Origin of the sequence: Mesorhizobium sp. M6A.T.Ce.TU.002.03.1.1 (genome assembly GCF_003997275.1) — a bacterium.
GTDB lineage: Bacteria > Pseudomonadota > Alphaproteobacteria > Rhizobiales > Rhizobiaceae > Mesorhizobium > Mesorhizobium mediterraneum.
In genome coordinates, this window is record NZ_RZTI01000041.1 from 1 (window position 1) to 42,749 (window position 42,749).

The 42,749-nt window shown below is 61.5% G+C and carries 34 protein-coding genes; 14 read left to right on the forward strand and 20 right to left on the reverse strand.

The window, feature by feature from the left end; translation table 11 throughout:
• From EOC93_RS14750 to EOC93_RS14775, 6 genes are all read right to left on the reverse strand, one after another.
• On the reverse strand, positions 1-521 hold a 521-nt coding region (locus tag EOC93_RS14750; RefSeq protein WP_206532241.1), incomplete at its 3' end, for a tripartite tricarboxylate transporter permease.
• A 10-nt stretch (positions 522-531) separates the two neighbouring features.
• Positions 532-1,005, reverse strand: a complete 474-nt coding sequence (locus EOC93_RS14755) for a tripartite tricarboxylate transporter TctB family protein (protein ID WP_095489070.1) — start codon at positions 1,003-1,005, stop codon at positions 532-534.
• Positions 1,006-1,084: 79 nt separating this feature from the next.
• A complete protein-coding gene (locus EOC93_RS14760) occupies positions 1,085-2,062 on the reverse strand; it encodes a tripartite tricarboxylate transporter substrate-binding protein (protein ID WP_095489071.1) in 978 nt (325 codons plus the stop codon).
• A gap of 255 nt (positions 2,063-2,317) precedes the next feature.
• Positions 2,318-3,556, reverse strand: a complete 1,239-nt coding sequence (gene uxuA / locus EOC93_RS14765; protein WP_127204970.1) for a mannonate dehydratase — start codon at positions 3,554-3,556, stop codon at positions 2,318-2,320.
• A 229-nt stretch (positions 3,557-3,785) separates the two neighbouring features.
• Positions 3,786-4,892 carry a glycosyltransferase gene (locus EOC93_RS14770; RefSeq protein ID WP_127204971.1) on the reverse strand — a complete coding sequence of 369 codons (1,107 nt, stop codon included), beginning with the start codon at positions 4,890-4,892 and terminating at the stop codon, positions 3,786-3,788.
• An 8-nt stretch (positions 4,893-4,900) separates the two neighbouring features.
• Entirely contained in the window at positions 4,901-6,346 is a 1,446-nt protein-coding gene (locus tag EOC93_RS14775) for a GumC family protein (RefSeq protein ID WP_245461461.1), read from the reverse strand.
• Positions 6,347-6,669: 323 nt separating this feature from the next.
• On the opposite strand from EOC93_RS14775, the gene EOC93_RS14780 reads away from it, so the two are divergent.
• A complete protein-coding gene (locus tag EOC93_RS14780) occupies positions 6,670-7,950 on the forward strand; it encodes a VpsF family polysaccharide biosynthesis protein (protein WP_245330090.1) in 1,281 nt (426 codons plus the stop codon).
• Between the two features lie 17 nt (positions 7,951-7,967).
• Here the strand turns inward: EOC93_RS14780 and EOC93_RS14785 are convergent, their stop codons facing one another.
• A complete protein-coding gene (locus tag EOC93_RS14785) occupies positions 7,968-9,347 on the reverse strand; it encodes a hypothetical protein (RefSeq protein ID WP_127204973.1) in 1,380 nt (459 codons plus the stop codon).
• A 263-nt stretch (positions 9,348-9,610) separates the two neighbouring features.
• Here EOC93_RS14785 and wecB point away from each other — a divergent pair, with 263 nt between their 5' ends.
• The 3 genes from wecB (at position 9,611) to EOC93_RS14800 (ending at position 12,895) form a co-directional block, all read left to right on the forward strand.
• Entirely contained in the window at positions 9,611-10,765 is a 1,155-nt protein-coding gene (wecB, locus tag EOC93_RS14790) for a UDP-N-acetylglucosamine 2-epimerase (non-hydrolyzing) (RefSeq protein ID WP_127204974.1), read from the forward strand.
• A complete protein-coding gene (gene wecC / locus EOC93_RS14795) occupies positions 10,758-12,095 on the forward strand; it encodes a UDP-N-acetyl-D-mannosamine dehydrogenase (RefSeq protein WP_127204975.1) in 1,338 nt (445 codons plus the stop codon). The genes wecB and wecC overlap by 8 nt, the downstream gene beginning before the upstream one ends.
• 86 nt (positions 12,096-12,181) lie before the next feature.
• Positions 12,182-12,895 carry a WecB/TagA/CpsF family glycosyltransferase gene (locus EOC93_RS14800; RefSeq protein WP_245461462.1) on the forward strand — a complete coding sequence of 238 codons (714 nt, stop codon included), beginning with the start codon at positions 12,182-12,184 and terminating at the stop codon, positions 12,893-12,895.
• A 105-nt stretch (positions 12,896-13,000) separates the two neighbouring features.
• Here the strand turns inward: EOC93_RS14800 and EOC93_RS14805 are convergent, their stop codons facing one another.
• Positions 13,001-14,440, reverse strand: a complete 1,440-nt coding sequence (locus tag EOC93_RS14805) for a polysaccharide biosynthesis C-terminal domain-containing protein (protein ID WP_095489079.1) — start codon at positions 14,438-14,440, stop codon at positions 13,001-13,003.
• A 152-nt stretch (positions 14,441-14,592) separates the two neighbouring features.
• Here EOC93_RS14805 and EOC93_RS14810 point away from each other — a divergent pair, with 152 nt between their 5' ends.
• The gene (locus EOC93_RS14810; RefSeq protein ID WP_095489080.1) at positions 14,593-15,711 is read left to right on the forward strand and encodes a glycosyltransferase family 4 protein; all 1,119 of its coding nucleotides are present in this window, start codon (positions 14,593-14,595) and stop codon (positions 15,709-15,711) included.
• 101 nt (positions 15,712-15,812) lie between these two features.
• On the opposite strand, the gene asnB is transcribed toward EOC93_RS14810, so the two are convergent.
• Positions 15,813-17,864 carry an asparagine synthase (glutamine-hydrolyzing) gene (asnB, locus tag EOC93_RS14815; RefSeq protein WP_245461463.1) on the reverse strand — a complete coding sequence of 684 codons (2,052 nt, stop codon included), beginning with the start codon at positions 17,862-17,864 and terminating at the stop codon, positions 15,813-15,815.
• A 122-nt stretch (positions 17,865-17,986) separates the two neighbouring features.
• The gene (locus EOC93_RS14820; RefSeq protein WP_095489081.1) at positions 17,987-19,228 is read right to left on the reverse strand and encodes a cellulase family glycosylhydrolase; all 1,242 of its coding nucleotides are present in this window, start codon (positions 19,226-19,228) and stop codon (positions 17,987-17,989) included.
• Between the two features lie 117 nt (positions 19,229-19,345).
• Here EOC93_RS14820 and EOC93_RS14825 point away from each other — a divergent pair, with 117 nt between their 5' ends.
• The 3 genes from EOC93_RS14825 to EOC93_RS14835 all read left to right on the forward strand — a co-directional run bounded on the left by EOC93_RS14825 (position 19,346) and on the right by EOC93_RS14835 (position 23,614).
• Positions 19,346-21,253 carry a heparinase II/III-family protein gene (locus EOC93_RS14825; protein ID WP_095489082.1) on the forward strand — a complete coding sequence of 636 codons (1,908 nt, stop codon included), beginning with the start codon at positions 19,346-19,348 and terminating at the stop codon, positions 21,251-21,253.
• Positions 21,254-21,491: 238 nt separating this feature from the next.
• Complete coding sequence (locus tag EOC93_RS14830; RefSeq protein WP_095489083.1) at positions 21,492-22,487, forward strand: sterol desaturase family protein; 996 nt, start codon at positions 21,492-21,494, stop codon at positions 22,485-22,487.
• Complete coding sequence (locus tag EOC93_RS14835) at positions 22,484-23,614, forward strand: GNAT family N-acetyltransferase (RefSeq protein WP_095489084.1); 1,131 nt, start codon at positions 22,484-22,486, stop codon at positions 23,612-23,614. The genes EOC93_RS14830 and EOC93_RS14835 overlap by 4 nt, the downstream gene beginning before the upstream one ends.
• A 50-nt stretch (positions 23,615-23,664) precedes the next feature.
• On the opposite strand, the gene EOC93_RS14840 is transcribed toward EOC93_RS14835, so the two are convergent.
• From EOC93_RS14840 to coxB, 6 genes are all read right to left on the reverse strand, one after another.
• A complete protein-coding gene (locus EOC93_RS14840) occupies positions 23,665-24,981 on the reverse strand; it encodes a sorbosone dehydrogenase family protein (protein ID WP_245330105.1) in 1,317 nt (438 codons plus the stop codon).
• Positions 24,982-25,088: 107 nt separating this feature from the next.
• Positions 25,089-26,174, reverse strand: a complete 1,086-nt coding sequence (locus EOC93_RS14845) for a c-type cytochrome (protein ID WP_164759139.1) — start codon at positions 26,172-26,174, stop codon at positions 25,089-25,091.
• Positions 26,174-26,797, reverse strand: coding sequence for a cytochrome c oxidase assembly protein (locus tag EOC93_RS14850; protein ID WP_158302704.1), 624 nt, complete (start codon positions 26,795-26,797; stop codon positions 26,174-26,176). The genes EOC93_RS14845 and EOC93_RS14850 overlap by 1 nt, the downstream gene beginning before the upstream one ends.
• Positions 26,794-27,174, reverse strand: a complete 381-nt coding sequence (locus EOC93_RS14855; RefSeq protein WP_095489087.1) for a hypothetical protein — start codon at positions 27,172-27,174, stop codon at positions 26,794-26,796. The genes EOC93_RS14850 and EOC93_RS14855 overlap by 4 nt, the downstream gene beginning before the upstream one ends.
• 7 nt (positions 27,175-27,181) lie before the next feature.
• Entirely contained in the window at positions 27,182-29,698 is a 2,517-nt protein-coding gene (gene ctaD, locus EOC93_RS14860; protein ID WP_095489088.1) for a cytochrome c oxidase subunit I, read from the reverse strand.
• On the reverse strand, positions 29,695-30,672 hold the full coding sequence (gene coxB / locus EOC93_RS14865) for a cytochrome c oxidase subunit II (RefSeq protein WP_127204977.1): 978 nt from the start codon (positions 30,670-30,672) through the stop codon (positions 29,695-29,697). The genes ctaD and coxB overlap by 4 nt, the downstream gene beginning before the upstream one ends.
• Positions 30,673-30,845: 173 nt before the next feature.
• Between coxB and EOC93_RS14870 the strand changes: the two genes are divergently transcribed.
• Positions 30,846-31,283, forward strand: coding sequence for a DUF2267 domain-containing protein (locus EOC93_RS14870; RefSeq protein ID WP_095489250.1), 438 nt, complete (start codon positions 30,846-30,848; stop codon positions 31,281-31,283).
• 61 nt (positions 31,284-31,344) lie between these two features.
• Here the strand turns inward: EOC93_RS14870 and EOC93_RS34100 are convergent, their stop codons facing one another.
• Positions 31,345-31,506 carry a hypothetical protein gene (locus tag EOC93_RS34100; RefSeq protein WP_095489090.1) on the reverse strand — a complete coding sequence of 54 codons (162 nt, stop codon included), beginning with the start codon at positions 31,504-31,506 and terminating at the stop codon, positions 31,345-31,347.
• Positions 31,507-31,617: 111 nt separating this feature from the next.
• Positions 31,618-32,088, reverse strand: a complete 471-nt coding sequence (locus EOC93_RS14875) for a YbhB/YbcL family Raf kinase inhibitor-like protein (protein WP_126105491.1) — start codon at positions 32,086-32,088, stop codon at positions 31,618-31,620.
• A gap of 255 nt (positions 32,089-32,343) precedes the next feature.
• Here EOC93_RS14875 and EOC93_RS14880 point away from each other — a divergent pair, with 255 nt between their 5' ends.
• The 4 genes from EOC93_RS14880 (at position 32,344) to EOC93_RS14895 (ending at position 38,359) form a co-directional block, all read left to right on the forward strand.
• On the forward strand, positions 32,344-34,293 hold the full coding sequence (locus EOC93_RS14880; RefSeq protein WP_126105492.1) for a PrkA family serine protein kinase: 1,950 nt from the start codon (positions 32,344-32,346) through the stop codon (positions 34,291-34,293).
• Between the two features lie 19 nt (positions 34,294-34,312).
• Positions 34,313-35,620, forward strand: coding sequence for a YeaH/YhbH family protein (locus EOC93_RS14885; protein WP_126105493.1), 1,308 nt, complete (start codon positions 34,313-34,315; stop codon positions 35,618-35,620).
• Positions 35,621-35,630: 10 nt separating this feature from the next.
• Positions 35,631-37,217, forward strand: a complete 1,587-nt coding sequence (locus EOC93_RS14890) for a SpoVR family protein (protein ID WP_126105494.1) — start codon at positions 35,631-35,633, stop codon at positions 37,215-37,217.
• A 644-nt stretch (positions 37,218-37,861) separates the two neighbouring features.
• Complete coding sequence (locus tag EOC93_RS14895; protein WP_126105495.1) at positions 37,862-38,359, forward strand: DUF1772 domain-containing protein; 498 nt, start codon at positions 37,862-37,864, stop codon at positions 38,357-38,359.
• A 21-nt stretch (positions 38,360-38,380) separates the two neighbouring features.
• Here EOC93_RS14895 and EOC93_RS14900 read toward each other — a convergent pair whose 3' ends face one another.
• Together EOC93_RS14900 and EOC93_RS14905 are read right to left on the reverse strand one after the other, a co-directional pair.
• Positions 38,381-38,587, reverse strand: coding sequence for a hypothetical protein (locus tag EOC93_RS14900; RefSeq protein ID WP_126105496.1), 207 nt, complete (start codon positions 38,585-38,587; stop codon positions 38,381-38,383).
• A 94-nt stretch (positions 38,588-38,681) separates the two neighbouring features.
• Entirely contained in the window at positions 38,682-40,673 is a 1,992-nt protein-coding gene (locus EOC93_RS14905) for a protein-L-isoaspartate(D-aspartate) O-methyltransferase (RefSeq protein WP_095489096.1), read from the reverse strand.
• A 284-nt stretch (positions 40,674-40,957) separates the two neighbouring features.
• Here EOC93_RS14905 and EOC93_RS14910 point away from each other — a divergent pair.
• Positions 40,958-42,749: phosphoketolase family protein (locus EOC93_RS14910; protein ID WP_164759140.1), on the forward strand; the 1,792-nt coding region annotated here is incomplete at its 3' end.

A 42,749-nucleotide genomic window follows, 5' to 3' on the forward strand; every position in this document is an offset into this window, starting at 1 on the left:
ACCATCGCCAGCGCCTTGACAATCGAGCCGTGGGCGAGCGCGACGGACGAGACGAGACCGACGATCATCAGCGAAAAATACTCGGCCGCGCCGAATTGCAGCGCGATCGCCGTCAGCGGCGGAGCGAAGATGGCGACGAGGAACGTCGACACGGTGCCGGCAAAGAACGAGCCTATCGCCGCGATCGCGAGTGCCGCCCCGGCGCGGCCGTTCCTGGCCATCTGGTAGCCGTCGATCGCGGTGACGGCTGACGAGGATTCGCCGGGCATGTTGATGAGGATGGCGGTGGTCGATCCGCCATATTGCGCGCCGTAATAGATGCCGGCGAGCATGATCAGGGAGGAAACCGGGTCGCCGATCTGGAAGGTGATCGGCAACAGCATGGCGATGGTCGCGGTGGCGCCGATACCGGGCAGGACGCCGATCAGCGTGCCGAGAAGGACGCCGATCAGGCAGAAACCGAGGTTTGCCAGCGACGTGGCCGTCGAAAAGCCGAGCGCGAGGTTGTCGAGGAGTTCCATGTTCATCCTCTCACCATACCAGCCATGGAGGCAGCCACGGGCCGAAGCGCCGGAACGGCAGGCCGAGCGCATAGCTGAAGACGAGGAACGCAAACAGCGTCAGGCAAGCGGAGAGCACGAGCGCGGTCAGCGGCCTCATGCGGCCGCTGGCAAAGGATGCGATCAGCGCCGTCAGGAAGATCGAGGGGATGAAGCCGAGGCCGCGCACGGTCAGGCCGAAGAAGATCGGGGCAGGGAGGATGAACAGCATGCCGCGCCAGGCTATATGCCCGATCGGCTCGCTCTCGAAGCGCACCGCTTCGACGAGGATGACGGCGCCAAGCAGGATCAGCACGATCGCCAGGACCAGGGGGAAATAGCCCGGTCCCATGCGGAAGGCAGTGCCGATTTCGAGGCCGAGCGACTGCAGAGCGAAAAATCCGCCAAGAAAGATGAACAGCGCGGCGCATATGCCGTTGGTCGTGTCGATCGTGAAAGGTTTCATGACGTCCTCCCAGGCCCGCCGCGGGGCACGCTGATGCCGGTGTGAAAAACGGGGCGCTGGTGGCGCCCCGTTCAAAACCTTAGTCGGCGTACTGGCCGGCGGCTTCGATGATCGGCTTCCAGCGCGCGATCTCGCTTTCCAGCTTGGCCTTCAGCGCGGCCGGCGTCGCATCTGCGTCGGACGACGGCTTGGTGCCGAGCTCGGCGAAGCGGGCGACGACGTTCGGGTCCTTCAGCGCGACCTGAAGCGATTTCGACAGGCGCTCAGTGACCTCGGCCGGCGTGCCCTTGGGCGCGTAGAGGCCGTGCCAGATACCTACCTGCACCTCCGGGAGACCGGCTTCCGTCGTCGTCGGCAGATCGGGCAGCACATCGAGGCGTTCAGACGAGGTGACGGCGTAGGCCTTGATCGTGCCGCCCTGGATCTGCTTGGTGGTATTGGTTGTCTGGTCGCACATGATGTCGACCTGGCCGCCGAGAAGATCGGTCATGGCCGGGCCCGTGCCCTTGTAGGGCACGGTGACCAGCGGTGTGCCGATCGCGCTCATGAACAGCATGCCGCACAGATGCGAGGCCGCGCCTATGCCGGCATTGGCGACGGTGACGGTATCCTTGTTGGCCTTGGCGTAGTCGACCAGCCCCTTCAGATCGGTCGGCTCGAGGTCCTTGCGGCCGACGATGGTCATCGGCACATCGGTGACGAGGCCGACATATTCGAAGCCGTTCAGCGTGTCGTATGCGAGTTTTCGGTATAGCGTCGCGCTTGTCGCCATGCCGATGTGATGGAGGAGCAGCGTATAGCCGTCGGGATCGGCTTGCGCGACGCGGCCGGCGCCCAGCGTGCCGCCGGCACCGCCGACATTCTCGACGATGATCTGCTGGCCGAGATCCTTAGACATGGCTTCCGCGACGAGACGCGTGACCGTGTCGGTCGGGCCGCCGGCCGAAAACGGCACCACAACGGTGATGGTGCGTTCGGGATAGGTTTGCGCGCCCGCGGCGAACGGATAGAGCGTGACGGCTGCGGCTGCGGCCAGAGCGGCGGCGAACTTTCTCATCGTGATTTCCTCCCAGGATATGAATTCCCCACCGCTGCCTAGAGTTCCTCTCAACACGGCGTGGATGGAGCAATAACTAGCGCAGGCTAGCGGATTGCAATCGGGGTCAAACCGCAAACTGCGATTATGCACAGTCGGAGGCGCGTTGCGGGATGTCCAATGGTCGAAGTCTGATGTCTCCGCGCATAGCGAATACCGGGCGCGGACGCTCTCTGTGCCCTTTCCTCCCGGTCTATTCTAGTGCTCTCTCCGCACTCACCAGGCGGGAGTGGGAGTGGAGATCCGCTCGCCTGACGTCGACTTGCGAATGGCATGTTCGACGCCGCGGAGTTCGGCCAATCCTTTGAGCCGACCGATGGCCGGGTAGCCGGGCTGGGCCCCACGCGTCAGGTCGTCGAGGATATCCTGGCCATGGTCGGGGCGCATCGGGATGACTGCGTCCGGGCGCCCTTCCTTCTTGCGCCGCGCTTCCTCGTGGAATAGCGCCGCCACCACCGCCACCATGTCGGTGTCGCCGGCAAGATGCTCGTCCTCGTGGAACGAGCAGGGGATGCCGGCCGCTTCCTTGCGCACATTGCGCAGATGCGCGAAGTGGATTTTTGGCCCAATCCGCTCGATCATGCCGGGCAGATCATTATCCGGTCTTGCACCGAGCGATCCCGTGCACAGTGTCGCCCCGTTGGCCGGGCTGTCGACTGCGTCCAGAATGTACCGATAGTCGGCCTCGGTCGACATGACGCGCGGCAGGCCCAGCAGCGGAAACGGCGGATCATCAGGGTGGCAGCAGAGACGCAGGCCGAGGCGTTCGGCCATAGGCACGACCTCCGACAGGAAATCGACGAAATGCCGGCGCAGGGTTGTTGCGTCGATGCGGTCATAATTTGACAGTTGAGCCGCGAGACCGTCGAGAGACGTGCCTTCGGTCGAGCCGGGCAGACCGGAATTGACGCTTCTTGCCAGAACCTTGCGTGCAAAATCATCCATCTGCGCGTGTCGCCGCTCCGCCTCGGAGGCGATCTCCGGCGTGTAATCGCCGAGCGCCCCTTGGCGTTTCAGGATATGGATGTCGAATGCGGCGAAGTCGACCAGATTGAAGCGCATGGTGGTGCCGCCATGCGGCAGGCGCCAGGTGAGGTCGGTGCGGGTCCAGTCGAGCACGGGCATGAAATTGTAGCAGATGACCGAAATGCCGGCCTGCGCCAAGTTTTCCAGCGATGTCCTGTAGTTGGCTATATGGCTGCGCCACTCGCCGACCTGCGTCTTGATCGCTTCGGAAACCGGCAGGCTCTCGACGATCTCCCAGTTCAGATCGCTTGCGCTTCCATCCGGCAAAGATGCGACTTCGCGCTGGCGGTTTTGGATTTCGGCGGGCAGCCAGACGGCGCCGTAAGGAACGTGGTGAAGGGCTGAGACGATGCCTTGCGCACCAGCCTGACGCGCGTCCGCGATCGTCACCTTGTCGACTGGGCCGAACCAACGCCACACATGTCTCATTCGAATACTCCGTTAGAAAAGAATCGCCATGCGGCTAGCGACCGCGTTTCCCGTCGCGGTGACCGATCCGCTGCTCCTCTTTCATCGGCTGTTATCAGATTCCGATGCGTCTGACACCCTTCCTGCTCGGGCCTGTGCCGGCCAACGGCGATGCACCGATGCTGACCGGTCGACACGAATGGCGATGCCGGCATTGACCTGCATCAAAGAGCGTCAGCGAAATTCCTGGCTAGAGCAGCGCTTCGTATAGATCGCCGATCTTTTCAACTTCGAAATCCGCTGCCCTGCTCTTCAGGAGGGCAGCAGAAGTGGGGTGGTCCAGCATTTCGGCCATCGCCTTAGCCAGCGCCGCGGCATCGCCGACCGGCACCAAGGCGCCGAAACGCCCGTCATCCAGAATCTCGCGCGGGCCATGCGGCGCATCCGTGGAGACTACGGGGACACCTGCAGCCATGGCCTCGACCAGCACATTGCCAAAGCCCTCGCTCGTCGAGGAAAGAACGAACAGATCGGCTGCGGCATAACAGGCCGCGGGATCATTGACGTAGCCAGCAAAGAGCACATCCGCGCCTATGCCGAGTTCTTGGGCATAAGCGCGCAACTCGTCGGCCAGTGGACCTTCACCGAAGATGGCAAGTCGAACGCGGCGGTCGGCGCGCAGGATAGCGAAGGCCCGCAGCAAAGTCCGATGATCCTTGACCGGCACCAGTCGCCCAGCGGTGGCGATGACGGGGCCATCGCCGATCGCCGCCAACCTTGCCTGCCAGGCATAGGAATCTCCTTGGAGCGCCGCAGCCGGCGGCAGCGGGTTGTTGATGACGACAACCTTGGATTTGGGGAAGCCGCGGGCCGCAATATCGCGGCCGACGCCCACTGAGACGGCGATGGCTTTGGTTGCGCGCGCTGCAACCAGCGCGGAAAGCCAGACCGCTATTCTCGCGCCGAGGCTGCCGGAAGGCAGTGAGGCTGCCGCGTGGAAGCTCGGAAAGAACCTCGCTCGGCTTCGCGCCAGGAGAAGCGCCAGCGTCACGACCAGATTGGCAAATTCCGGGGCGCTATAGACCGCATGGGGACCAAGGCGGTTGAACAAACGTGCGCTTCGCACGATACCTTTCAGCGTCTCCCACTTGCCGTAGCCCTCGCCCCGGATAGGAAGGTCGAAATCGACCAGATGAACAGCAGGGGAGCGCAGCGCGGCGTTAGGTCCTTCCGCGTTCCAGGTAAAGAGTGTGACATCGTGCCCACGCGACGCCAATTCGTTTGCCATGAGGACGAAGACACGCTCGGCGCCGCCGCCCCTGAGACTGGCAATGTGAAAAACAATGCGCTTCGCCATGCCTGGATTCAGGCTTGGCTGACGCCAATGCCTGGTCGGTTCGGCGGCTGGCGCATGTCGCGCACGATGCCCATGGCTAAGGCGAGCAGCATGCCTAGAGCAAAGCCAGCGAAAGCTCCCAGGCCTGCCATCAGGGGGGTGCGGGGCGGCCACGAGCGCCCGTTTGGCGGCACTGCGGTGGAAATCACCTGCACGTTCGTGGTGTCGATCTGCTCGCGCTCGGTGATTTGGCGCGCGCGAGACAGGAAGCTTTCATAGATCGTCCTCCTTGAGGCGGCGTCCCGTTCAAGCTCACGTAGGGCGACCTGGGACTCGCTGTCGGTGAAAACATTGCTCTTCAGATCGTTCATCTTGGCGCTGAGGGAAGCCAATGAGGCGTTGGCCTTATCCAGACTGGCTTTTGCCGTGCCGACCGTGCGGGAGAACTCCGCCCTGAGTTGAGAACTGACGGTTTCGAATTCTGTCCTGAGCCTGACAATCGTCGGGTGGCGCGGACCAAAGGTCATGGACTGTGAATCGATTTGCTGCAGCAGGCCGTTTGCCTTGTCGCGCAGTGCTGCGAGTGCTGCCGAATCCGCCGGGTCAGGGTTGGCTCCATCGACACCGGACGCAACCAAGGCGTCGTAACTTGCCTGCGCAGCGATCACGCGCGATTGCGCCTCTCCAATTTCGCTATTGAGCTGCGTCATCGTCTGCGAACTGACAAGCTGGCCATTGCTGGAGGACAGGTTGTGGCTGCGCCTGTAGCTCTCGACCTTCTCTTCGGCCGCTTGCACGTCGCGCTTGAGTTGGCCGAGCCGGCCGTCAAGAGCAGCTGCGGCACGGTTGGCACCAGCAGCTTCGGCCTTGGCCAGTTCTTCCTGGAAAGCCTTCACTATGGCTTGCGAGATCAGGATCGCCTTGCCGGTGGTTTCCGCCGATACCGAGAGGGTCGTGACGAACGACGTTTCATCTGCAGTGACATCGACCCGCTCCGCCAGGCTCTTCTGGGCGACAAGCTTCGGATCGGACTTGCCGCCACTCGCTCCAACACCAGACGTGGAGGCACTCTGGTCCGGGTCGAAAAACTCCGGATCGTTGGCTAGACCGAGTTCGTCCACCACACGTGCAAGCACGTTGCCCGAGGTCAAGATGCGCTGCTTGCTGCGCGCGTTGAGAATTTGGCTATCGACCTGGCCCGGTTGCGAGTAGAGGTCGTTTTCCACAACCTGCAAATTGGCAGGATTGATGAGGATTTCCGTTGCAACGGTATAACGCTGTTTGCTCAGCAGCCCATAGGCGGCGCCGATGACGCCGCCGGCCACTGCCAGCACGCAGGCCACGGCGAGCCCGGCACGCAGCCAGACAAACAGGCGTCGAAAATCGAGCTCAAGGAAATCGCCGATCTTGTCAAGCGTCACCGTCGGGACAGGCTCGGGCGTGTGCGGAGTGACAGGGACGGAGGTGCGTGCCATGACTGGGGCATCCTGTTGCAGCCTTGCCCTGCTGGCGCGGCGCGCATTGGCGATCCGCTCAAGTGCGCTGATGTCGGAATCCGCCACAGAGGGAAGGGGTGTGTCGGAAGCGGCGGACATGGTGCTAACTCTGGTTATTCGCTATGCGGCCAGCACTACAGAAAGATCGTTAACATCTCATTTTCCAAGTTGGCATATTTTGCCTATTCACGCGCCGCGGCCGTTCGGCGATCCCTTGAATGGATCTCGTTGGTCAGAATGCCGTTTGAATACCGCCACTTGGATGGGACATGAGCTATCCCGCTGCCGCTTCGGAACGATTGATGTCCAGCCAGGCGCGCCGTCAGAACGCGCTGTCGGTTCTGTTCTTCCTATGCGCGGCGTTTGCGTTCCTGCTCCGCCTCACGGTGTCACCGCAGATTATGAACATGGTCGTCGACTATACGGCCGACGGTGGCTCATTCTACGAGAAACTGCATTTCGGCACCTATGCTATCTTTCTGCTGCTTCCTATCGTTCTTTTCAGCCGACCGTTCCTGCTGCAGGGTGACGAAATTGGAATATTCAAGGCTTTAATGCTCTATTCTGCGCTGATGTTCGCGCTGGTGCCGTATCTGTTCATCACCGGCCGTGCGGGCTCCTCCGGGTTCATCATCGATACTTATCTCGTGGCGGGCGCCGCGGGCCTGTTGATGCTGGCCTTGAACGCGGAAGTGCGGCGGGCGTTGGGCGACGTCGTGCTTGGAATGGTGATCCTCAGCGCTGTGCTCGGCACGATCGAAGCGGTGACTCAACATCGATTTATGCCTTACGGTCTCAACGAACTGCAATTCAGGCCAATCGGCCTATCGGCGCACCCGCTGGCACTAGGCGCGCTCTGCGCCACAGCCATCGGATTCGTACCGCTGACGCGCTGGCGCATATGGGTGCGGGTGGCATCGATTCTCGTGTTGCTCGTCGGTTGTGCTGCGTCAGGCGCCCGCGCCGCCCTGATGCTCGCTGCCGGAGAAACCCTCATTCTGCTGATGTTCGTGCCTTGGCCGCGCCTGACGCTAAAGCACCAGCGGCAGGCCAAGTCCGTCGTGCTGCTGTTCGCCCTGGCGGGCGGCGCAGCGCTGGTGGCCATACTGTTTTCGGGCGGGCTGCTGAATCGATTCGGCAACACGATCTTTGACGAGAATTTCATGGCGCGGGTGACGATCTACCAGATATTCGGACTTGTTAGCTGGAAAGACATCCTGTTTGGCATGAACGTCGACGCCCTCCTGGCGATCGTCAACGAGAAGCTGCATCTGCCCTATATCGAGAGCGCGCCGGTGGTCATCATCATGCTCTTCGGCTTGCCGATAGCCGTGCTCTTTATCGTGCTGGTATTCTGGTTCATTTTTCGGCTGCTGCGCGCGGCGCCGCTGCCGGCATGGATCGGCACCATGACGTTCCTGCTTGCTGCGCTGTCGAACAACGCGCTCTCGTCAAAAGCGCCGGATATCACGACTATCGTGGTGTTGCTGCTCGCCTATAGAAACGTGCCGTATAGAAATCAGCCTAAGAGCACATCTTCGACCGCTGTTGCATCCGAGCCGAAACTGGATCGGCTTGGATAAGGCAGGCTCCAGACGCGTCAGCCGGCGCTATCCACAACCTCGACATTGCCGGCGCGGTTAAGCGTGTGAATGCCGGCGCGGGCCCATGCCGGCCCCGGGCCGATCGGGTGGGGCGGCGCAAAACGGACATCGAAATCGTCAAGCCGATCCAGCCGCATCAACCCCAGGCCGCCGCCATAGGCTCTCGACCCGTTTTGTACCGGCAGCACCGGGGCGTCACCCCAGCGGATAAAGGCGCCACCGGGTCGAGCGGCCGAGTGATCGACGGCGACGGGGTTGAGCGCATGTCCAATCCACGGCCCGCGCAGCGAGCGCGCGGAATAGACCGTCATCGTATCCGACGCGCTGCCATAACCGAACCGCTCCGTCCCGAACAGCCAGAAGCGCCCATCCGATTCGAGCAGCGTGGCGTCATTGAAATCCTTGTCCGTCATCAGCACGGTGTCGCGTACCCAGCGATCTGGAAACTGCGCGGCACGGTAGAGCACGAGCTCGCGCGCCGCTCCACTTTCAGGGATCATGAAAATCTCGCCGGCGTGAGCGAACACCTGCGGATACGACAGATGGTGCGCTTCCTCCAACACAACCCTCGGCACACCGAAGGTGCCGTCGTCACCGAGCTCGGCGACAGAAATCACGCCGCGACCGGTGGCATAGGGAAATTCCTCGACAAACAGATAGTGGCGGCCATCCCGCTCGATGACGAATGGATCGGCGTAGAATCGCTGGCCGTCGTCCGGGAGGACGGTGAACGGCGTACCGTCGAGTTGCCCGGTTTCGGCGACACCTGGCCCGTCGATCAGCCGATAGGCAACCTGCCAATAGAAGGGGCGCCGTCCAAGTCTCAGTTTTTGCACGGCGCGATCGATCAACCCCCTGCAGAAAAAGGGCAGATAGTGCCGGACAAAACCGCCATTCCTCAGGATCGGCGCCGGGCTATCGGCGATTGGCACAAGTTCGCCCGCGGAAAAACGGGCGGCGCTTAGCGCAACCAACGAGATGGCCCCAGCCAGCAGATCGTTGCAGCTGCGAGACAGCCAGAGACGGTCGCTGAGCATTGGTCGCCCCCGGGCGACTGTGACGCCATCGAGGCGAACGGCAAGTTCGGGCAATCGCCCGCTTGCCAGCATTTCGGTCATACCAGCGGGGAAGATGCTGTGGCCGCAAAACTCGAGCGTCAGAACCGGCGTGCCGAGTCGTGCGGCAGTGCCGGTGAGATCGATCACGAGGTCGGCTGGACCGGAACCGCCAGACGGCAACGGGTCGGAGGGGCTTGCCAACGAGGGTCCGAAGCGCCGGCTCTCGATCGCCAGCACACTGTCCAGTCCGCGAGCGATCGGCGCAGGCGTCGGCGCGCGGCAGCTCGAAACCACGTGACCAGCTGCATTCAACCGCACCAGAAGCTCATTTTCCCAGCGCCGAGATCCAACGATGTGGCCGATAATTAAAATATTAGTCAATCGAATATGTTCTTTTTCAAGACTACTCTGCCAGGGTACCTATCGGGTTAGGCTTTCATAAGAGTTACCGGGGAGAACGCGGGCTTGGCTGTTAATCATATATTAAGATTTAAGGTCACGAAGGCGGCTTCTGCCGCTATTATAGCTCTTGTGGCGAATAATCAGCAGGTCGCGACGCCTTCTGGCGACCAGGATCAGCAATGAACGTCCTTTCACATCCAAAACTGCCGTCCAGGCAAAAACTGCTGATCGTGTTCGGCACGAGGCCGGAGGCGCTCAAATGCTTTCCGGTGGTGCGTGCCGCGCTTGCCCATCCAGGTTTTATTACCGAGACGTGCATCACCGGCCAACATCGCGAGATGGTCGACCAGGTCATCGAACTGACTGGCCTGCCGGTGCATCACGATCTCAACATCATGCAGCCCGGCCAGACATTGTTCGACGTGACCTCGCGCGTGCTGCTGGGCATGGCCGAAGTGCTGGAGAAGGCGAAGCCCGATATCGTCCTGGTGCAAGGCGACACGACCACGGCGATGACTGCGGCTCTGGCTGCCTTCTACAAGCGCATCCCGGTCGCCCATATCGAGGCAGGATTGCGCAGCCACGATATCAACTCTCCCTTTCCGGAGGAGCTGAACCGCAAGATCGCCGGCGACATCGCGACGTGGCATTTCGCGCCGACCATCCAGGCGCGCGACAATCTCATCGCCGAAGGAAAGGACGCTAGCACCATCTTCGTGACCGGGAATACGGTGATCGACACGCTGTTGCATTTTTCCGGCGCGATCGACGCCGACAAGTTGATGAGCGCGAAGCTCGCCACTCATTTTCCCTTCCTCGATCCCACCAAGAAAATGATCCTCGTCACCGGTCATCGCCGTGAGAATTTCGACGGCGGTATCCACCGTATCTGTGCGGCGCTGAAGCGATTGGCGGTGCGCGAGGACGTGCAGATCGTCTATCCTGTCCATCCCAATCCCAATGTGCGCTCGGTGGTCAATGCAGAACTAGGGGGCGTGCCGAACATCCATCTGGTCGATCCGCAGGATTATCTGCCGTTCCTGTTCCTCCAGAAGCAGAGCTATCTGGTGCTGACCGATAGCGGCGGCGTGCAGGAAGAAGCGCCTTCGCTCGGCAAGCCGGTGCTGGTGATGCGTGAGAATACCGAGCGACCCGAGGGGATCGCCGCAGGTACCGCCCGTCTCGTCGGCACCGATATCGAAAAAATCCTGTCCAATGCCAACAGCCTGCTCGACGATCAGGCCGCCTATCGCGGCATGGCGGAACGACACAACCCATATGGCGATGGCCGAGCCAGTAACCGGATCGTTGAGGAACTGCTGCATCATGGCTGAGATCAAGACCGTTTCCGTTATCGGCATGGGCTATATCGGCCTGCCGACCTGTGCCATTTTCGCCAGTCGTGGGCTCGACGTCATTGGCGTCGACGTCAACGAGTCCGTGGTCGAGAAGGTCAATCGCGGCGAAATCCACATCGTCGAGCCGGACCTTGATGGTTTGATCCAGAAGGTTGTGGCCAACGGCAAGCTCAGGGCTTTTAGCACGCCGCAGCCGGCGGACGCCTTTATCATCGCCGTGCCGACCCCGATGACCGAGGACCACAAGCCGGATGTGAGCTATGTGCTCGCGGCAGCACGAAGCATCGCCTCCGTGCTGAAGCGGGGAGACCTTGTGGTGCTGGAATCGACATCGCCGGTCGGCACGACGCGCATCATGACGGCACTGCTTTCCGAGCTGCGGCCCGATCTCAAATTTCCTCTCGTGCATGGCGAAGAGGCCGATGTCCTGGTCGCCTATTCGCCCGAGCGCGTGTTGCCGGGAAAGGTCCTTACCGAGCTGATCAACAACGATCGCTCGATCGGAGGACTGTCGCGCAAGTCGTCGGAACGGACTGCGGCACTCTATTCAACCTTTGTTGCCGGCGACCTGTTCACGACCAAGGCCGAAAGCGCGGAACTGGTGAAGCTGACCGAGAACGCGTTCCGCGACGTCAATATCGCCTTTGCCAACGAGCTTGCGGCGGTGTGCCAGGATCTATCGCTCAACGTCTGGGAGGTGATCGATCTCGCCAACCGGCATCCCCGCGTGAACATCCTCCAGCCGAGCCCGGGCGTTGGTGGCCACTGCATTGCGGTCGATCCGTATTTCATCATCGACGCCGCGCCTAACAGCACGCGGCTGATGGCTTCGGCACGCCGGATCAATTCCGAGCGTCCCTTGTCGGTGGTCAGGGATATCGAAGCCCTGCTCGACCCGTCCCGCAAGCAGACGATCGCCTGTCTTGGCCTCAGCTTCAAGGCCAATATCGACGACATGCGCGAGAGCCCGGCTGTCGAGGTGGTGAAGCTTTTGTCAGATATTCCCAACCTGAAGATCATCGCGGCTGAGCCCAACACACATAGGCTGCCGCATGAGCTCGAGGGCAAGGGCATCGTCTTCACCGATGCGCTTTCCGCCATCGACCAGTGCGATATCGTCGTCCTGCTGGTCGACCATCGGCAGTTCAATCTGGTTGATCCCGAAGCGCTCAAGGACAAGAAGCTCATCGACACGCGGGGTCTGTGGACCTGGCGCAAGGCACGCAAGCCCGACGCCCGCATCGAAGGCAAGAAATCAGCGATCGAGCATCTGGCACTTCCCGCAGGTGCAGAGGAGGCCGCATGAACGCGCACGACCCAGGATGGGCGCAGCATCGCCTGTTGGCGTCGCGTCGCCGGGAATTTCTCGGCGCCCCGATCCATGCGCTGACCATGGCCGAGACGCTGGCCATCGCCGATGAGGCGATGACCCTGCGGCGGCCGCTGCATCATGTGGTCGTGAACGTCGCCAAGCTTGTCAGCATGCGCAACAATACCGAGCTGCGGGAGGATGTTGCGACGGCGGATGTGATCAACGTCGACGGCAAGGGTGTGCTTTGGGGCGCGCGTCTTTGCGGTGTGGCGCTACCGGAGCGGGTAGCCGGCGTCGACATCATGATCAATCTGTTGAGCCTCTGCGCCAAGCGCGGCTTCAGGCCCTTCCTCCTGGGTGCCGAGCAATCCGTTCTCGATGCGGTTGAAAGGCGGCTTGCGAAGGATCATCCGAGCCTCGTCGTCGCCGGTATTCGCAATGGCTATTTCAAACCGGAAGACGAGGCCGGCATCGTCGAGGCGATCAACGCCTCGGGTGCCGACTGCCTGTTGGTGGCCATGCCGACGCCGCGCAAGGAGCGCTTTCTCAAACGCCATCGAGACGAACTCACTCCGAGTTTCGTCATGGGCGTGGGCGGCAGTTTCGACGTCTATGGCGGCAAGGTCGCCCGGGCGCCGAAGCTGATTCAAGCGGCCGGTCTCGAGTGGTTGTTTCGCGTGGCACAGGAGCCGCGACGCTTGTGGCGCCGCTATTATGATACCAACACTGCCTACGTGGGGCTGCTATGCCGGGAGTTCTGGGACCGTCGGGGGCGCCGAAAGGTCGATCTGTAAGCACCGGTTACCCCAAAAAATAGGGCACCGGCCCTGGGCTACAGCACCGGTCCGAAATCGGAACCACTTTTCCAGGACTACGATACGACGCGCGCCGTCGCAGGTTTATGCGAGTCGTAGCCGCGCCCGCAACTTAGCTGCGAATAGCATTGCGGCGGCGGGATAAAACAGCCACGTCAGCCCGAAGAAAACCACTGCGCCAGCGGTGCCGCCCGCGGCGAGCGAGAAGATGGCCGGCGCATCGCCGAGTACAGCGCTGGCAAGGCTGGCGGCCAGCCCCGTGCAGAGCGAGATGACGATCGAAATGCCGATGTCGCGCCATGGCACCGGCACCGGCGTCAGCCGTTCGCTGATGATGATGCAGGCAACAAGGCCGACCAGCGATCCGCCCGCCAGCGCCAAAGCAGCACCGACCTCCGCCATCGGCGGGATCAACAGCACAGACAGTGCGATTGTCGCCACCGAGCCGAAGGAATTGGCGATGATCAGCAGCCACGGCCGCTTGTGCGCGTGCACCACTGTGCCATAGACGAAGCTCGCGAGGTTGGCACACAGCACGCTGAAGGCGATGATCGGAAAGAGCAGGCCGAAACGGCCGTGATATTGCGGGGGCAGCAGGAGCTGCGTGATGTCGCTGCTGAGTGCGACCAGCATCGCTGCGACCGGCAGGCAAAGGCGGATCATCAAGGCCATCAATTGCGATAGCAGCCGGCCCGATGCCGCAGGCCCGTCGTCGTCGAACCGGCTGACCACCTCGGGAAAGGCGCCCATGTTGATCGAGTTGGCGACCATGTCGATCGGCTGACGGGCCAGTGCATAGGCCGCGGCGAAGATCGCCACGGCGCCGGCATCGTAATAGATCTTGAGGAATACGCGCTCTGCGCTGTGCAGGCCGAAGCCAACCAGCGCCATGATGACCAGGGGCACACCGAGGACGAAGAACTCCTTTTGGGTGAAGCGTGGCGGACCGGCAACGACACGTCGCGATGCCATTATGCCCGCCACGATGCCGGCGATTAAAACGCCGAGGCTCGAGCCGAGCGATACCGTCAGAAAGGAATCCTGAAACAGGACGACGGCGCCTATCGGCAGCGCGAGTTGCAGCACGGCGCGCAGGAACTCAAGCATCGAATAGACCGAATGACGCTGCTGCATCTGCAGCACCGTCAACGCGAAGCGGCCGATGGAACCGGCAATCAGGTAGCTGCAGACGGCGATCGCGAACTCGACCCAGCGCTCCGGCACGACCACTGCCGAGGCGACCACGGATATAATCAGCGCCAGCGCTGTGCTGGCAAGCAACACCCGCCCGGCCAGCATCAGGCTGCCGCGGCTGATGTCGCCTTTGCCGCCAAGCCTGAGCAACGCTATGCGCAGCCAGTTGGTAACGGCAACGTCGGTCATTTCGCCGACGGTCACCACCAGGGTCAGCAGGCCATACTCGGTCTGGTCGATCAACCGCGTCACGATGACCAGCAGGAGCAGCGCGGAGATCCGCGTCAGCAGGATCGCCGGGGCATAGATGAGCGTGGAGCGGAGCAGCAAAGGGTTTTCCCCGGAAATTCACCCTCGATTAACCGTCGACCGGCGGAAAATCCAGCGCGATGACGGCAAAGGGTGAACAGATTCAGTTTGAACTAACGGATTTGTCGTAAACCTAGTTTGAAACCTTTGCTTTGTAGTTCCGAAATGGAGTCATGTTGCAGCGTCTGGTTCACAATCGAAAAGTGCATGTCCTTGTCGCAACGCCCTCGGGCGTTTCGGGGCAGGGAGGCATCGACCGCATCATGGGGGCGCTGAAGCACGAGTTCGAGCGGCAGGAGATCGCCGACATCGATGTACGCTTCCTTGCCAGCCGCGGCCCGGGGCATGTCGGGCTTTCGATCTTCTACATGTTCGACTTTTGCTTGCGGATGCTCGCGGCGCGTTTGGCCAAGCGTGCCGATGTCATCCACATCAATATATCAGTCTCCGGCAGCACCTATCGCAAGATGGTGATCGCCGCCTGCGCACGGCTGCTGTCGATACCTTATGTCCTGCATTTGCACGGGGCGCAGTATGAGACATTCTGGAAAGACGATCGTGGTTTCATGAGCCGCCGCATCGAAGCTCTGTTCGAGCATGCCGGTCGGGTGATCGTCTTGGGCGGGCTTTGGCGCGACTTCGTCGCCAGCCGGGCACCGGGGGCGGCCGGCAATATTGTCATCGTTCCCAATGCCACCGCGGTTCCCACCTTGGCGCATGTCGGCGGCGGCGGCGATGCGCATATCCTGTTCCTTGGTCGCATCGGCGACCGCAAGGGCGTGCCGCAATTGATCGATGCGCTGCACCGGATGAAACCGATCGAGGGTTGGCGCGCCACGATCGCCGGCGATGGCGACGTCGAGGCGGCGCGGATGAGAACGGCCGAACTGAGCCTTGCCGAGCGCGTTACCTTTCCTGGCTGGGTCGGGCCTGACGAGGTCGCATCGCTGATCGCTTCGGCGGACATTCTGGTGCTGCCCTCCTTTGCCGAAAACCTGCCGGTCTCGGTCATCGAAGGCATGGCCGCAGGCCTCGCAGTGGTGACGACGCCTGTCGGCGCCGTGGAGGATATCATCACCAACGAGCAATCCGGATTGCTGGTGCCGCCCGGCGATGTTGCGGCGTTGACCGATGCGCTGACACGGCTGGTCGAAAATCCGGCATTGAGAGCCAGGCTTGGTGCTGCCGCGATGGCCGTGCATCGGGAACGGCTTGATCTCGCACCGTTTGTCGGCGCGATTTGCGACGTCTGGAGGTCGGTGGCGTTAAAGGCTCAATCGGTCAAGCACTGACGCTGTCGTATGCATGGACGCTTAGCGTGCGCGCCATGCTTGCGGAAGGTGACCTTATGACGAGCTGCTGAGGGTTGAGCGCGACATCGATCCCATTGGCGTCACTGCGGCGCTCCAAGCGCGAACTCGCGGTGGAATATCTCCAAATTCAACAGCGCCCATATCAGCTTTTCGTGGTCTGCGGCCCCCTTGGTGTGCTCCGAGACAATTTGATCAAGGTGTTTTGCGCTCAAATAGCTGCGAATGACGGACTGCGAGGAGCAAAGATGGTCGTGCACGTAGTTCCTCATCGAGCCGCGAAACCATTCGGCGACGGGCACCTTGAACCCGATCTTGCGGCGATTGAGAATTTCCTCAGGAAGCATGTTGGCCATACTGTTGCGCAAGATCAGCTTACCCTTCCGCCAACCCACCTTGTAGCGATCGGGCAATGTGCTGACGAACGCAACCAGATTGCGATCGAGGAATGGCATTCTTCCTTCGATTGAACCGGCCATCATCATCCGGTCGCCTCGTTCCAAGAGATTGTCGGGCAACCACGATGTCTGATCGAAAAACAGCGCGCGGCGAAGGTGGGACGCCGTCGCGCTTGAGGAGAACGGGAAGTTGTTGCGTCCACTGCGGCAATTGGCCGGCGCACCAATGAGGCGATGGTGTTCCCGTGCTGTCATGGCCCCAAACCAGGAGATCATCCGGGTGGCAAAGTCCCTTTCACCCGCGCTTCGGGCAAATGTATCGAACTTGGCCGTTGCGCCAGGCATCGCGCGTATCAAAGGGGCGAGGAGGTTGTTGTGGAGCAAGGCTGGAACCAGCGACCGGTAGATTCCAGCCAGTGATTCTGCGCGATGTTTGGGATACCCGCCGAGAATCTCGTCTGCCCCTTCCCCAGTGAGCACCATCTTGACGTCCTGCGAGGCCCGCTCCGACATCAGGTAAATTGGAATGTCCGAACTTTGTGAAACAGGCGCCCCCAAATGGCGAATCAACTTGGGCAGGTGGTCGATCAGGTCGTCCGCTTCAATGACCAGCTCGCAATGATCAGTCTTGAAATGATCGGCGACGCGTCGGGCGAATGGGAACTCACTGTAAGCCGGCTCGCTGAAACCGACCGAAAATGTACGAATGGGCTTGTCGCTGTGCTTGGTCATCAGGGCAACGATCGCCGACGAGTCGAGCCCTCCGGAGAGAAAGGCGCCAAAGGGTGCATCGCTGCGCATTCTAATCTCGACGGAATGGTCGAGCAGTTCCAGAAATCGTCGCTTGGCGGTTTCTTCGTCGATATCCTCGGTCAGATCGGTTTGATCTGGAGGCGTATAATAGCGCGTTTCCGTCACTGTCCCTTGCGACCAAACAGCATAGCTTCCGGGGTTGAGTTTGCGGATTTGTTTGAAAAGCGTGCGCGGTCCAGGCACATAACGCCAGCGCAGATACTCGTGGACAGCGTCCAAATCGAGCTGCTGCGCATCTGGCTGCGACGACAACAACGCATTGATCTCTGAGGCAAACGACAGCAATTTTCCGCTTTGCATGAGGTAAAGGGGCTTTTTGCCGAAGGGATCCCGGCCGAGGATCAATTCCTGCCTCTGAGCATCCCAGAGCGCGAAAGCGAACATGCCGCTCAATCGGTCAAACATGGACAAGTGCCACTGATCATAAGCTCTGAGCAGCACCTCAGTATCGGAGCGTGTTCGAAAATGATGACCGAGGCCGATCAGTTCCTGGCGCAGCTCGATATAGTTGTATATTTCGCCGTTGAAAATAATTCTGAGGCGGCCGTCGTCGACATGCATCGGCTGGTTAGAATCGGCATTTAGGTTAATAATCGCCAAGCGGCGATGCACCAATGCCAATTGGTTCTCGCCGGTGTTCAAGTCCAAGAACTCGGTACCTTCGGCATCGGGACCACGATGCCGCAATGCGTTAGACATTCTGGCGGCCCGATCTTGTGGATTCTCAACCCTCGGCCCTACCCAGCCGCCAATTCCACACATTTTCTTTCCCTTGGGCGAGCGCGTATTTGCGGCGCTATTTACGACGAATGTATTAAACACTTGGTTGCTGACAAACCGGATCGCGCGGAAAAAGGCCGCAAGTTGGTGCAGCTGAGCTTGATCGGTTCGATGAAGCTCTGCCCGTTCCGGATGAAGTGCCACCGGCGGTGCGGCCGGAGGCGGCAAGACGGTTTAACGAAGCCAGGCCGATCCCGATCCAGTGTGGCAGGGGTGAGGGTTGGCGTTGCCGCCCGGCTGGTTCACCCCCAAGAGGGTAACGGCAGCTATGGCAGGCCCAGGGCCCGCAGCATCTCGGAGTCCGGGACCGCAGGCCCTTCCTGCCGGATGACGGTCATTCCATAGGGATTGGAGAATTCCCAGATAGACCATGGGATCGCAAAGCGTTCCGCCTGCTGGCGCACCGCCTTGAGGTAGCGCAGACGGTCAGCGTCGAACGCGCCCATGCGGCCGTCCGCGGACATGAGGATGACGCCGAACTCGCCCATGAAGAGCCGTCGGCTTGGAATGCCATGGGCCTCGGCCCAGTCGACCGCCTGACGGAAGCTCGCCTCGAGTTGGCTTGGGCCCCAATTCTGCTCGAAATATCGGGCGATTGCTTCACGCGCCGCGACCATGTTCATCACCTGCTCGACCGGGCTCAAGCCGGCAGCGTCCATCTGCGCCTTAAGGGTTTCGGTCACCACTTCAGGCGTGCTGCTGTCGGCCGGCCAGGGAAGGCCCGAGGCGAAGGTGTTTGTCCCGTCGGACCGCTGATGCGTGAAGCTGTGCGGCTCATACATGTGGAAGCTGTAGTAGAGGTTCGGATCGTCAAAGCCCGGGGTGAGATTGACCAGTCCGGCAATGCTGCCGCCACAGGCGCCCGTTGCGACGATGGTGAGCTCGCTGCTGACTGCGCGGATATCGCGGATGGTGCCTGCCATGATCCGCTGCCAGTCATCGCTCCCGCTCGAATCGCAGGGGTAGTAGGCCGGCTCGTTATAAGGCTCGATGGCTACCTTGTCGGTGCCGATTTTGACCAGCATGGTGGCGACCGCCACGACCATTTCGCGATAGCTGGCAACGCCCCCGCTGTCGGCACCGTCATAGATCATCTCCATGCTGTAGGCCGGAACCTGGGTGACGCCGTGCAGGTCGAAAACCACCTTGAGGCCGGCCGACGTGACCCGCTCGACCGCGGCGGCAAGTATGTCCAGCGCCTGCTGCCGTTTGGCGCCCTCGCTGGCAAGCAGAGGGCCGGGGTCGACACTCAGCCGGACGAAGTCGAAACCCATCGATCGAATGCTTGCAAACGCCTCGCCATCACGCCAGTTGGCGAGCGGCCTATCTCCGGCGCGCCACTCCTTCTCGCTGCGATAGGGCGGCCAACGGTAGGATCCATCATCCTCTATCGGCGACCAGTTGAGCCATCCATGCACGCCAACGCCGCGCTGGAGCGGGATCGGCGCAGCGTTGGCGGCCATCGCCATGCCGAGCACCCACGCTGCAACACACGCAATCCTTCTCATCGCCACTCTCCGTATCATGGTCGGAGATATTAACCGCAGGATCGGAAAAGGAGGATTGCCGTCGCGCGGCTTTTCGACAGCATGGTATATAAGAATCGAAACCTTGGCGGAGCGCGTATGAGAATCGGCTGGTACATCAACCGGTTGCGCAGCATGGAGCCGGCCGAGGTGTTGCACCGGCTGGGCGAGCAGCGTCGAAGGATCGCTTCGCGCCGCCGCGACGACGGCTGGGAGCGTTATGCTTCGTCCCCGTTGCATCCGGTGCTGCTTGGGTGGCGCGAAGCTGCGCTGGCTGCGACGCCGGCACAACGGCAAGCCATAGCGGCGGCGGCGCAAAAAACGCTTGAGGGCCAGTTTTCCGCACTCGGGCGGACATGGCCGCCGCGCGACCGCGATCGGCTGTTTCCTCCCGAGCTTTGGCGCCTTGATCCGGTAACCGGCAGGCTTTGGCCGGGTCCCGAAAGCCATACTTTCGATATCGATTTTCGCGACGGCGGCGGCCGTGGCGATGTGAAATATGTTTGGGAGATCAACCGGCTGCAGCAGTTGCCGCCACTTGCCGCCCACCTGCTTCTCGCCGGCGACGATGAGTCCCGAATGGCCATCGAGGCGGCGATCGACAGTTGGCATTCAGCCAACCCCCCGTTTCGGGGGGGTGGCTGGGCTTCCGGCATCGAAGTCGCGCTGCGAGCCATCAGCCTGATTGTCACCCTGGACCTCGTCGGCGACCGACTGGGCGCGGCGACACGGCAGCAAGTGGGTGAAATCCTGGCGGCAAGCGCCTATTGGCTGCCGCGGTTTCCCTCCCGGTTTTCCTCCGCCAACAACCATCTCGTCGCAGAACTGGCTGGCGAGTATCTGATCGGCCTGGCGTTGGGGACCGAGGCCGACGCTGCACGCGGAGCCCTCCTGGCCGAGACGCGCAAGCAGATTCTCGCCGATGGCGCCGGTGCCGAGCAGACCCCGACCTACGCCGCCTTCACGGCCGAACTCATCTTGCTGTGCGCCGCTGCGGCACGCCAGGGCGGGGCGCCGTTTCCCTCGCCCGTCGAAGCGCGTCTGGCCGCATTTGCCAATTTCGTCGGCTGGCTCCCGCCAGCCGCCGGCTTTGGCGACAACGACGAAGGTCGCGTGCTGACGCTCGGGGACGAGCCGGGCTATGTCCAATCCGTCGCCGCCGCCATCCATGGTTTTCTGCGGATGCCGGGCGACGCGTCGAAGCCAGACGATTTTCGTGCGCTTTTCCTTGGCACGCCGTCCGAACCGGCACCGGTTCCACACGGGCTGCAAACGTTCACGCAAGGCGGGCTCTCCGTCTGGCGCGGCGAGATGAATGGCCGCAGCATCGATCTGACATTCGACCACGGCCCGCTCGGCTATCTCTCGATCGCGGCTCACGGCCATGCCGACGCGCTGTCGCTCACCTTGTGCATCGATGGCGAGCCGGTGCTGGTCGACCCCGGCACCTGGCTCTACGGCTCGGGGGGCGTCTGGCGCGACTGGTTCCGCTCGACACCGGCGCACAACACACTGAATATCGAGGGCAAAAGCCAAAGCATTATCGCCGGGGAGTTTAACTGGTCGCACAAGGCGGTTGCGACATTGATGGACAGCGAGCCGGGAACCCACTGGAAGCTGCGCGCCCGGCATGACGGGTATAAAAGCCGCTTCGGCGTCGTCCACCAGCGCACCGTGACGCAACAGGCCGACGGCATTCTCGTGGCCGACCAACTGCTCGGCGGCAGGCGCGTGGCCGAGGTCGTCTTCCAACTTGCAGCCGGCCTCAGTGCCAACCAACAAGCAAACACGGTCACGGTATTGCGTGGCGATGAGCCGCTGATGGCCATCCGGTTTCCTGACGCTGGGGTCGAAATCCGCGCCGGCGGCGACGCACCGGGGCAGGGCGGCTGGGTTTCACCGTGTTTTGGCGCCAGGCAGCCAGCCGAACGCATCGCCTGGCGTGGCGAAGTGGGCGAAGACGGAATCAAGATCCACCTCGCGCCAATCTCCCCGTCGCAAAGATAGCGACCGGCGCCGCAGCAGAACGGCCTATCCGTTGTTCCGGCCGTATTCGAGATTAATTACGTTCGGACATTTAGCGTTTTGTTACGGTTGATCTGCTAGTTTGGCGCAAATCCGGCATGCTTTGCTCGTTGCAGCCGCAATAGCCGCCTGGTTGCAGGCAACATGCAGTGGGTTTGGCAAGCTTTTTGCTTCGCAATTCGCCGGATCGCCATCTCACGGCCCAGGAGCCACTGCACCGATGTTTTCTGAATTCGCCAGAGTGGTTGTGGAAAAGCTTTCGAACCTCAATCTGCTGACGCTCGGCCTGCTTTTTCTCACGGCACTGGGGAGCGCGGTGGTCGCTTACTGGCGAACTGTCGAGCATAAATCCTTCAGGGACTTTTTCGATTTCGCGTTCCCGGCGGAAGTCATTCTACACCCGTCGGCGCGAGCCGATGTCCTATTTTGGGTCACGAAACGGCTGATGATGCCTTTTCTGCTCATCCCTGCCGGCGTCACCTTCGTTGCTGCAGTTGGCTATGGGACACACCAGGCAATCGGCTGGCTGTTCGACATCCAGGCGCCGCTCATCGGCGGCCCGGCCGGACCGGTGACGATCGTCATCTTCACCGCAACCATGCTGATCGCCTACGATATCTCATACTATCTCTACCATGTCGCCCAGCACCACTTCCCGTTCCTGTGGGAATTGCACAAGGTGCATCATTCGGCCGAAGTGATGGTGGGAATCACCAAGGATCGGGTTCATCCGCTGGACGATCTGATGAATCGTATGTGGGATGGCGTCATCCCGGGGATCTGCTTCGGCATCTGGAGCCTGATCGCGCTCGATCCGGTGGAGATCGCTATCTTCGGCATCAACGTCTATGTCATCCGCAACATCCTGATGATGGACTTTGTTCGCCATACACACTTCAAGATTTCCTTCGGCCCGTTGAACAACATCATCTTGTGCCCGCACTGGCATCAGGTGCACCACAGCATCGACCCTCGCCACTATGACAAGAATTTTGGCCTGCTTTTTTCGTTCTGGGACCGCTTCTTCGGAACGCAGTTTGTCCCGGATCCGGATGAAGACCTCAAATTTGGCCTGATAGATCGCGATGTGCGCGACTATCAATCGCTCTTTGGGCTTTACATCCTGCCTCTCAAGAAGATGGGAGGGCATGTCGTCCGACTGTTCCACAGGCGTCCCGATGTCGTCGCACAGCCACAGGATCGTTCCCCTTCATGAACACCATTGTTTCGATTGACGCTTCGAGCGCAGAGCGCCTGGAAGTTGTCCGTTCGGCGGAACGCCTGGCTGCGGTCGAAGCCGATTGGATGCATCTTTGGCATCGCACCGATGCGCTGATCTTTCAGAGTCATGCCTGGGTTTCGGCATGGTGGAATACTGTAGCGGACCGTGACCAACGCGCGCTGCGGATCGGCCTGGTCTGGAACGGTGACAGGCTCGTTGCCATCGTTCCCCTGGCGATCGGCAAGCGCAAAGGCCTGCGGTTTCTTGAATGGGCGGCCAACAGCTATACCGATTACGGGGATATTCTCATTGCTCCGGAATGCTCATTATCGGCCCTGCAGGGCGTATGGGCCCAGATATGTGACGCCGGCGGCTTCGATCTTGCCTTTCTCAATCGTCTTTTGCCGGGTGCGGCGGCGCGCAAAATTTTTACTCCGGATGTCTCACGCGGCATCAGGCTTCGCCCCAATCACAGGGAGGAAGTCAGTTATCGCGTCGCCGGACCGTGGAAGAGCGGAGCGGCATGGTTCGAGGACCAGTCCAAAAAGACACGCCAGAACTATCGGCGAGGCATCAAGGCATTGGAAGAAACCGGGAAAGTGAAATTTCGCTTGCTTGCGCCCGATGAGCCGCTGCAGCCGGTATTGGAGCGGCTCGCTGCCCTGAAGCGCAGATGGCTGGTGCAGCACACGCGTGAATCCCAACTTTTCGAGGAGGGAACGCCAGTGCTCGCCGCACTCGTCGACGCGCTGGCGCGCGCCGGCTTGCTGCGCATTTTCGTGCTCGAATGCGATGGCGTGATGGTCGCGGTCTCCATCAACTTCGTCCAGCGCCAGGTCATGATGGCGTTTGTGACCACCTTCGATCCGGATTTCAGCCGAGCGTCGCCGGGCATAATCCTGATCATGGACTACATACAGTGGTCGATCGATCATGGCTTGGGCATGGTCGATTTCCTCTGTGGCGCAGAGTCGTTCAAGAACAAGTTCGCAACGCAGGGTGTTATCCTACAATCCGTTCTTGGGACGCGCACGGCGCAAGGCCAGCTCGCTTTTCTTGCCGATCGTATGCGTCAGACGGTCCGGCATGTACGCGGGCGCGGGGTGGTACCGACACCTTGATTTCGGCTTGATTGCGTCAGCCTCATCAGGTCGCCGGCAGCACGAACCGCTCAAAGTGCCGATTGTGCCTGCGATGGAACGACCCGCCAGACCTTATTGCCGACATCATCCGCCACAAGCAGGGCGCCGCGCCGGTCTATCGCCACCCCCACAGGACGGCCGAAAGCCTTGTCGTCCTGGCTCAGGAAGCCGGTGAGGATGTCTTGAGGCGGGCCAGAGGGCTTGCCACCGGTAAACGGCACGAAAATCACCTTGTAGCCGCTGCGCGGCTTGCGATTCCACGAGCCGTGTTGCCCGACGAAGGCGCCATTCCTGTATTGAGGACCGAACAGGTCGCCCGTGTTGAAGGTCAGTCCCAATGAAGCCGTGTGCGCCCCGAGCGCATAGTCCGGCTTGATCGCCTTGGCGACGAGGTCGGGCCGCTGCGGCTCGACGCGATCATCGACATGCTGGCCGTAGTAGCTGTAAGGCCAGCCGTAGAAGCCGCCATCCTTCACCGAGGTCATGTAGTCCGGCACGAGGTCGCTACCGATCTCGTCGCGCTCGTTGACGACGACCCAAAGCTCGCCGCTTTCCGGATTCCAGGACAGGCCGTTGGGATTGCGCAGCCCGGAGGCGAAGAGACGCGTCTGTTTCGAGGCGAGATCGATCTCCAGCACGGCGGCGCGGCTCTCCTCTTCCTCCAAGCCGTTCTCGCCGACATTGGAATTGGATCCGACCGTTGCATAGAGCTTCGTCCCGTCCTGCGAGGCGGTCACGTCCTTGGTCCAGTGGTGGTTCCTCCCCGCAGGCAGGTCGACGATCTTCTCCGCCGGTGCGGTGATCTCGGTCGCGCCCTCCTGGTAGGGAAAAGCCACAATTGCATTGGCATTGGCGACGTAGAGCTTGCCATTGAGCAGGGTCATGCCGAATGGCGAGAACAGCCCAGTGAGGAAGGCCGTTTTGGTTTCTGCCACCCCGTCGCCATCCTGATCGCGCAGCAGCGAGATGCGATTGGCGCTAGACGTTTCCGCGCCAGCCCGGCTCTGGAAGAGGTCTGTGAAGAAGTGGCGTATGCTGCGTATGCTATCTATGAGGAAGCCGCGTAAGCTGCGTGTGTTAAAGCCCTCGTCCGGCCTGGGCGGCGCATTGCTCTCCGCCACCAGCACGTCGCCGTTTGGCAGCACGTGCAGCCAGCGCGGATGGTCGAGCCCGCCGGCAAACTCGTTGACTGCAAATCCTTGGGCCGCTGTCGGCTTCGTGCCCTTCGGCCACGGCGCGGCCTTGGCGACATGGACGGTCGGCAGCCAGGTCAGATTGGGCTCCGGCAGAGTCGGGTTGGGGCCATAGCCCTCTGCGATCGGAACTGTCGCCTCTTCGCGGGACAGGAAGAAGACCGCTCCGCCGGCGACGACGAAAAGAACGATCAGCACGAGAACGGCGGTAAGCAACTTTTTCACCAGAACCTCGGAATGTCGAAAAAACGCAAACGCGCTTATCGCGTTCCGGTTGCGGACGGAGCGGCCGATAGCGAGAAATAGGCCGCAAGCGCGCGGATGTCGTCATCCGTCAGACCCTTCGCGGCATTGGCCATGAGATGGCCGAAGCGCGTTCCGCCACGCTTTCCGGCCCTGAACAGCCCAAGCTGCGCCGCGATGTAGCGCTCAGGCTGGCCGGCGAGGGAGGGATAGAACCGACTGCGGTCCTGTCTTCCATGGCAGCCGAGACAGGCGGGCACGCCGGCGTGCCTCATGCCTCTCTCGGCGATTTCCTTGCCGCGCCCGATGAGCGCGGGATCGCCCCCGCCGCTGGCGTGCGTCGTCGGCAGGGCGGCGAAATGCCTGGCCAGGTCCGGCCAGAACTGAGGCCCCGCCTCAATGGCGGGCAGGCTCATCATCCCGCTTGCCCGGCTTCCTTCGGCGTAGGCACGCAGGCTTTCAAGGAGATAGGCTTCGCTCTGCCCGGCGAGAACGGGTATCGCGGGACCGCGACCCCGTCCGTTCCCACCGTGGCAGCGGACGCAATCCGCGAGCGCCTGCGGCAGGGGCCCGGCATCGCCTTCGGGAGACGCTAGCGTTTCTCCAAAGGCGAGGTCACGATAGGTGGCTTCGTCCATCGACGGCAGCTCGCGCAGGAAGGCGACCATCGCCCAGACCTCGTCGTCGCGTTCCTGCGTCGGCCAGGCAGGCATGCCGGTGAAGCGCACGCCGTGCTTGACGATGCGGAAAAGCTGCGCGTCGGTCCATTCGCCGACGGACCCGGCAAGGTCGGGCGGCTGCGGCAGCATCCTCGTGACGACAGGAGATCGCGGCTCGCCCGGCGCACCGTGACAGATGGCGCAGCCGCGCGCGAAATGTCCGGCGGCCGGCTGGATCGCATGGCGCGGCAGAGTTTCCGGAACGTCGACCGCCAGCGCATAGGTGCGCACAGCCGATCGCATGGCGAAATGGAGAAACCATTCCGTGATCTTCCAGTGGCCGCTTGAGGCACCGACATTGAAAAAGCCGATCCAGGCCGCCAGCACCACGACGAAGGGCAGAATGGCCAGCGCTATGGCGAGCTTTTTCCAGCTGATATGCATCAGCCTGTCTCCCGCGACGGAGTGGCGAGCATGCGCGCGAAAAGCGTCAAGCCGCCGGCCAGATAGACCGCAGCACCAACCAGAAGCATGATCACGCCGCCAAGCTCCTGATCCTGCTGCGCGGAAAGCGCGACGCCGAAGCAGCTTACCTCGCCTGTCCCATAAAGCGGCCTTGGGGTCAGCGCCAGCAGCGCGCCGAGCAAGGTCATATGGATGGATGTGAGAAGCAGGGCGAAGGCTCCGGCGGCATTGCCTGTGGTGTCCGAGCCGCGGCGCGGCAGGCAGGCCAACCACAAGAACAGCCCGGCGGCGAGGAACGTGGCCTGCTCGATGGCGGTGGCCAACAGCGAGCTTTGAGCCAGCCCCCGCATGGCCGGCGCGTGCCAGGACCAGACAATGACAAGCTCGACGAGCGAGGCGAGGAGGGGTAGGGCGAATGTCCGGTTTGCATCTGGTGTTGGACCGAGCGGGATCCCAATCGCCATCAGCGGCGCGGCGATCGCTACCACTCCCATATGCGCCAGCATGTGCGCCGAAAACGAATCCCGCCAGGCGTCGAGCAGCGGCCCGAGCCAGACCAGGGCGAGGACGAAGAGGCCGAGGATGAGGCAAGCGCGTCTCACCGGATACACTCCGTCAGGAACAATGCGGGCATCGCGGTGAAGATCACGGCGATGAAGCTGAGACCCGAGAGCAGCAGCGTCGCAAATCCCTGGAACAGGGTCCGGTCCCGCCTCGTCGGATCGTCATGGGGCGGATCATCGGTGCCGAAGCCCCATTGCCGCCAGGCGAGCCATGCGGACAGCGCGATCAGTGAGAGGGCGATCACAGTGGCGGCGGCGATACCCGCGCGCACAGCGCTGAAACTCAGCCCGACAAGCTCGGGTTTAGCGCAATAGATCGCCGCGCCCAGGTAGCAGACGAGGAAATGCGCAGCCCAGACCACGGGCGCGGTAAACAGCGTCCAGAGTGTCTCGATCTGTTTCGGGATGAGCCGCATCGCCGCCTCACATCGCTGCCGGAAAGAGGCCGATGATGGTGAAGGTGATGACGGCGGTGACCAGCAGGAAATGCCAGTAGAGCACCACGTTGCCTAGATCCATGTCATGCTTCGGCGTCAGCCGGCCCGCCAGCGAGCGTGCCAGGCAATAGGCCTGCATGACCGTGCCGACCGCTCCATGGGCGAGCACCCAGAGCACGAGGATCCACACGATTGCGGGATAGACGTGGCGCGTCGGCTCCATGCCGGGAGACCACGGCCCGGCCAAACCTGCGGCGGACGCGCCGACGGTGGTTAGCAAGGACAGCACCAGCAAGCCGCGCATAGCGGCCGTGGCGCCGCGCCTGTTGAACGTGCGTGCCGCCACCATCAGGCCCCACGCTGCAGCAAACAGGATGGCAGCCACCAGCGACCAGACCGCATCAGGCCCGGCAATCCCCGCTGTGAAGTCGGCATGGATCGTCCAGTAGAAGAAATAGCCGAAAACAAGGCTGGCAAAGGCCGTGCCGTCGCCGACCATGGTGATGAACATCGCCCACCAGCCGACCGAATCGGGGCCGGAGGCATAAAGCGGCAGGCTGAGGCCGAGGCCGACATTCTTCTCCGGCTTCTCGGGGATTTCGCCAGTGCCCGTCCAGAGCCAGTAGATGACGGCGCAAAAGCAGATGATTGCGGCCAGCGCCGTCGCGATCCACCAGTGGAAGGTAAGCGCGATGAAGGCGGCCCCGAGCGAGAGGGCCGAGACGATGGTGACATAGGATGTGCCGCCGACGCGCAGCACCTGGATGGGTTCGGCATCGAGCACGGAGGTGACCAAGCCCTCGCGCCATCCCTCTTCCGCGTCGGGCAGGTAATAGCGGCCTTCATTGACCTTGCGGGCAAGGTCCTTTTGGTCCCACAGGGGATAGCGGCTGCGCACGATGGGTATCGAGCGGACGCCCCAATTCTCCTCCGGCTCGGAAATCCATTCCAGCGTGCCGGCGTTCCATGGGTTGAGTTCGCCGCGCGGCTGCCGGTGCTTCGGCCTGAGCACGTCGAGGACAACCACCAGGACGCCCGCTGCGAAGATGAAGGCTCCGGCCGTCGAGATCAGGTTCAGCCAGTCCCAGCCGATTTCGGTCGGATAGGTGAAGACGCGCCGGGGCATGCCGCGCAAGCCGCTCAGATGCATGGGGAAGAAGGCGATGTTGAAGCCGCAGAACATCAGCCAGAAGGCGAGCCGACCCAGACGGTCGGAAAGCTGCTTCGCGTCGATCAGCGGGTAATAGTAATAGAGCCCGGCCACGACCGGAAAAAGCATGCCGCCGATCAGCACATAATGCAGGTGCGCGACGACAAAATACGTGTCGTGCGCCTGCCAGTCGAAGGGTGCTAGCGCCACCATGACCCCCGTCAGCCCGCCGATGACGAAGATGGCCAATCCTCCGGCACCGAACAGCATCGGCGTCGAGAAGATCACCCGGCCGGCAAGCATGGTGGCGATGAAGACGAAGATCTGCACGCCGGTCGGGATCGCCACCGCCTCGGAGGCCGCCGAGAAGAAGGCCAGCGAGATCTGCGGCAGGCCTGTCGCAAACATGTGATGCACCCACAGGCCGAAGGAGAGGAACCCAGTTCCCACTGCCGCAAGCACGATCCAGGAATAACCGACGATCGGACGCTGGGAAAAAGTCGGCACGATCATCGCCATCAGCGCGATGGCCGGCAGGAAGATGATGTAGACCTCCGGATGGCCGAAGATCCAGAACAGATGCTGCCAGAGCAGTGGGTCGCCGCCGCGTGCCGCATCGAAGAACGGCCAATCGAACATCCGTTCCATCTCGAACAGGAGGTCGCCGGCGATCAGCGGCGGAAAGGCGAACAGGATCATTCCCGCCACGATCAGCAGGTACCAGGCGAAGAGCGGCATCAGGTTGATGCGCATGCCCGGCGCACGGCATTTCATGATGCCGACGATGAGCTCGACGGCGGCCGCGATCGAGGCGACTTCGATGAACGAAAGGCCTAGCAGCCAAATGTCGGCGCCGATGCCGGAGAACTCCTTGTCGGTGGCGAGCGGCGGATACATGAACCAGCCTGTCGACGGCGCAGCATTGAAGAAGATCGAGCCACAGACGAAGATACCGCCAAGGAAAAAGCTCCAAAAACTGAAGGCACCGAGGCGCGGGAACGGCATCTCGCGCGCGCCCAGCATCGGCGGCAGGAGGAAGATCGCGACCGCCTCGAAGATCGGCACCGCGAACAGGAACATCATCACCGTGCCGTGCAGGGTGAAGGCCTGGTTGAAGAACTCGGCCGACAGGAAGTCGTTGTCGGGCACGGCGAGTTGCAGGCGCATGAGCAGCGCGAGCGCGCCGGCGAACAGCATGAAGGCGAAGGCGGCCGAGCCGTACCAGAGGCCGATCTGGAAATTGTTCACCGAGGTCCAGTAGCGCCAGCCGGTCGGATTGGCCCACACGGTGCGCAGCCGCTCTTCCTGCGCCTTGTATTCTTCCCGCGAACGCTCCTTGACCGCAGCGCTCATTGCAGGCCTCTCAGCCAGGCTGCTATGGCGCGAACGTCGCCCGGCGGCAACATGTCGAAAGCCGGCATGCTGGAGCCGGGCTTGATCAGTTCGGGCCGGGCGATGAAGCGGGCGACGGCGTCTTCGGTGTTGGGCAAGATGCCAGCTCCGACGGTGACGCGGGATCCGAGATGCGAAAGATCCGGGCCGATCGTGCCGCGCGCATCTGTGCCCGCGACGAAATGGCAGGACCCGCAGCCATGACGCAGGAACAGCGCGCTGCCGCTCGCGCCTGCGCTTGGCGCAGGAATCGCCTGGGCGGCCAGCCAGGACCGGAATGCTTCGGGCTCCATCGCCACGGCCGAGAACGCCATCAGCGCGTGAGACGTGCCGCAATATTCGGCACAAGGTCCCCGGAAAACACCGGGTTTCGTGGCCTTGAGTGAAAGCCTGTTGATGCGGCCGGGGATCATGTCCATCTTGCCGCCGAGCGGTGGAATCCAGAAGGAATGGATCACATCGGCACTTTTCAGGGTCAATTCGACCCGCTCGCCGACCGGCAGCCTGATCTCGTTGGCAGAAGCGACCGGTGGCCCCTGAGATGGGTGATAGACAACTTCCCACCAGAACTGCCTGCCGGTGACCTCGATCCGCAGGGCGGCGGAGCGCGCCTGGGCGAAGGGCCGGAGGCCAGGCATCAGCCACAGTGCATAGGCGAGCAGGGCACAAAGCGTGACCGACGGGAAGACCACGCCGCCCCAAAGGATGATCCTGCTGGCGGACTTTTCGGCCAGCCTGCGGCGATTGAACAGGGCTGAATGAAGAAGCAGGCCGACCACGCCCAGCCAGATGAGCGCGCCGCCGCTTAGCATTACCCAGAACAGCACGGCTATCTGCTGCGCTTCCTCTCCCGCGGGCTCAAGTACCGACCGAGCGCCGGCATAGCCGCTCGCGAGCAAAAAAGACGCAGCGGACAGGCTGAAATATTGACCCATTTCCAACCCCTCCGCGGTAAACCGGCGAGATGGGCGGAAGGTTCCGGGCAATTGAGTTTTCGAACTAAAGCTGCATTCGCCGGGCAATTTTTCAACGACTGACGAAACAATTGCGCTCGATCCCCGTTTGCCCGTCGTGGGTATTGGGATTGCCCATGCTTAAGGAGGCGACGATGAGCGCAACCGGCCTGGAAGTTTTTGACAAAACCCTGCAAACAACACACATCTGGCTGGACGAGATCATGGCCGACCACGGGCCCGATAGGCGCGTTGCCTGGCATATGCTGGGCGCCGTTTTGCGCACTTTGCGAGACTGGCTGCAGATCGAACTGGCTGCCAATTTGGGAGCGGAGCTGCCGCTTCTCATACGCGGCGCCTACTATGATCGGTATCGGCCGCATAATCTGCCGACCAACAGCCGTTCATTGGAGGAATTCCTGCAGCGCGTGGCCGAGGAGATGAAATCCACTCGACCCGTGAATCCCGAGGATGCGACGAGATCTGTGTTCAAAGTTCTCGCTCGGCATGTCGACCTCGGCCAGTCGGCGAAAGTGCGAGACGCTTTGCCGAAACACATCCAGGCGCTTTGGCCCGAAAGCGTCGGAGTGTAGTGGCAGCAAAGACAAAGGTCGGGCTGCCGATGTGATCTTCAACTGGCTCCGCCCCAGCCGGTCAGTCCTTTTGCTCGCGATACAAGCGCTCGGTCGCCCGATCGCTTTCTCTGCGTTCTGCCGGACCGCGATCGCGCTGCGTGAGGAGTGCGTAGGCGATCAGGATCGCCAGCAATAGCGGGCCGCCGGCAACGACGATCAACCACATGCTGTTCTCGAACATGGAACATCTCCTTTCCCTCATTGTCGAGAAGGTGGAACCGTTCCTCCCTTCTGGTGCAGGGGCGGACAGCACGGTGTAGATATCTTCAACCGAATGACCTGTGCCGCCAATTCAACCGTTGCGTTCGTATGTCCCCACCAATTCTGCTTCCTCCAGGACATGTTTTTTGGCTTCTTGCCAGATGCGCTCCACGCCCGCGGACCCCGGAATCGCGAGGCTCGGCGTGTCGAGCGCGGCAAGTCGGAAATGGTAATGATGGATGCCGTGCCCGATCGGCGGTTCAGGACCGTCATAGTAAGCGTTGCCAAAGTCGTTTGTGGCTTGCCTGAGCGCTGCAGGACCAGGCTTGCCACTCTCAGCGTCGGGCAGTTCGCCGACGTCAGGCGGGATGTTGAACACTGCCCAGTGACCGAAGGTTCCGTTCGGCGCATCGGGATCCTGCACGACGAGAACGAGGCTCTTCGCCTTATCCGGCACGCCCGACCATTTCAGCGGCGGGGACACGTTCTTTCCATCACGGGTATATCTTTCCGGAATTTTTCCACCCTCGGCAAAGGCGGAACTGCTGAGCGTAAGCGGCATGGTTCATTCCTCCAAAAAACGGCTTGTTCGTGGCGGGCTTGTGCTCGGCAAGCGCACTGATGGAGGAATGGACGTCCCTCGGAAACGTTCCATTGTGCGAACCATTGGCTGGCTGGTTTTCAGGCTTTGACGATATCTGTCTGGACCCCTAACATCTGGTCTCAGACTCACTACGTGTTGAGAGGGAACCACAAAGGCTTTCCGACAGTTGAATGAAGAGGCGACAGCAACCAGACCGGCCGGGGCGAGGATACCATGCGCGAGAACCACTCCGACGTCTTCGATCTGTTTTCGGAGATTTACACGAATGCGGCGCAGGAGGAGATAAGCATCCAGCAATATCTCCTCGCCTGCCGTGAGGATAAATCGATGTATGCCTCGGCGCCCGAACGGATGGTCGAGGCGATCGGCGAACCCACTCTGGTCGACACCAGCATGGATGAGCGGCTCGGCCGCATTTTCGCGAACAGGACAATCAAGGTGTACCCCTCCTTCGCCGAGTTTTATGGCATGGAGGACACGATCGAGCGTATCGCCGGCTATTTTCGCTACGCCTCTCAAGGGCTTGAGGAGCGCAAGCAGATTCTTTACCTGCTCGGCCCTGTCGGCGGCGGCAAGTCCTCGCTGGCCGAACGGCTGAAGAAGCTGATGGAGCAGCGTCCGATCTATACGCTGAAGGTCGGCGACCAGATCAGCCCGGTTTTCGAATCGCCGCTCGGGCTTTTCCATCCCGACCGCATGGCTGACCTTTTGGAGGACAAATACGGCATCGCGCGGCGCCGGTTGAACGGCTTGATCTCGCCGTGGGCGGCCAAGCGCCTCGATGAACTGTCCGGCGACATCTCCAAGTTCAGCGTCGTCAAGCTGATGCCTTCGCGGCTGCGCCAGATCGGTATCGCCAAGACCGAGCCAGGCGATGAAAACAACCAGGACGTTTCGGCCTTGGTCGGCAAGGTCGACATAAGACAACTCGAGCATTTCAGCCAATCCGATCCGGACGCCTATTCCTACAGCGGCGGCCTGAACCGGACCACGCAAGGGTTGCTTGAGTTCGTCGAGATGTTCAAGGCGCCGATCAAGGTCCTCCATCCGTTGCTGACCGCTACCCAGGAAGGCAGCTACAACGGCACGGAAAACTTCGGATCTTTCCCTTATCAGGGCATCGTCGTGGCCCATTCCAACGAATCGGAATGGCTGCAGTTCAAGAACAACAAGAACAATGAGGCGTTCCTCGACCGTATCCTGGTGGTCAAGGTGCCGTATTGCCTGCGGGTCACCGAAGAAAGGCAGATCTACGAAAAGCTGCTGCGCGAGAGCGAGTTGGCCTCCAGCTCCTGCGCTCCGGAGGTGCTGGACATTCTCAGCCGGTTCACCGTATCGACGCGTCTGGCCGAGCACGACAATTCGCCGCTCTACACGAAGATGCGCGTTTATGACGGCGAAAACCTCAAGGACATAGATCCCAAGGCGAAGTCGGTTCAGGAATACCGCGATGCCGCTGGGGTCGACGAAGGGATGACCGGCGTCAGCACGCGCTTTGCTTTCAAGATCCTGTCGCAGACATTCAACTACGACACCAAGGAAGTGGCCGCCGATCCCGTGCATCTGATGTACATTCTGGAGGAGGCGATCAAGCGCGAGCAGTTCCCAAAGGAAACGGAAGCTGCTTATCTCGACTTCATAAAGTCCGAACTCGCCCCGCGTTATGCCGAGTTTATCGGCCATGAGATCCAGAAGGCTTATCTGGAATCCTACAGCGAATACGGCCAGAACCTGTTCGACCGCTACATCGCCTACGCCGACGCCTGGATCGAGGATCAGGACTACAAAGACTCCGACACCGGCCAGATCCTCAATCGCGAGGTGCTGGACAACGAACTGTCGCAAGTCGAAAAGCCGGCCGGCATCGCCAATCCCAAGGACTTCCGCAACGAGGTCGTGAAGTTCACGTTGCGCGCCCGGGCCAGGAATAATGGCCGCAATCCGTCATGGACAAGCTATGAAAAGCTGCGCGAAGTCATCGAAAAGCGGATGTTCGGCCAGGTCGAGGATCTGCTCCCGGTGATCAGCTTCGGCTCCAAGCAGGACAGCGTAACAGAGAAGCGGCATACCGAGTTCGTGCATCGGATGGTCGGACGCGGTTACACCGAACGTCAGGTCCGCCGGCTGGTGGACTGGTACATGCGGGTGAACAAGGCGGGTTGAGTCCGGCCGGGATGGTTCCATGCCGATCTTCATCGATCGCCGACTGAACCCGAAGGACAAGAGCCTCGGCAACCGCCAGCGCTTCCTGAAGCGTGCGCGCGAGGAACTGAAGCGAAGCATCCGGGATCAGATCCGCACCGGCAAGATCGCGGATGTGGATGCCGAGCATGCCGTCTCCATGCCAGCGAGGGGCACAGCCGAGCCGAGCTTCGGCGATGCGAAGGACAGCGGCAGGCGGCAGCACATCCTGCCGGGCAACAAGCATTTCGCCCCAGGCGACCGGGTTCCCAAGCCCGGCCAGGGCGGCGGCGGCTCGTCTCCCGGGAAAGCGGTCTCGGAAGACGACTTTCGTTTCGTGCTCTCGCGCGAGGAGGTGCTCGATCTCTTCTTCGAGGATCTCGAACTTCCCGACATGGTCAAGCTCAATCTCAAGGAGATACTTGCCTTCAAGCCGCGCCGGGCTGGGTTCGCCGCGACCGGTGCCCCAACCAACATCAATGTCGGGCGCACGATGCGAAACAGCCATGGTCGCCGAATTGCGCTCAGGCGTCCCAAGCAGGGGGAACTCGATGCGATTGCGGAGGAACTCGCAATCCTGGAGGCAGAGCCCGCGAGCGCGGCGGCAGGCCAGCGCATTACAGCGTTGCGGGAAGAGCTTGAGCGACTTGAGCGCCGCCGCAAGCGGATCGCCTATGTCGACCCGGTCGACATCCGCTTCAACCGTTTCGACTTCCGGCCCGTGCCGAATGCCAATGCGGTCATGTTCTGTCTCATGGACGTATCCGGCTCAATGGGCGAGCGCGAGAAGGATTTGGCCAAGCGCTTCTTCGTGCTGCTGCACCTGTTCCTGAAACGGCGCTACGATCGCACCGAAATCGTCTTCATCCGTCATACGCACGAGGCGCAGGAGGTGGATGAGGAAACCTTCTTCTACAATACGCAAAGCGGCGGTACGGTCGTTTCCACGGCCCTCGAAGAGATGCACCGCATCATCGAGCAACGCTATCCCAGCAACGAGTGGAACATCTATGCCGCCCAGGCATCGGATGGCGACAATTTCGTGACCGATTCCGAGCGCTGCATAGGCCTCATGGACAGCCAGATCATGCGCCTGTGCCAGTATTTCGCCTATGTCGAGATCATCGACGAACGCGAGAGCCATATTTTCGGCACCACCGACAATGGAACCTCGCTCTGGCGCGCCTACAATGCTGTCAACCAGAGATGGCCGAATTTCCAGATGAGCCGCATCGCCAACGCAGCCGACATCTATCCGGTCTTCCGCCAGCTCTTTGCCAGGCAGCCGGCCTTCCAGAAGAGCGCTTGAAGGTGAGCTGATGGCGAACCAGACCAGCAAATTCGGCCAGACCAGCAAATCCGGCCAAACCAGCAAATCAGGTTTGCTCTTTTCGGGGTCCGACTGGGATTTCAAGACATTGTCGCGCGCCTACGAAGCGATCGAGGCGATCGCGATCGAAGAGCTTCACCTTGACGTCTATCCAGTGCAGATGGAGATCATCTCGTCCCAGCAGATGCTCGACGCCTATTCCTCGGTCGGCATGCCGCTGATGTATCGCCATTGGTCCTTCGGCAAGCATTTCCTCTATCAGGAATTGCTCTATCGCAAAGGCGGGCGGGGGCTCGCCTATGAACTGGTCATCAATTCCAATCCTTGCATCGTCTACCTGATGGAGGAAAACACCATGGCCCTGCAGGCCCTGGTGACAGCTCATGCAGCACTTGGCCATAATCATTTCTTCAAGAACAATCATCTGTTCCGGCAGTGGACGGATGCCAGCGCGATCCTGAGTTATCTTGATTTCGCCAAAGGCTACATTGCCCGCTGCGAGGAGCGGCACGGCGTGGCCGCGGTGGAGGCGATCCTCGACTCGGCCCACGCGCTGATGGAACAGGGCGTGTTCAGATACCATCGGCCGCCGAAGCTGTCGTCGGAGCGGCAGCGTGAAGGCATTCGCGAGCGCCTGGAGTACGAAGAGCGTTCCTACAACGACCTGTGGCGCACGCTCCCGCGTTCGAAGGACGGGACCAAGGCCAGCGAAACGGACCTCGGCATGGCGGAGCGGAAGAAAACGCTCAAGCTGCCCGAGGAGAACCTGCTCTACTTCCTGGAAAAAAACAGCCTGGTCCTGGAGCCTTGGCAACGTGAAATCATCAGGATCGTCCGCGTCGTCGCGCAATACTTTTATCCGCAGCGGCAAACGCAGGTGATGAACGAAGGTTGTGCCACCTTCGTGCACTACACACTCATGAACATGCTGTTCGATCGCGGCCAGATCACCGAAGGCGCGATGCTGGAAATCCTGCGCAACCATTCGAACGTGATCTTTCAGCCGGCTTTCGACGATCCGCGGTTTTCCGGCATCAATCCCTATGCCTTGGGCCTCGACATGATGCAGGACATCCAGCGCATATCGACTGAGCCGACCGCCGAGGATCGTGACTGGTTCCCCGATATAGCCGGCAACGGCAATTGGCGCGAAACCCTGCTCGACGCGTGGGCGAACCATCGCGACGAATCTTTCATCCGCCAGTATCTGAGCCCCGCCCTGATGCGGAAATGGCGGTTCTTTATCCTCGCCGATGCCGCTAGCGAACCGCATTACGAAGTCGCGTCGATACACAATGAGCGTGGCTACGAAAAGATACGCGCCGGGCTCGCTCACAGCTACGACATCGGCGCTAGCCGGCCGGATATCCAGGTGGTGGATGTGGATCTGCTCGGCGACCGACAGTTGCGACTGGAGCACAAGGTGAAGAACGGCATCGTGCTGGAGGAGGCCAGCCGCGACGCGACACTGCGCCATATCCGTCGCCTGTGGGGCTATGAGGTCAGCCTGGCGGCGATCGATGCGCAAACGGGTGGGACGCTCAACGAGCGTTCGACCAGCCAAATCGGGGAATGATCAACCGGACGGCCGGCGACGGCGTCGGTCTACAGCCAATCGCTGCGGGGCCGCGCTGTTTCGCCATGCGTCAGCCCAGCCTCTCGTGATCAGGTTTGCTGTGGGTCCGATGCTCTGGCCGTAGGACCCGGGAAGGTCGGTTCCGTGGGAATCTCGGGTGGTGTATCGGGAGGAATTTCGACGGGCTGCCTTTCCGGGCTGGGAACGGGATCAGGCGAAGGCGGAGGAACGCCCGGAGGCTCATTCGGCGGAGTTTCCGGCGGAGCAGGCGGCCGGGCAGGCTCAGGATTGGGATTATCCGGTATTGGAACGGGATTGTTCGGATCAGGATCAGGATCGGTCATGGCCGTTTCCTTGAGGAGGATCACCCTGGGATGTTCCTGAGGAACACCCTGGGATGTTCCTTGAGGAGGATCACCCTGGGATGACAACCATCGTGCCTGACGATGGTTCCCTGCCGTCACAGGCGTGGCCATTTGGAAGGCCGATGGCACGGACGCGCCGTCCGAGTGACAATTTCGGCGGAACTCAATGCCAGCGGCGCTGGAAAATGGGGCCGCGCCTCCACCTTCGTCACCTTTACCGGGTCGGGGAGCACTCTATGTACGCTGCTTATTGCGAGGCACGGATCAGGGAGCAGCAGCATGCGCGCGTTCATGATTGTCACCCTTCTTCTGGTCGCAATCACGATGGCGCTCTCGCTCGCGCACGCGTTGGAGTTGCCCGGCAAGTTGCGCCTCAAGGAGGCCACTTACAAATCTGTGCAGGCGATCTACTATCCCGGCTTCACTGTCGGCGGGTTCGCCGAGATCGGCGGCATCATTGCGCTCGCCATCCTGCTCTACCTGACGCCTTATCCAGGCGCTCGATTCTGGTGGACCTTGACGTCCCTTGTCTTCTTGGTGGCGGAACATGCGACCTATTGGTTGGTCACCCATCCCGTCAACAATTTCTGGGTGCAAGATGTCGCTGTGTCGAAGCCAGCCGCGACGTTTTTTTCATTGCTCCCTCGGAAGCAAAGCGGCGACTGGAGAGACTTGCGCGACGTTTGGGAAGCCTCGCACGTCGCCAGGGCAGGCCTTGCGATGCTGAGCCTGATCTCAATTGCTGTCGCCGCGACATTTTTTGCTGGGAGTGAATAACGCGGAGGATGCGCAGCGACGCTACTTGTTCGTCCGCATCTTCTGCCTTGGATTGATCCCGCCAAGGGCATTCGTGTCGTTCTCGACATCGCCTTCGATCGTGTTTTCGCCTTCGAGCATGAGTTCGTCGCCTTCCTTGATCGTGCCCTTGGAGGTCCCGATACCGGGATTGTTCCTCAGATCGGCATCGCTCGGTTTTTTCCACTTTGGATGTTTGGTTCCGCTCATGGCACAACTCCTCAAAAAGGGTCCTGCTCTAGAAACAGCAGGGCGCGATGAATGTTCCGCCGAAACGCACCTGATGCGGCTCTGTCGTGAGGCGCTAAAGCCCGAACGGATAGGTGTCGGGAACGCCCGTTCCGACATGCTCCGGCCCAAGCGGCGTCACAGCAGCGGTCTCGTCAAACCAGACGAACGCGTCAAATTGCTGGGACAGAGAGGCATCCGCATAATGGCTGCGCAGCTCGGTCTCCGGCCGATAGATCACGCCGATGAAGCGCTCCAGCCGACGCTCCAGAAGCCGTTCGCGCAGCGTGTCGTCGCGCTTGATGTCGAGCAGGAAACGCGAGACGCCGCAGTCGTGGCAAAGCCGCTCGTAGCTATCGCTATGGGAAGGCCGCACCCGCTTGATTTCCATCTCGCCGTCCCAGTCGGAGGCCGCGGCCACTGTCCCGGAATGCGTGCCGAGCCCGATCAAGGCTGCCCCGTCGCCGAAACGCTGGCGGCAGAGCTGGCCTATGTTCACTTCGTCCCTGACAATTCCCATCTCGGTATAGCGGGCGTCGCCAATATGGGAATTATGCGCCCACACGACCGCCTTGGCGTTCGGCCCGCGAGCTTCCAGCAGATGCTCGAGCGTCTCGAACATGTGGGTGTCGCGCAGGTTCCAGGACTGCGCGCCGCCATAGTACATGATCCGATAGTAGCGTTCTGCGGAAGCGATCAGCCGGGCATTCTGGGTGGCATCCAGAAAATCGACGCCGTCCTGCTGCGCATAGTCGAGCTGTTTGGCAAGCAGTTCGCGGCATTGTTCAAGCACCGCCTTCTCGCATTTCTCGTAACCCGATGTGAGCGCGACACGGCCATAGGTGGATGGCTCGTTTTGCCAAGGCGTCAGGCAGCCATAGCGTTCACGTGCGATCTTTGCCGCCTGCGGATCGACCCGGTCGAGATATTGCAGAACCGCGGCGATCGATCCGCTCATGTTGTAGATGTCGAGGCCATAGAACCCCGCCAGTCGGGACGATATCCTGATCCTTTCATTGTGTTGTCGCATCCAGTCGACGAACGCCGCAACGTCCGTGTTGCGCCACATCCAGGTGGGAAACCGCTGGAACGGCGGATCGGCGTCAGCGCGTGACGACCGGTGGCGGACGTAGCGATCGATCGCCGCTGCATCAGGCCAGTCGGCCTCGACTGCGACGATGGTGAAGCCGTGTTTCTCGATCAGCCTGCGAGTGATCGCCGCGCGGGCTCGGTAGAACTCCGACGTGCCGTGGCTCGCTTCACCGAGCAGGACGACGCGCCTGTCGCCAAACCGGTCGAACAATTCGCCGAACGCCGGATCGTCGAAATCCGGCAGCGGTTCGGCCGCCGCCGCGATCATCTCCGGCAGGCTGCGCGTGCGCGCGCGTCCGGACGGACGATCCGCGATGCGGCTGCCATTCTCGGGCCAGCCCTGCTCGCCGATGAGCGGGACAAACCGCACGCCGCCGAAATCCTCTTCGCTGTAAGTTGCAGCGCCGGTTCGGGTGACCTTGAGAAGGCGCTGATCATGCGGTTCGTCGCCGACCGGGATGACGAGCCTGCCGCCGACGTCGAGCTGCTCCTGAAGCGCAAGCGGCGCACCGGGTCCGCCGGCTGCGACCAGAATGGCGTCGAAGGGCGCTGCGTCGGGCCAGCCTTTGGTGCCATCGCCGGTGCGAACTTCGATATTATCATAGCCAAGCTCTTCGAACCGCTGCCTCGCCGTTTCGGCCAATCCAGCGTGGCGTTCGATCGTGTAAACGCGTTCGACGATCCGGCTCATCACGGCAGCCGCGTACCCGGAGCCGGTGCCAACCTCCAGGACATGGTCGCCCGGTCCGATCTCCGCCATCTCGATCATCAATGCGACGATGTAGGGCTGCGATATCGTCTGGCCCTCCGCAATCGGCAGCGGCCCATCCTCGTAGGCGAATTCTTCAAAGCCGGGTGCGACGAAAGCCTCGCGCGGAACCTCACGCATCGCTTCCAGCACCTCGTGGTCATGGATGCCACGGCGACTGAGATGGACTTCGACCATTCGGTTGCGTGCATCGGGAAGATCGAGCATCTTTTGCTCCTCTTGCCAGTTGGCGGCCCTCCGGCCCGATTGTGCCCCCCAATCGTGCCCAACGGCGACAATCCCTCCATCAGTGCGCGCCCGGCCTCGGCAGCGCTTGATCTCATTTCCTGCGGCTCGTCTCCTTAACCGTTGGCGAGCTTCCAGGTTCCTGCAAAAGAGCGATTGGCGGGCGTAAATGGCGGCTCCAGCCGAACTTATTTCCGTGAAAATCCTTTCTCCGGGGCGATGGCACTCCAGATATCGACGGGCAAACGCATTCTGGAGACGTTTCGATGAACGACGAGGCTCGGACCACCGCGCAGCCAACAGGCCTTGATCAGGTCGCTCTCATGAACCGCTATTGGCGCGCCGCGAACTACATTTCGGTTGGCCAGATATACCTGCTCGACAATCCGCTCCTGCGCGAGCCCTTGAAAGCCGAGCACGTCAAGCCGCGGCTGCTCGGCCATTGGGGCACGACACCCGGCCTCAATTTCATCTACGTCCACCTGAACCGCGTCATCCGTGAGCGCAGTCTCGAAATTCTGTTTATCTGCGGCCCAGGTCATGGCGGCCCGGCGATGGTCGCGAACACATGGCTCGAGGGCACCTACAGCGAGATCTATCCGGAAATCGGCCAGGGCGAGGACGGCCTGAAAAAGCTCTTCCGGCAATTCTCCTTTCCTGGCGGCGTGCCTAGCCATGTGGCGCCCGAAACGCCCGGCTCGATCCATGAAGGCGGAGAACTGGGATATGCGCTGGTCCATGCTTTCGGCGCGGCCTTCGACAATCCCGATCTGGTGGTCGCCTGCGTCGTCGGCGACGGTGAGGCGGAAACCGGTCCGCTCGCGGCGGCATGGCACTCCAACAAGTTCCTGAACCCGGCATCCGACGGCGCCGTGCTGCCGATCCTGCATCTCAACGGCTACAAGATCGCCAACCCGACAATCCTAGCCCGCATGGATGACGTGGAATTGCGAAGCCTGTTTGCCGGCTATGGCTACGAACCATTTTTCGTCGAAGGTCACGAGCCAATTCCCATGCATCGGTTGATGGCCACGAAGCTGGACACCGCGCTGGACAGGATCCGCTCAATCCAGAAGCGAGCCCGTGCTCCGGGCTGGCAGGGAGAGCGTCCGCTGTGGCCGATGATCGTGCTGCGCAGCCCAAAGGGCTGGACCGGACCGAAAGAGGTCGATGGCAAGAAGGTCGAGGATTTCTGGCGCTCGCATCAAGTGCCGGTGTCGAATGCTCGCGGCAACGAGGCGCACCGCAAGATCCTCGAAGACTGGATGCGGAGCTACGAACCGGAAAAGCTGTTCGACGACGGCGGGCGTCTACTTCCAGACCTGGCGGCGCTTGCGCCAAACGGGTCCCAGCGCATGGGCGCGACCCCGTATGCCAATGGCGGATTGCTGAAGCGCGACCTCGCGCTTCCAGATTGGAAAAGCCTGGCGCTCGATGTGCCGCGTCCAGGAGGCGCCAAGGCCGAGGCGACGCGGATTCTCGGAAGCTATCTCCGCGACGTCATACGCCTGAATGCTGAGGCCAGGAATTTCCGGCTGATGGGGCCGGATGAGACATCCTCCAACCGCCTTGACGACGTATTCGAAGTCACGGACCGGGTCTGGATGCAGCGGATCGAGCCCTATGACGTCCAGCTCTCCCGGGACGGCCGCGTCATGGAGGTGCTTAGCGAGCATCTCTGCCAGGGTTGGCTGGAGGGCTATCTGCTGACCGGCCGCCATGGCCTGTTCTCCTGCTACGAGGCGTTCATCCACATCGTCGATTCCATGGTCAACCAGCATGCGAAATGGCTGAAGACGTCCAGGGAGCTTGCCTGGCGCAAGCCGATCGCTTCTCTCAATTACCTGCTGACCTCCCATGTCTGGCGGCAGGATCACAACGGCTTCAGCCATCAGGATCCGGGCTTTGCCGACTTCGTCGCCAACAAGAAGGCCGATACGGTCAGGCTGTATTTTCCGCCGGATGCCAACACGCTGCTCTGGATCGCCGACCATTGCCTGAGAACCTACAACCGCATCAATGTGATCACCGCCGGCAAGCAGCCGGCGCCGCAATGGC

Bases quoted from the DNA above. Each gene is read 5' to 3' on its own strand.
- EOC93_RS14830 (WP_095489083.1), top strand. From the start codon at position 21,492: ATGTTTTCTGAATTCGCCAGAGTGGTTGTGGAAAAGCTTTCGAACCTC.
- wecB (WP_127204974.1), top strand. From the start codon at position 9,611: ATGAACGTCCTTTCACATCCAAAACTGCCGTCCAGGCAAAAACTGCTG.
- EOC93_RS14775 (WP_245461461.1), bottom strand. From the start codon at position 6,346: ATGGCACGCACCTCCGTCCCTGTCACTCCGCACACGCCCGAGCCTGTC.
- EOC93_RS14895 (WP_126105495.1), top strand. From the start codon at position 37,862: ATGCGCGCGTTCATGATTGTCACCCTTCTTCTGGTCGCAATCACGATG.
- EOC93_RS14825 (WP_095489082.1), top strand. From the start codon at position 19,346: ATGAGAATCGGCTGGTACATCAACCGGTTGCGCAGCATGGAGCCGGCC.
- EOC93_RS14875 (WP_126105491.1), bottom strand. From the start codon at position 32,088: ATGCCGCTTACGCTCAGCAGTTCCGCCTTTGCCGAGGGTGGAAAAATT.
- EOC93_RS14880 (WP_126105492.1), top strand. From the start codon at position 32,344: ATGCGCGAGAACCACTCCGACGTCTTCGATCTGTTTTCGGAGATTTAC.
- ctaD (WP_095489088.1), bottom strand. From the start codon at position 29,698: ATGAGCGCTGCGGTCAAGGAGCGTTCGCGGGAAGAATACAAGGCGCAG.
- EOC93_RS14900 (WP_126105496.1), bottom strand. From the start codon at position 38,587: ATGAGCGGAACCAAACATCCAAAGTGGAAAAAACCGAGCGATGCCGAT.
- EOC93_RS14770 (WP_127204971.1), bottom strand. From the start codon at position 4,892: ATGGCGAAGCGCATTGTTTTTCACATTGCCAGTCTCAGGGGCGGCGGC.
- EOC93_RS34100 (WP_095489090.1), bottom strand. From the start codon at position 31,506: ATGTTCGAGAACAGCATGTGGTTGATCGTCGTTGCCGGCGGCCCGCTA.
- EOC93_RS14800 (WP_245461462.1), top strand. From the start codon at position 12,182: ATGGCCGAGACGCTGGCCATCGCCGATGAGGCGATGACCCTGCGGCGG.
- wecC (WP_127204975.1), top strand. From the start codon at position 10,758: ATGGCTGAGATCAAGACCGTTTCCGTTATCGGCATGGGCTATATCGGC.
- EOC93_RS14890 (WP_126105494.1), top strand. From the start codon at position 35,631: ATGGCGAACCAGACCAGCAAATTCGGCCAGACCAGCAAATCCGGCCAA.
- EOC93_RS14835 (WP_095489084.1), top strand. From the start codon at position 22,484: ATGAACACCATTGTTTCGATTGACGCTTCGAGCGCAGAGCGCCTGGAA.
- EOC93_RS14885 (WP_126105493.1), top strand. From the start codon at position 34,313: ATGCCGATCTTCATCGATCGCCGACTGAACCCGAAGGACAAGAGCCTC.
- EOC93_RS14820 (WP_095489081.1), bottom strand. From the start codon at position 19,228: ATGAGAAGGATTGCGTGTGTTGCAGCGTGGGTGCTCGGCATGGCGATG.
- EOC93_RS14810 (WP_095489080.1), top strand. From the start codon at position 14,593: ATGTTGCAGCGTCTGGTTCACAATCGAAAAGTGCATGTCCTTGTCGCA.
- uxuA (WP_127204970.1), bottom strand. From the start codon at position 3,556: ATGAGACATGTGTGGCGTTGGTTCGGCCCAGTCGACAAGGTGACGATC.
- EOC93_RS14780 (WP_245330090.1), top strand. From the start codon at position 6,670: ATGTCCAGCCAGGCGCGCCGTCAGAACGCGCTGTCGGTTCTGTTCTTC.
- EOC93_RS14870 (WP_095489250.1), top strand. From the start codon at position 30,846: ATGAGCGCAACCGGCCTGGAAGTTTTTGACAAAACCCTGCAAACAACA.
- EOC93_RS14845 (WP_164759139.1), bottom strand. From the start codon at position 26,174: ATGCATATCAGCTGGAAAAAGCTCGCCATAGCGCTGGCCATTCTGCCC.
- EOC93_RS14855 (WP_095489087.1), bottom strand. From the start codon at position 27,174: ATGCGGCTCATCCCGAAACAGATCGAGACACTCTGGACGCTGTTTACC.
- coxB (WP_127204977.1), bottom strand. From the start codon at position 30,672: ATGGGTCAATATTTCAGCCTGTCCGCTGCGTCTTTTTTGCTCGCGAGC.
- EOC93_RS14755 (WP_095489070.1), bottom strand. From the start codon at position 1,005: ATGAAACCTTTCACGATCGACACGACCAACGGCATATGCGCCGCGCTG.
- EOC93_RS14905 (WP_095489096.1), bottom strand. From the start codon at position 40,673: ATGCTCGATCTTCCCGATGCACGCAACCGAATGGTCGAAGTCCATCTC.
- EOC93_RS14760 (WP_095489071.1), bottom strand. From the start codon at position 2,062: ATGAGAAAGTTCGCCGCCGCTCTGGCCGCAGCCGCAGCCGTCACGCTC.